The sequence below is a fragment of the Cytobacillus mangrovibacter genome (assembly GCF_042865275.1).
GTDB classification, from domain to species: Bacteria; Bacillota; Bacilli; order Bacillales; family Cytobacillaceae; genus Cytobacillus; species Cytobacillus mangrovibacter.
The window spans coordinates 516,483-558,138 of sequence record NZ_JBIACJ010000002.1; the positions used below are offsets into that span (position 1 = coordinate 516,483).

General features: G+C 37.6%; 44 protein-coding genes, 1 pseudogene and 2 other annotated features (1 of these 47 running past the window's edge). Of the genes and pseudogenes, 38 read left to right on the forward strand and 7 right to left on the reverse strand.

Annotated features, from left to right (window positions below; all coding sequences use genetic code 11):
* The 7 genes from ACFYKT_RS06015 to ACFYKT_RS06045 form a co-directional block, all read left to right on the forward strand.
* Positions 1-292, forward strand: the final stretch of a protein-coding gene (locus tag ACFYKT_RS06015) for an FAD-dependent oxidoreductase (protein ID WP_389216862.1). It extends 419 nt beyond the left edge of the window; only the last 292 of its 711 coding nucleotides appear in the window; its start codon lies off the left edge, out of view; its stop codon occupies positions 290-292.
* 77 nt (positions 293-369) lie between these two features.
* The gene (locus ACFYKT_RS06020) at positions 370-855 is read left to right on the forward strand and encodes a glutathione peroxidase (RefSeq protein WP_389216865.1); all 486 of its coding nucleotides are present in this window, start codon (positions 370-372) and stop codon (positions 853-855) included.
* 211 nt (positions 856-1,066) lie between these two features.
* Positions 1,067-1,735 carry a GntR family transcriptional regulator gene (locus ACFYKT_RS06025; RefSeq protein ID WP_389217069.1) on the forward strand — a complete coding sequence of 223 codons (669 nt, stop codon included), beginning with the start codon at positions 1,067-1,069 and terminating at the stop codon, positions 1,733-1,735.
* Positions 1,735-2,349, forward strand: a complete 615-nt coding sequence (locus ACFYKT_RS06030; protein WP_389217072.1) for a sterol desaturase family protein — start codon at positions 1,735-1,737, stop codon at positions 2,347-2,349. The genes ACFYKT_RS06025 and ACFYKT_RS06030 overlap by 1 nt, the downstream gene beginning before the upstream one ends.
* Positions 2,349-4,577, forward strand: coding sequence for an alpha-glucosidase (locus tag ACFYKT_RS06035; RefSeq protein ID WP_389216868.1), 2,229 nt, complete (start codon positions 2,349-2,351; stop codon positions 4,575-4,577). Before ACFYKT_RS06030 ends, ACFYKT_RS06035 begins: the two co-directional genes overlap by 1 nt.
* A 246-nt stretch (positions 4,578-4,823) precedes the next feature.
* The gene (locus ACFYKT_RS06040; RefSeq protein ID WP_389216870.1) at positions 4,824-6,212 is read left to right on the forward strand and encodes a PAS domain S-box protein; all 1,389 of its coding nucleotides are present in this window, start codon (positions 4,824-4,826) and stop codon (positions 6,210-6,212) included.
* A 227-nt stretch (positions 6,213-6,439) separates the two neighbouring features.
* Positions 6,440-6,895, forward strand: coding sequence for a hypothetical protein (locus tag ACFYKT_RS06045; protein ID WP_389216872.1), 456 nt, complete (start codon positions 6,440-6,442; stop codon positions 6,893-6,895).
* Positions 6,896-7,041: 146 nt separating this feature from the next.
* Here ACFYKT_RS06045 and ACFYKT_RS06050 read toward each other — a convergent pair whose 3' ends face one another.
* Positions 7,042-8,064: a DUF3231 family protein gene (locus tag ACFYKT_RS06050; protein WP_389216874.1), complete on the reverse strand. Its 1,023-nt coding sequence runs from the start codon at positions 8,062-8,064 to the stop codon at positions 7,042-7,044.
* A 244-nt stretch (positions 8,065-8,308) separates the two neighbouring features.
* Here ACFYKT_RS06050 and ACFYKT_RS06055 point away from each other — a divergent pair, with 244 nt between their 5' ends.
* Positions 8,309-8,638, forward strand: a complete 330-nt coding sequence (locus tag ACFYKT_RS06055) for a DUF378 domain-containing protein (RefSeq protein WP_389216877.1) — start codon at positions 8,309-8,311, stop codon at positions 8,636-8,638.
* 109 nt (positions 8,639-8,747) lie between these two features.
* A complete protein-coding gene (locus ACFYKT_RS06060) occupies positions 8,748-9,089 on the forward strand; it encodes a methyl-accepting chemotaxis protein (RefSeq protein ID WP_389216880.1) in 342 nt (113 codons plus the stop codon).
* Between the two features lie 243 nt (positions 9,090-9,332).
* Here ACFYKT_RS06060 and ACFYKT_RS06065 read toward each other — a convergent pair whose 3' ends face one another.
* From ACFYKT_RS06065 to ACFYKT_RS06075, 3 genes are all read right to left on the reverse strand, one after another.
* Positions 9,333-9,830 carry a CBO0543 family protein gene (locus tag ACFYKT_RS06065; RefSeq protein ID WP_389216883.1) on the reverse strand — a complete coding sequence of 166 codons (498 nt, stop codon included), beginning with the start codon at positions 9,828-9,830 and terminating at the stop codon, positions 9,333-9,335.
* Between the two features lie 161 nt (positions 9,831-9,991).
* On the reverse strand, positions 9,992-10,420 hold the full coding sequence (locus tag ACFYKT_RS06070; protein ID WP_389216886.1) for a YugN family protein: 429 nt from the start codon (positions 10,418-10,420) through the stop codon (positions 9,992-9,994).
* Between the two features lie 148 nt (positions 10,421-10,568).
* Positions 10,569-11,582 carry a DUF3231 family protein gene (locus ACFYKT_RS06075; protein ID WP_389216889.1) on the reverse strand — a complete coding sequence of 338 codons (1,014 nt, stop codon included), beginning with the start codon at positions 11,580-11,582 and terminating at the stop codon, positions 10,569-10,571.
* An 863-nt stretch (positions 11,583-12,445) separates the two neighbouring features.
* Between ACFYKT_RS06075 and ACFYKT_RS06080 the strand changes: the two genes are divergently transcribed.
* The 3 genes and pseudogenes from ACFYKT_RS06080 to ACFYKT_RS06090 all read left to right on the forward strand — a co-directional run bounded on the left by ACFYKT_RS06080 (position 12,446) and on the right by ACFYKT_RS06090 (position 16,244).
* On the forward strand, positions 12,446-13,378 hold the full coding sequence (locus tag ACFYKT_RS06080; protein ID WP_389216892.1) for an MBL fold metallo-hydrolase: 933 nt from the start codon (positions 12,446-12,448) through the stop codon (positions 13,376-13,378).
* 909 nt (positions 13,379-14,287) lie between these two features.
* Complete coding sequence (locus tag ACFYKT_RS06085; protein WP_389216895.1) at positions 14,288-15,307, forward strand: polysaccharide deacetylase family protein; 1,020 nt, start codon at positions 14,288-14,290, stop codon at positions 15,305-15,307.
* Between the two features lie 109 nt (positions 15,308-15,416).
* Positions 15,417-16,244 (forward strand): annotated as a pseudogene (locus tag ACFYKT_RS06090) (DUF2935 domain-containing protein).
* Positions 16,245-16,281: 37 nt separating this feature from the next.
* Here the strand turns inward: ACFYKT_RS06090 and ACFYKT_RS06095 are convergent.
* Entirely contained in the window at positions 16,282-17,538 is a 1,257-nt protein-coding gene (locus ACFYKT_RS06095) for an MFS transporter (RefSeq protein WP_389216898.1), read from the reverse strand.
* A gap of 169 nt (positions 17,539-17,707) precedes the next feature.
* Between ACFYKT_RS06095 and ACFYKT_RS06100 the strand changes: the two genes are divergently transcribed.
* The 9 genes from ACFYKT_RS06100 (at position 17,708) to ACFYKT_RS06140 (ending at position 26,679) form a co-directional block, all read left to right on the forward strand.
* Complete coding sequence (locus tag ACFYKT_RS06100; RefSeq protein WP_389216901.1) at positions 17,708-18,346, forward strand: MOSC domain-containing protein; 639 nt, start codon at positions 17,708-17,710, stop codon at positions 18,344-18,346.
* Between the two features lie 62 nt (positions 18,347-18,408).
* Positions 18,409-18,660, forward strand: a binding site (T-box leader).
* A 39-nt stretch (positions 18,661-18,699) separates the two neighbouring features.
* Positions 18,700-18,965: a binding site (T-box leader), on the forward strand.
* 133 nt (positions 18,966-19,098) lie between these two features.
* Positions 19,099-20,502 (forward strand): anthranilate synthase component I, encoded by a 1,404-nt coding sequence (gene trpE, locus ACFYKT_RS06105; protein ID WP_389216904.1) that lies wholly within the window; start codon positions 19,099-19,101, stop codon positions 20,500-20,502.
* On the forward strand, positions 20,483-21,094 hold the full coding sequence (locus ACFYKT_RS06110) for an anthranilate synthase component II (RefSeq protein ID WP_389216907.1): 612 nt from the start codon (positions 20,483-20,485) through the stop codon (positions 21,092-21,094). The genes trpE and ACFYKT_RS06110 overlap by 20 nt, the downstream gene beginning before the upstream one ends.
* On the forward strand, positions 21,066-22,091 hold the full coding sequence (gene trpD / locus ACFYKT_RS06115) for an anthranilate phosphoribosyltransferase (RefSeq protein WP_389216910.1): 1,026 nt from the start codon (positions 21,066-21,068) through the stop codon (positions 22,089-22,091). The genes ACFYKT_RS06110 and trpD overlap by 29 nt, the downstream gene beginning before the upstream one ends.
* Positions 22,092-22,886, forward strand: coding sequence for an indole-3-glycerol phosphate synthase TrpC (gene trpC, locus ACFYKT_RS06120; RefSeq protein WP_389216913.1), 795 nt, complete (start codon positions 22,092-22,094; stop codon positions 22,884-22,886).
* The gene (locus ACFYKT_RS06125) at positions 22,883-23,497 is read left to right on the forward strand and encodes a phosphoribosylanthranilate isomerase (protein ID WP_389216916.1); all 615 of its coding nucleotides are present in this window, start codon (positions 22,883-22,885) and stop codon (positions 23,495-23,497) included. The genes trpC and ACFYKT_RS06125 overlap by 4 nt, the downstream gene beginning before the upstream one ends.
* Positions 23,494-24,696 carry a tryptophan synthase subunit beta gene (gene trpB, locus ACFYKT_RS06130; RefSeq protein WP_389216918.1) on the forward strand — a complete coding sequence of 401 codons (1,203 nt, stop codon included), beginning with the start codon at positions 23,494-23,496 and terminating at the stop codon, positions 24,694-24,696. Before ACFYKT_RS06125 ends, trpB begins: the two co-directional genes overlap by 4 nt.
* The gene (trpA, locus tag ACFYKT_RS06135; protein WP_389216921.1) at positions 24,693-25,466 is read left to right on the forward strand and encodes a tryptophan synthase subunit alpha; all 774 of its coding nucleotides are present in this window, start codon (positions 24,693-24,695) and stop codon (positions 25,464-25,466) included. Before trpB ends, trpA begins: the two co-directional genes overlap by 4 nt.
* 661 nt (positions 25,467-26,127) lie before the next feature.
* Positions 26,128-26,679, forward strand: coding sequence for a hypothetical protein (locus tag ACFYKT_RS06140; protein WP_389216924.1), 552 nt, complete (start codon positions 26,128-26,130; stop codon positions 26,677-26,679).
* Here the strand turns inward: ACFYKT_RS06140 and ACFYKT_RS06145 are convergent.
* Both ACFYKT_RS06145 and ACFYKT_RS06150 read right to left on the reverse strand, forming a co-directional pair.
* Positions 26,665-26,904: a hypothetical protein gene (locus ACFYKT_RS06145; protein WP_389216927.1), complete on the reverse strand. Its 240-nt coding sequence runs from the start codon at positions 26,902-26,904 to the stop codon at positions 26,665-26,667. The genes ACFYKT_RS06140 and ACFYKT_RS06145 overlap by 15 nt on opposite strands.
* A gap of 62 nt (positions 26,905-26,966) precedes the next feature.
* On the reverse strand, positions 26,967-27,296 hold the full coding sequence (locus ACFYKT_RS06150) for a hypothetical protein (RefSeq protein ID WP_389216931.1): 330 nt from the start codon (positions 27,294-27,296) through the stop codon (positions 26,967-26,969).
* A gap of 191 nt (positions 27,297-27,487) precedes the next feature.
* Between ACFYKT_RS06150 and ACFYKT_RS06155 the strand changes: the two genes are divergently transcribed.
* The 17 genes from ACFYKT_RS06155 (at position 27,488) to ACFYKT_RS06235 (ending at position 41,445) form a co-directional block, all read left to right on the forward strand.
* A complete protein-coding gene (locus ACFYKT_RS06155) occupies positions 27,488-28,570 on the forward strand; it encodes a hypothetical protein (protein WP_389216934.1) in 1,083 nt (360 codons plus the stop codon).
* On the forward strand, positions 28,557-30,734 hold the full coding sequence (locus ACFYKT_RS06160) for a molybdopterin oxidoreductase family protein (RefSeq protein ID WP_389216937.1): 2,178 nt from the start codon (positions 28,557-28,559) through the stop codon (positions 30,732-30,734). Before ACFYKT_RS06155 ends, ACFYKT_RS06160 begins: the two co-directional genes overlap by 14 nt.
* Complete coding sequence (locus ACFYKT_RS06165; protein ID WP_389216940.1) at positions 30,735-31,298, forward strand: 4Fe-4S dicluster domain-containing protein; 564 nt, start codon at positions 30,735-30,737, stop codon at positions 31,296-31,298.
* 13 nt (positions 31,299-31,311) lie between these two features.
* On the forward strand, positions 31,312-31,839 hold the full coding sequence (locus ACFYKT_RS06170; protein ID WP_389216943.1) for a Rieske (2Fe-2S) protein: 528 nt from the start codon (positions 31,312-31,314) through the stop codon (positions 31,837-31,839).
* The gene (locus tag ACFYKT_RS06175; RefSeq protein ID WP_389216946.1) at positions 31,829-32,020 is read left to right on the forward strand and encodes a hypothetical protein; all 192 of its coding nucleotides are present in this window, start codon (positions 31,829-31,831) and stop codon (positions 32,018-32,020) included. Before ACFYKT_RS06170 ends, ACFYKT_RS06175 begins: the two co-directional genes overlap by 11 nt.
* A complete protein-coding gene (locus tag ACFYKT_RS06180) occupies positions 32,017-32,337 on the forward strand; it encodes a hypothetical protein (protein WP_389216949.1) in 321 nt (106 codons plus the stop codon). The genes ACFYKT_RS06175 and ACFYKT_RS06180 overlap by 4 nt, the downstream gene beginning before the upstream one ends.
* Positions 32,324-32,611 carry a hypothetical protein gene (locus ACFYKT_RS06185; protein WP_389216952.1) on the forward strand — a complete coding sequence of 96 codons (288 nt, stop codon included), beginning with the start codon at positions 32,324-32,326 and terminating at the stop codon, positions 32,609-32,611. The genes ACFYKT_RS06180 and ACFYKT_RS06185 overlap by 14 nt, the downstream gene beginning before the upstream one ends.
* Positions 32,604-34,106 carry a nitrate/nitrite transporter gene (locus ACFYKT_RS06190; RefSeq protein ID WP_389216955.1) on the forward strand — a complete coding sequence of 501 codons (1,503 nt, stop codon included), beginning with the start codon at positions 32,604-32,606 and terminating at the stop codon, positions 34,104-34,106. Before ACFYKT_RS06185 ends, ACFYKT_RS06190 begins: the two co-directional genes overlap by 8 nt.
* Positions 34,107-34,132: 26 nt before the next feature.
* Positions 34,133-34,783 carry a sensor histidine kinase gene (locus tag ACFYKT_RS06195; protein WP_389216958.1) on the forward strand — a complete coding sequence of 217 codons (651 nt, stop codon included), beginning with the start codon at positions 34,133-34,135 and terminating at the stop codon, positions 34,781-34,783.
* 102 nt (positions 34,784-34,885) lie between these two features.
* Positions 34,886-35,539 (forward strand): response regulator, encoded by a 654-nt coding sequence (locus ACFYKT_RS06200; RefSeq protein WP_389216961.1) that lies wholly within the window; start codon positions 34,886-34,888, stop codon positions 35,537-35,539.
* Between the two features lie 15 nt (positions 35,540-35,554).
* Positions 35,555-35,992, forward strand: coding sequence for a GAF domain-containing protein (locus ACFYKT_RS06205; protein WP_389216964.1), 438 nt, complete (start codon positions 35,555-35,557; stop codon positions 35,990-35,992).
* A 22-nt stretch (positions 35,993-36,014) separates the two neighbouring features.
* Positions 36,015-37,094, forward strand: coding sequence for a PAS domain-containing sensor histidine kinase (locus tag ACFYKT_RS06210; protein ID WP_389216967.1), 1,080 nt, complete (start codon positions 36,015-36,017; stop codon positions 37,092-37,094).
* 324 nt (positions 37,095-37,418) lie between these two features.
* Entirely contained in the window at positions 37,419-38,174 is a 756-nt protein-coding gene (locus tag ACFYKT_RS06215; RefSeq protein WP_389216970.1) for a threonine/serine exporter family protein, read from the forward strand.
* Positions 38,175-38,197: 23 nt separating this feature from the next.
* Complete coding sequence (locus tag ACFYKT_RS06220; RefSeq protein ID WP_389216973.1) at positions 38,198-38,644, forward strand: threonine/serine exporter family protein; 447 nt, start codon at positions 38,198-38,200, stop codon at positions 38,642-38,644.
* A gap of 77 nt (positions 38,645-38,721) precedes the next feature.
* Positions 38,722-40,437, forward strand: coding sequence for an ABC transporter ATP-binding protein (locus ACFYKT_RS06225; protein WP_389216976.1), 1,716 nt, complete (start codon positions 38,722-38,724; stop codon positions 40,435-40,437).
* A gap of 140 nt (positions 40,438-40,577) precedes the next feature.
* A complete protein-coding gene (locus tag ACFYKT_RS06230; RefSeq protein WP_389216979.1) occupies positions 40,578-40,712 on the forward strand; it encodes a hypothetical protein in 135 nt (44 codons plus the stop codon).
* Positions 40,713-41,025: 313 nt separating this feature from the next.
* Positions 41,026-41,445 carry a hypothetical protein gene (locus tag ACFYKT_RS06235; RefSeq protein ID WP_389216982.1) on the forward strand — a complete coding sequence of 140 codons (420 nt, stop codon included), beginning with the start codon at positions 41,026-41,028 and terminating at the stop codon, positions 41,443-41,445.
* The last annotated feature ends 211 nt before the right edge of the window (positions 41,446-41,656 follow it).

The window sequence follows — 41,656 nt, forward strand, 5'->3', positions numbered from 1 at the left end:
GAATGACAGTGCAAACGCGATAAGCCTACTCTATATTGATAGTAAAGGGTCATTTATTTATAAAAATGAGCTTGACGAAATCTCTAAAAATACTTCAATCAAAATCTGTTATCTTACATCAAGAGAAGATTTATATAAAGAAATCGATCATTTTGTTTCTCAGTATAAAAACACTGGTCAATACTATCTTGGCGGATCAAAAGCAATGGTTGACTTCGTTTCCGCCTATTTAAAAAACAAAGATGTTCTCAAAAGGAATATCAAAAAGGATGTGTTTTTTGGGTATAATTAACTTTATACACACCTAAATGAAAGCGACTAAACATGAGGGTTGAAAATGCTTATTAGTCAATTGTGAGGAGGATTTTTTTGGAAACAATATACGACTTTCATATAAATATGACAGACGGCAAAGAAAAATCATTGCGAGATTATGAAGGAAAAACGCTGCTCATTGTGAATACAGCCAGCAAATGCGGATTTACCCCCCAGTTTGAAGGACTGCAGAAACTATATGAAAAATATAAAGATCGCGGGCTAGAAGTACTAGGTTTTCCTTGTGACCAATTTAAAAATCAGGAATTCGATGATATAGAGGAAACGCTACAGTTTTGCCAAATTAATTACGGTGTTACCTTTCCTATTTTCGCTAAAATCGATGTTAATGGAGAAAATGAACATCCCCTGTATACTTATTTAAAAGAACAAAAGGGTGGGATCTTGTTAAAAAATATTAAATGGAATTTCACAAAATTTCTGGTAGACCGAAATGGACTTGTGGTTGAACGATATTCACCTACAACCGAACCTAGCAAATTGGAAGAGGATATAGTGAAACATTTGGCAATCAAGTAACGAGGTTTTGTCTACAGTATTAAAAAATCTTAAGAATAGTAAAAAACGGACATGTATGAATTTCGAACAAGTCCGTTTTTTATTTTGGATTAAATTTTAAGAATATATTGCCAATTCCAGTTATAAATATTAACATATTGGTAATACCAAAAATAATATTGGTAATGCCAAATGGGAGGCGGGATATTCATTGAAGGTACGTTCTTCTGACATGATAGAGAAAAAACTAATTCAGGCGATATTAGAAGGCGAGTATAAAAGTAATGAGCCTTTGTTACCTGAAAGAGAATTGGCAATATATTTTAATGTGGGTAGACCAACTGTGAGGGAAGCTATTCAACGTTTAGAAAGAAATGGGTGGATTACCGCTCGAAAGGGGATGCCAGCTATTGTAAATGATTATTGGAAACATGGAAATTTGATGACCATTGTGAATATTCTTCAATGCTATGAGGAAATTCCGGATGTGTTCATTGAATATATGCTGCAGCTTCGAATCTCCTTAACACCTTCTTATGTTAAACAAGCTGTTGTCCATCATCCTTTGAAGGTCATTGCTCTATTTTCACAAGTGGAAGAACTGAAGGACGATGCGAAATCATACGCCACCTATGATTGGGAGTTGCAGAAAGAGCTTGCACAGTTATCCTCGAATCCAATCTATTTATTTATTATTAATAGTTTCACAGATATATATATTCCAATGGCAGAAAAGTATTTTGCCGAACCGTATCACAGAAGTGCATCAAGACAATATTATGGTGAGTTGCTGAATGCTATATTAAAAGCTGATATACAGGCTGCAGAGGAAATGACGAAAAATATGATGGAAAAAAGCTTACAGCTATGGAAAACAAAAACGAAGGAGAGTGAAAAATGATGAAGAGGGGTTTGTATCGAGATTTTTTCTTGCATTTTGATATTTTCGTTATGCTTGTCTTATTTGTAGGTATGACTTGTTTTGTGATACTAAAGGGGCTTACATGGTTATCACTTCTGTACTTTGTCATTGGGCTCATCACGTATATGTTTACTGAATATTTGACACATCGTTTTATTTTCCACTTGAAAACTCCAGAAAATCCTTTTTTGTTAAAATTTCTAAAGCGCATCCATTATGATCATCACAAAGATCCAAATGATTTGAAGCTATTATTCTTGCCACTTTGGTACAGCCTGCCTAATTTAATCGTTGCTATCTTTCTTTTCTATTTTTTCGCAGGTACTTTAATTAGCACGGTCTCTTTTGGTTTGGGACTGATTCTCATGCTGCTTGTTTATGAATGGAAGCATTATGTTGCCCATCGACCAATCAAACCGGTAACAAAGTTGGGGTTGTGGGTGAAGAAAACCCATATTTTGCACCATTATAAAAATGAAAACTACTGGTACGGTGTTTCCACTCCCTTTGTTGATGTGTTATTTGGCACACTAAAGAATGAAAAAGATGTTGAAACAAGCAAAACAGCTAAGGATTTAGAAAAGAGGGCGTAATGAAAAAATTATTAATAAGTGTACTCGCTTTATTAGTCATTATAGGCGTATCAATATTTATATGGAAAGATGCCCCTTCCCAGTCGCCAATCTATAGTAAACTAACAGTCTCTAAAGATTTGAAAGTAAACAAGAATTATCCCATTGACTCATTTATAGTTAAATGGGATGGGAAAGAAGGACGAATGGTTATTTCACACGCAAAACGTCCGAAACAAGAAATATTTTCAACACCAATAGAAATGGGCTTTCTTGCAGCTGGAAAAGGCGTTTTGGATGCAAAAGAGGAACGCGGGCATTTTACTATGAAAGAAAATCGTGAAGTAACTTGTGCTGACCAAAGTGTTGATGAAATAGAGTCTACCAATCATTTATTCATCATAAAAGGGGTTCTTCAGTGTTCAAATGAAACGAAGGTCGGTTATTCATTCGAGCTATCACCTGAAGAGAATAATAAGCTTCATTATTCGGTTACATTGGATGATCCCACATATAATCGAATCTATCTTTCCTGGTCAACGGATAAAAACGAACATTATTTCGGATTTGGGACACAATATTCTTCATTTGATATGAAAGGAAAACGAGTGCCTATTCTTGTCCAGGAGCAAGGTGTCGGAAGAGGGTTACAGCCATTAACTTTTTTAGCTGACATTACAAATGGTGCTGGAGGAAGCTGGGCTCATACGTATGCACCTGTCCCACATTTCATAACGAGCAATCTTACCTCACTATATAGTGAAAACAAGGAATATCAAGTTTTTCATCTTACAGATAAAAAAGAAGCGCAGTTAGAAGTTTTTTCAAGTCATGCATCAGGGTATGTATATGCAGGAAATTCACCTGAGGAGCTTGTAGAAGCTCATACATCTGTTGTTGGGCGCATGGAATCCTTACCTGATTGGACACAGCACGGTCTCATCTTAGGCGTTCAAGGTGGAACAGAAAAAGTAGTAGAAAAATTGGATACCCTTTTAGAGAAAGATATACCAATTTCAGCGGTTTGGATTCAAGACTGGGTGGGACAACGTAGAACGAGTTTTGGTTCACAGCTCTGGTGGAATTGGGAGCTTGATAAGGATCATTATAACAATTGGGATACGTTTATAAACACACTAAAAGAAAAGAACATTCGCTTGTTAGGTTATGTCAATCCATTTTTAGTCGATAGTGAAGATAAACAGAATCGAGTCCGAAATTTATATCAGGAAGCAGCGAAAAAAGGATATTTTGTAAAGGATAAAAATGACAATCCGATTGCTGTACAAATTACCGATTTCGATGCATCCCTTATTGACTTAACGAACCAAGAAGCAAGGGAATGGTTTAAAGTCATCATGATGGAAGAGTTGATTGAAAATGGCTTTTCAGGATGGATGGCTGATTTTGGAGAAGCCTTGCCTTTTGATGCGATTATGAGTAACGGCGCACTCGGTGAACAATTTCATAATGAATATCCAGAAAGCTGGGCGCAACTGAACAAAGAAGTGATGGAAGAATCAAATCTGGAAACGGAAGGGATGTTTTTTCTTCGCTCAGGCTATAGTGAAAGCCCATCAAGTGCTTCAAGTTTTTGGTTAGGTGATCAATTAATAAGCTGGGACGAGCATGATGGAATCAAAACGGTTGTGCCAGGACTAATAAGCAGTGGACTTTCCGGTTTTGGTATTAATCATAGCGATACTGGAGGCTATACTGGTCTAAATAAAAAGCCTATTCTTTCATATAGCCGTTCAGAGGAGCTGCTATTGCGATGGATTGAATTAAACGCGTTTACGCCTTTATTCAGAAGTCATGAAGGGAACAGACCTGAAGAGAGTGTGCAGCTTTATAATAATGGAGCAGCTGCTGACCATGCGAAAGTTTTTACCGACATTTACGCGGCATTGGCGCCCTATCGAAAACAGCTTATGAAGGAGATGGAGGAAACAGGTGCTCCGCTTGTACGATCTTTGTTTTTTCATTATCCAAAAGACTCTAACACGTATTCGATGCAGGATGAATTTTTACTTGGAGAAGATCTTTTAGTAGCACCGGTATTAGATAAAGGAAAAGCAGAATCAAATGTATATCTTCCTAAGGGGGATTGGATTCATTTATGGTCTGGTAAGAAATTTTTGATTGAAGAAGGTGAAGAGATTACCGTGTCTTCTCCTTTAGGAGAACCTCCAGTATTTTATAAAAAAGGTTCGAAAGTGGAGAAGCTATTATCACCCTTTGAAAAATAAGTATAGTTAAACAAAAACGGATTGGCATACCAAGTCCATCTGTTTTTGTTTTTCTAGCTTTTCTCATACATCCATTTTCTTCTTAGGATATACTCTCGTTATGAAAGTAGCCTAAATAATATACTGAAATTCTATTCCCAATGACATTCCTATGATAGGTCCATGGCAGGATTTTTCTCACTTGAATAGAATTATATAAGTAAACATACTTTTCAGATGATAAAAATTAGTGAGGTTGTCCATGTCATGAATATAACAGAAATAGACGCTCGTGAGATCGTAGACCGAATTACAGATGGCTTTTTTGCATTAGATGAAGAATGGAATGTCACCTATGTGAATGAAGAGGCAGCACGTCTCTTATTTCGAAGTCGAGAGGACCTTTTTGGTAAAAATGTATGGGATGAGTTCCCTGAGGCAGTTAATTTGCTTTTTCACGAACAATACCAAAAGGCTGTATGTGAAAAAATTGCCGTAAAGTTTGATGCGTTTTATCCACCGCTGAAAACATGGTTTGATGTGAGGGCCTATCCATCAGAAAATGGTTTAACGGTTTACTTCCAAGATGTGACAGAAGAGAAAAAAGCATCATCACAAAGTGAACAGCATTATAAATCCCTTTTTGAGCAAAATCCTGATGCAGTATTTTCTTTTGATCTGAATGGAAACTATCTTAGTGTGAATTCCGCTATGGAACAGCTATTAGGATATAGTGAAGAAGAATTCTTACAGCTATCATATATTCCTTTAGTTACTAAAGATGATATCGAGAAGACGATGGATTTTTATGGAAGGGCAGTTCAGGGTATTACTCAAAATTACGAAACAAAGGCAATACATAAGGATGGTCATATTATCCATGTAAGCGTTACAAATATGCCAATTATTGTTGATCATGAAGTAGTTGGTGTATATGGAATTGCAAAAGATTTGACAGGTCAAAAGCTGACGGAACAAAAATTGATAAAATCGGAAAAACTCTCAGCAGTTGGACAACTTTCAGCTTCCATTGCACATGAAATACGGAATCCATTGACAGCGCTTAAAGGTTTTCTACAATTAATGTCCTCATCCATTGGAAATATGGAAAAGAGTTACCTAGAGATCATGTTAAAGGAAATTGAACGAATTGAAATGATTACAGGAGAATTGTTACTGCTGGCAAAACCACAAGCGCAGCATTTTAAACGTGAAGATATTCAAGTGATATTTGAAGACGTAACAACTCTTCTTGGATCACAAGCATTAATGAACAACGTCGAAATGAAAGTGATCTTTGAGGTGCTGCCTCTTGTTCAATGTATTGGAAATCAACTAAAACAAGTATTTATCAACCTTATTAAAAATTCGATTGAATCCATGCCAAGTGGTGGGGAGATAACCGTTCATCTTAAGATGAAAAATAAACATACATTATTTATTCAAATTGCTGATCAGGGGTGTGGAATTCCAGAAGAAATATTAAACAATATTGGGATTCCTTTTTATACAACGAAACAAAAAGGAACTGGATTAGGAATGATGACCAGTTTAAAAATTATTGAGGCCCACAATGGAACAATAGATATTTCAAGTGAAGTAGGGAAAGGAACAGCGGTTAGGATTTATTTACCTATTCATACGAAGGAAAAATAATATGGAAGTAGCAGGTTCGGTCTAGAATTAACAAAAATTAAATTAGCAATATATTTTTAAATCCAATTCACCTAGGAATTGGGTTTTCTTTTTTGTGGTATAGAAAAATTGGTGGATTGTTCTGGCGGTCCTATCAATATTTTATTACAGGTCGGAAATAATATATTTGATGGATTAGAATAGGAGGTTTTTTATGGGTAATAATTTTTCCATATACGTTTATGCTCGTGGATGAAGCAAAAGAAAAACTGTTATGGAGCATAGCCCTTCCAGGGTTCGGTCAAATTTTAAACGGTAAACTAATAAAAGGTATTATTTTAGTGTTTTTAGAAGTCTTAGTTAATGTTCAGGCGAATTTTAATGAAGTGATTATTTCAAGTTTTCACGGAGAGATTGAAAAAGCGATTGGACAAGCTGATTATCAATGGCTGATGTTTTATCCTTGTTTGTATTTTTTTGCGATGTGGGATGCTTTTAAAGATGCAGGTGGAGGAAAAGAGAAATATTCCTTTGTTCCGTTTGCATTTTCAGCTTATTTTGTGACCGTAGGATGTATATATTCATCAAGTCTTAAGCTGTTTGGGGTATTACTTGGACCTGTTTGGCTGCCAATATTGAGTGTAATACCAGGAATAGTTGTGGGGAAGGTAATACAGATAATAATAAAGAAAAAATACTTCTAAAATTGAATCATAAAGTTTGTTGATGGAGGACTTGGAAAATTGTTGTCAAATTTACAGCAAAAGAGGTGCGAATGCACCTCTATTAATAAATTAGATTTTTATGATGTGTAAAAAGTAGTGAAGTAGTCTTTTATTTGAAATAGGAATCATTCCATCGTATCTTTTTTCTTCGTTAATTGCTCTTTATCTTTTGTTCCTGGCGGTTGCTCTAACCAGGCATTCTTGATAACAATGTCAGCCCCATCCTTCGTATACATAGCAATTTCAATGGATAAGCGTTCATAATTCAAGATAAGATCGCTTCTTTGGCTAGCTGCTGCTGCGGTTGCATAATTTCCTGTTCCTGCTGCACTTAATAAAGCCATGTGAAACATAGTCAACTTATCCGAAAATGGTGGTGTGGTGGAATCTGTAATACAAACATCTGACGGAACAGGCGGATTGATATCATTCTTTAGAAGGGTTTGCGAAAATATTTGAACATGTTTTTGTGAGATGTCCTTTCCTCGTAACATCCATTTGCGAATATTCTCCCTTGGTGTTGCTTGAGCAAAGCTCAGGGCAAGTTTGCTTCCCATAATATTCGTTTGAATATTCATGGACAAATGGGAGATTTCAATTGCATTCAAGGGTCGTTGTTTACTAAATAGGGAAAGACCGCTTAAATACTTCTTTGTATCTACAAAGTCTGTTTTCGTTGGATAAGCAATATAAGGCATTCTTACGAATAATCCCTTTGCAAGAAGGGTTTTCGTACTACGCTCAAATAATTTAGAGGTTTCATTAAGGCCTTCTCTGTAATAAGCTCTTATATCGTCCCTGGCACTCATAGAAACAAAGCCACTATATCCAAGCAACCCAACTTTGGCCATATGATTGATGTATGTCAGCATAAACATGTCGGTATACATTCTTGGAGCATTTAAATTGACATCATTATCATAGGTAAATCCGGTCGGGGTTGGTATTTTTTCCGCTTGAAATATAGCTGTCAGCTTTTCGATGTGAGCAGAGGAAAGGTCATAAGCGTATTGAACCACAGCGCGAATTTCTTCATCTTCTACATCTTTTAGGAAGTATCCTAAGATACATTTTGACATGCTATCATTCATATAGCTCGTCCAAATCGAAGCTATTTCAGCAGAAGTCAGCTTTGTTATTTCAGTCATGCACAGTTAACCTCCCAAGACATAAATTCTTTTGTATAGATTTATTGTTTGCGAAAAAATTGGATATTATGACAAAGGACCAGAAGTAGCATTAAATTCGGAACGAACTTTGAACCATTGTTTTGTAATAAGAAAAGTTTGTTTTGAAATATACCTTTGTATGAAATCTGTCAATAATACAAACGATATGAATGGATCTTAGGTGGGACTAAGACTTAGCTATTAAAAAGGAGATGTGATGTCAGTGAGAACCTTACAGCGTATTGCTTTAGCTCTTACAGTTATTGGTGCAATAAATTGGGGTCTGATTGGTTTTTTAAATTTTGATTTAGTTGCAGCCATTTTTGGCGGTCAAGACGCAGCCCTTTCAAGAATCATATATAGTCTTGTTGGGCTAAGTGGACTCGTTTGTTTAACCCTTCTGTTTAAAGAATGGGGAGAGAAAAATGCAGTGACAGCTACAAACCAGCAAAGGTACGGAAAAGTCAATTATGGCACTGAGTTTGGAGAGGAAACCGATTTAACTGATTTAAGAGCTATATCAACAAACACTTATGATGATAAAGAAGATTAGTCTTTAAGATCAAAATACCTTCGTGGAAAAAGTCGAGTGCCTATGGTACTCGACTTTTTAGGCTTAAGAGCATTTTGGTTAATAATAGTGTTCATCTCTTTCTTAGAAAATGAAAGCGTTACAATCATTGAAACAACAGATTGAGTCAATAAGTGAAGTATCTAAATTAATTCGTAATATATCTGCTCAGACGAATATGTTAGCACTAAATGCGGCCATTGAATCAGCTCGTGCTGGGGAACATGGCAGAGGTTTTAAGGTTGTAGCAGATGAAGTGCGTAGATTAGCAGGAAATGTCTCTGAATCTATTAATGAAGTGAATAGGAATATAGACAGCATCACAATTGATGTGGGACGGGTTAACGATATTACCGAAGATTTACAAAAATTAATCATGGAAACACAAACAAAATTCAAAAAAACGATAGCAGAATTTGAAGAAATCAATTAACGGAACCTGAGTCCGCTCAGAAACTCAACGGACACCTATTCCGCTATTTATATAATATCCACTATTTTTGCAACGTTAGCGGGCACCAGTTCCGTTAATTGATCATAATCATACGAAAATTACTCTCTCGAACACTAATAGCGGAACCTGAATCCGAATTTTAAGAAATAAATGCTTTTCTAATGAAATAGCGGAACAACAGTCCGCAAAATAATTGTTGTCACAATATGATATATTCCCTTATTAATTTATTGAGAGTTTTTCATCGTTTATTTTTCTAATTATTGCAATAATACCTCTACATACAAGAAGCTTGATGATTAAACTAATAAACGAATGATACCAAGTCCATCCCTTTTTCCAAGTTATTAAGTTCGTCTTTTTTTCTGCAAACGTCTCAATGAATATTAATGGAATTGCAAAGGGGAAAAGTTTGAAAAGTATACCAATTGGTTTACTATGTAGTGTCCACTGGTTGTAATAAAGTAATATTAAGGGGTAAAGTACATAATCAAAGGGTAAATGAATGTTAAAAGTTTTTGGAAAAGGCCTTATCTTATACTTCAAATATCCTTTTGATACTAGATATTTATCTGCATAAGAATTTCCTATGATACTAACAAGGTAAACAATAATCCAATCTTTAAACGACTTTTTTAGAATGGCAGCCGGTAGTAACAATAATCCGATTAAAGTAGATACGGATAAAAATAGTACCGATTTGTTTTTATTTCTATTCAAATAGCTCACCCCGTGATACTCGTTTTTTCAAAAGCGGTCACATGTACGTGTACCCTAATATACTGTGATTGATTTGTTTAATTCAAGCATCCTGCACATTTTGAAAAAGTCACGCTCGAATAGTTTTACCTACTCAAGCGTAATTACCAAAAGAAAACCTATTAAGAACTTAACAATATAGTTATTGAATTCATTATTGAATTAATTTTTTCCTCTCCTGCCATTGCCCATCTGCTTTTATCTTTTATGTATCCATCTTTATCGATTGGCTCCTGGAATTGAGTCAGTCCGGTAGTTGCTGTCAGCAATGAGTGTTCATCATAATCTAATCCAATATTGACTACATGTTTAATCACATAGGGTGTACCAAATTCAATATAGGCATTCGAGTGATCTAATGCTCCCTCTAGAACATTAATGGGGACTCTTAAATAAATGGTTTCACCACCCTCACGCCATAGCACTGCATCAAATTTCCCTTGGTGGTAGTCAAAATTACTGCAGAAACTGCATCCATTTAAGTCAAATAAATCTTTTACTATTCCAAAATAAGCCCTTTTTCCTTCAATTTCAGACTGTAACTTTATCATAAGTGTTATTCACTCCTGTTAAAATGGCTATTACTATTCTGTACAGAAAAATGAATAAAATACCGATAAAAGAGATTGTTACCTGCATGTTTTCTTGGGGTATTTATATATGTGTCTGATAAGGAAAAACTGCTGAAATTACGCATCATTACTTCATATTTGCTAATTTTTCCCAGTCATCAGCTAACGGTGGCTGCTCCAGCCATCCGTATTTGATCAACAGCTGAGACCCATCCTCAGCATACAACCCTACCTCTGCCATCAGACGCGTATACTCCAACGCTAAGTCTCTTCTTTGTGAAACAGAAACTCCGGCTCCATAATAACCGATTGCTGCTGAAATCAAAATAACAATATGGTTTAACATCAATTTTTCGGAGTAAGGAGCAACGGTAGAATTCGTAACTTCAGATACCCATGAAGCTGGTGATGCCAGCTCATCTTTCGTTAAAGTTGAACTAAGCATTCCGAATTGTTTTTCACAAATCTTTTTTCCTCTTTGGAAATATTTTTTGACATCCTCTGTTTGGCAGACTTGTCCAAATCCAATCTCTAATACAACTTTAACGATAATTTTTACCATATTAAAGCTTATCCCGCTAATTTCAACTGCACTTAGTGGCCTTTTTTTACCAAACCAACCTGATAAATAATGTTGATTATTTACAAATTCCACTTCTTTAGGTGTATTAATTCTTGGTGGCTTACTGTATATCCCTTTTTTCAGCATCAATTTTGCGATTCGCTCATAAAGCTCCATTGTTTCCTTATTACACTGAACAAAATAGGTGATCTGGTCAGAGCGAGCTGAAGTAGCTACTGCACCAGCATAGCCGGTTAGTCCAAGTAAGGTCATCACATGCATATACACCATCATAAATGTATCTGTAAATAAGGGAGGAGATTGAATATTAACATCTTCTTCAATTGAAAACCCTTTAGGAATAGGAAAATTCTCCTCGTTCATAAATTCTGTGATTTTTTCAATATGTGATTCTGCCAGGCTAAGAGCAAATGTAAGGATATCTTTAATTTCTTCATCCTTTGCCTTAGCAATTGAATGAGTAAGAATACAAATTGATAATGAATCATTGATATATTGCGTCCAAAGATTCGCTATTTCTGCTGATGAAAGTTCAACAGGGTGACTAATATTTTCCATATTATACCTCCAAGAATTATGTATCCAAAAACGAATATATTAATAATTGTGCCCTTCAACAAAAAATAAATGTAATAAATTTGAAGTTCATAGAAAGAGACATTCAAAAAAAGGCAAGCATATCAAAGCATTCCCAAATGCCTTTTGTCGTCAATCTGAAAAGCCCTCTTAGAGGGCTTTTAGGGGATTTGGGATTGTTTGCGTTGTTTAGAATGTCTTTGCTAGCTGTTTCGTTCATACAAACGATTTTAGATTACTGGTAAAGCTGATCACTTGACCCACTGATTGGACTTTGGTATTGGTTGATATATTTTTGAATTTGTTCTTGATTTTCAGTCACACCTGGTATACAGGTCCGATTTTTGACGTCATATTTTGATCTGCTGGTTCAAGAGGGAGTATTCCTTTTTAACCATATATTGCCCCAAATAACCTCCTTCTTTTTCTTTTTTTATGATGGATGCGAGCGGTGTTTTTTATTCGCATACAAATTAATTGTTGAAAAACTGACTATAACTTCCGTTTCACGTTTTTGATTACGATTTTACTATGGGGAATACTTGGCATACTGACCATACTGAAACTTAAATCTTGATCGGGAATCTCAAAATCTATTGTACGGGCTAGGTAATGTAGCCCCACTTTCATGATTTCAATTGTAACCCATTCACCAGCACAGCGATGCCCTAAGGAAAATGATGAACTCTGCTAACGCAATGAAATGATAATGTACATAAATAATTGTTCTCGAGATGGATAAAAGGGTTCAGTTTTTCAAGGTCATTGGCTTAGAATAGGAATTTTATCAGTACTTTTGCTAGAATAAAAAAAGGAATGAATTTTTAGATACGTGAGGGAGTATAATGAGAATACGTTATGAAAATTTGGATGGTGTGGAGAATAACCACTCATATAAGGCAATGTCACAATGGAGAAAGGAACGTCGGTCAAAAGTAAAGGATTTAACGATTCAGATTCCGCAGTCTGAAGAGAAAGAAATAGAGGTGCTTCAAAATAATCGTGAGAAGGCAAGCATAACTTGGATCGGCCACTCTACTTTTTTAATCCAGTTAGATGGGCTAAATATATTAACGGATCCGGTATGGGCGAAATGGCAAGGCACTGATAGGAGACTGACAAATCCGGGAATCGCAATAGAAGAGCTGCCGGAAATTGATATAGTCGTTATCTCTCATGGACATTATGATCATTTGGATTTTGGTTCGATACGCCGTTTAAAAGGAAATCCAACCTATTATGTTCCACATGGATTGAAAAGACTTTTTGTGAAAAAGGGGTATAGCAAAACGATTGAGGCCAATTGGTGGGATTCATTTGATAATCAAAATCTTAAGATTACTTTTGTTCCTGCCCAGCACTGGACAAGGCGGAGCTTATTTGACACGAACTCATCCCATTGGGGAGGATGGATGCTAGAAGAAGTTCCCTCTGGACAATCAATCTATTTTGTTGGTGATACTGGCTATTTTCGCGGTTTTAAGGAAATGGCTGAACGGTTTCATTCTATCAATTATGTGTTAATGCCAATCGGAGCGTACGAACCAGAGTGGTTTATGAAGATTTCACATATCAATCCTGAAGATGCGGTTAAAGCTTTCAGAGAGTTGAAAGCCACAACATTCATCCCAATGCATTACGGAGCTTATCGTCTTGCTGATGATACTGGACCTGAAGCGCTCGGGCGATTGTTTAGTGAGTGGGAACGCCTTAATTTAAGTAAAGGGCAGTTATGTGTGCTTAATATAGGAGGCACCTTATGGTTAGACGCTGATTAAGTTCTATTTACGTTTCATAGACTTACCAGAAACACCCCAAGATCTAATTTTTGAGTCAGTATTGATAATAATAGCACGATAAGAACTTAGAAAGATAAAATCGCATGTTAAGAAGAAAAGGAAAACCAACAGTCGGAGATGTGTAAAAACAATCCGATGTTGGTTTTTTAAAGTGAAAAATGTCGAATAATGATAGGGAAGAATAAAGGCGGAATTTATCATTTTACTTAGTAAAAATATTAGCTTTCTAATGAAACAAGCTTATTTAGCGGGAGTGATAGGGTACTATTCAATAGTATTCCTCTTCAGTTATTTCGTACGAGAATGATCTTTTTGAAAAAAAAATTTCCGCTTTACAATGAAGCGGAAAAAAAGAAAAAAGAGACTATGGTTCGAGTGAAATTAGTGAAATCAAACGACATATAGTATATGAATTGAAATATATATACTATATGTCGTTAAAAGTGATTCTAGCATACTAACAATTAAATAGCAATAATTTTATATATATTTCATGATTTTCGCATAATTATTGATTTTATTCTAATACTTCTCCAGCTGACTTCTCAATTCTTATTCTTATCTCATTTAAAGAATCCCAAAAACATGTGAAAAAAATCACTCCAATTGTCTATAAGGAATTGAAAATGCTGTAAATATTATGTACAGTTAATAGAGTAGAATCATAGCGAAATTTTAATAGTTTTGTAAAATAATATAGAAATATGACAACTTTTTTTAGATCTGTAACGTCTAATCTATAACTACACTAAAGCAATGACCATATAAATCATTTAGAAAATAAAAAGGAGTGATAATAACTCGATATTTTATTAAATATCATCCTGGTTGACAGTAATTGTTTATGATTGCTTCTAAGATTAACAAGAAATGGAAAGGTGAATTCTCGTGAGAAGAACAAGGGCAGGCAGAAGTAGAAAATTAATTAAGACAAAGGAAAAAGTAATCATTTCCGCTTTAGTATGTATCGCTTTAGTAGCAATGATTTTACAACCAGGAAGCAATAATGAAGCATTGGCTGTATCTACTTTCAAACAACCAATTAATATGATGTATTCCTTTATGTCTCAGCGGAATTTTAACCAAGTTGATGAAATGAACGGCTCTCTTTATCATCATTTCCGTTCCATACAACTAAAGAAAAAAGAGGCAGTAAGTGAGCAAGACTTAGAAACTCACGAAGTTAAGGATCCGAATAAAGACATTAAAGCAGAAGTTGTTAACAATGAAAAAGAAAATAATAATAATCAGGTAGGTTCAGAGAAAGCTGACAATGAAGGTGTAATAAAGGAGCAAGTGAACCAGGAGGTGAACCTCAGTAACGTATATCTAACATTTGACGATGGACCTACTGCCTATACGACTAGTATTTTAGAAACTCTACATTCATATGGAATGAAAGCCACATTCTTTATGCTTGAACCAAATATGAAGAAATATCCAGATGAACTCAATCAAATTATTAATGAAGGGCATGTCCCAGCATTGCATGGGGTAACCCATGACGTTTCAAAAATATATCGTTCGGAACAAACAGTTGTTGATGAGATGAGTCAGGGGCAGGCAACTTTATTAGACCTAACAGGTACATTAACTCACTTAATTCGCACACCTTATGGATCTGCTCCATATATGAAACCATCATATAAAGAGGCTGTTCAAGCAGCTGGCTTCCAATTATGGGATTGGACGATTGACAGCCATGATTGGAAATATAAAAACGGTGAATTTGTTGGTCAGGTCATTCAACAGATGGAGAATTATCGTTATAAGAGCAGTCCGATTATTATTTTGCTCCATGACCGCAAAGCAACAGCTGAGCATTTGCCATCCCTCTTAAAGTATTTACAATCTCATGGGTACGAAACGGAAGTTCTTAATGAAAAGCTTTCTGCCTATAATTTTTAAATAAACATACCCCGGCATCCATTCGCGATGCTGTTTTTTTATATGTAGCTGCAGCTCTTTTCGCATTTCGATTTATGTCATAAAAGTCAAAAATAAACGATAAGCTGTTATGAGTGTATGTAAAAAGGGGGAGAGAATATTGGCTACAAGTTTTGAAAAGGCTGCTAAATTTGAACATGGTTTTTGGCTGCAAGTGCTCGGCGATCATGCTCGTTTTTTGCATGATTCTTTGGCACCTCAAGAAACAGAGCTGATCCATGCCGCAAATTATTTTATCCAAACGTTTGATTAGCTGCTTAGCAGACTCGAAGTAGCTAATTTAATGGAGCATAGTGTAAGAGCAGAAGAGGAAGCATTGAAGCTAAGAGAATACAAATTGAACATTATTGAGCGCCATCTTGTTGGCAAGGTCACTATCCACCTTGGTCCGACATTTATTAATCATATGGTAAATGAACTTGAAGAATACTTGTTGCTATTAAAATATTTGAAAAAAGGAGAAGTGCCTCCCGTATTTCATGAATTGCATCATCACTTAATTTGGTTACTGGATGCGGCAGGTCATTCAGGAGCGATTTCCGATAATATGGATCGAATTGAAAAGAAAATTAAAAAGGTAAGTGATAATTATACAAAGGAATTTGAAGCCTTTTATTTAAAAGCTGTAGAAATGGCTGGATTTCTTCGTACTGGCGTGACTTCTTTCCCGGCACTAGATAAATTTAATAATGATATTTCGACGGAAATGAAATTATATATGAATTTCCTTCATGAAATAGAGGAGCTAGAGCTTAGTAAAGAGGCATTAGGTACGTTTGCCCCCTTAATGGCTGATCACATGTATAGAGAAGAATGTTATTATTTAACAAAGCTAGCTGAATCAACACAATTAGAAGCTCCTAATTGTGATCCAACGAAGCCAAGATTACAGGAATAAAAAAGAACAAAAAACCGCAATAGTGCCTCTATTGCGGTTATTCTGCATCTGGTTTAATAGCTTTGAATGTGGCAATTGCTGCTATTAGGGCAAGGATGCTTAAAATATAAAACAATGATTTTTCGGCATGGTTCATTAGGACTGCGATGGCAGGTGGTCCAGCGGCTACCCCGACAAATCTCATAGAGCTATAAATAGAAGTAATCGTACCTCGTTCCTGTTTTTCAATTCCTTCAGTAATCAATGTATCTAGGCATGGTAGACCTACGCCAATCCCCACTCCGCCAAAAAGGAATAAGATGATCATAAACCACAAACCATCTGAAAAACTTAAGACGGCAATAGAAATAGCAGTAAGTACGGAACCGCCAAAAATAAGCCATTTCATTAGTACTTTATTTTCCTTAATTATTTTTCCAGTAATAAAAGAAGCTGTACATAAAGCACCTAGCGGGATAGCAAGAAAAAACCCTTTTTTCACATTTTTTATATCGTACGTTTTCTCTAGTATATCTGACAAATAAAACAATACACCAAAAAGGACAAACATCAAGATTGCTCCAATAATAAAAATTGCGTATAGCCATCTTCCGTTATTATTAAAGGTTTCTTTAATATTGGCAAAAAATTGTTTAAAAGGGACAGGTTCGAATTCCATATTTTTTGTATTAACAAGAAAGAGCATTAGTATTATGGAAATTAAACAAAAGACTGGGAATGAAAAAAACGGCAAAAACCAGATAAATCCAGCTAATAAGGAACCAAGTATCGGACTTAACACTTTTCCAAATGTATTGGATGTTTCAATAATTCCAAGAGATGTACTCATTTCATCTTCGTTTTTAAACATATCCCCAACTAAAGGCATGACAATAGGCGCGGCACCTGCCGCCCCAATTCCCTGTATTGCCCGTCCAACTAAAATCAGCCAATAAGAATCATTCATTTTCCAAGCTGCCCAGCCGGAGATAAGTCCTCCTATCCCCGCAATCAAAAGACTAGGGATAATAACTTTTTTCCGCCCGATATGGTCAGAGATAATACCAGCAACCGGTATAAGAACGATGGCCACGATTGAATACACCGTTAAGATCATACTTGTTTGAAATGATGATATGTTTAATTGTTTCTCCATTGCCGGTAAAACAGGGATAAGCATTGAATTTCCAAGTGTCATTACAAGCGGGATTGAAGCAAGAGCTAGGATTGCTAATTTTTTATTGGGAACATCGCCTCCGTTCTTCCCATTTTTCGAATCCTTCTCATTGCTTTGCAACTTCTCAATATGCTCCATTTAGGCATACCTTCCTTAAACGTAATTAACCTATTATTAATATTGGTTATTTTCATAAAAGTAAAAGACGCATTTTATGGAAAATGTTTAAAATGGAAATTAATGTTTCGCTTTAAAGGAAACAAAAGGATAAAATGTGAAAAACAGCTGAAATTAATGGGGTGAGTAGATGCAAGCGAAATTGCTTACATTGAACATAGGCAGACCGAATTTACATGTTTGGAAAGGGAAAACGGAAAATTCAGCCATTGCGAAAAAAGGAATAGAAGAAGTACTGTTGACGAAAAATGGTTTCAAAGGCGATTATGTCGCAAATCGTGAATTTCATGGCGGACCTGAAAGGGCAGTTTGCCTTTATCCGCATGAACACTATTTGCAATGGGAAAAGGAATTTAATCAGTCCTTTCGCACACCAGCCTTTGGAGAAAATATTAGTGTGGAAAATATGCTGGAAAAGGATATTTATATCGGTGACACATATTCATTGGGTGAGGCAATTGTCCAGGTTTCTCAAGGGCGGATTCCGTGTTCTACCATTTCAAAGCATAATCGGGTGGATTCATTGCTTGGGAGAATCGTAGAAACGGGTTATACCGGTTATTTCTTCAGAGTTCTCCAAGAAGGAGTGGTAACAGAAGAATCTTGTTTGACCTTAATTGATCGAAAACAGGAGGAATTTTCAGTTCTAAGAGGCAATCAACTGATGTTTCATGATCGAAAAAATAAAAGTGTGATCGAAGAATTCCTTCAAGTTGAGGAGCTTGCAAAAGTTTGGAAAGATAAGTTCGTCAAGGGGTTAGAAAATTAAAATAATTACTAAAGTCCTCTTGACACTTTGGGAAATTTCAAATAATATTGAAAATAATATATCTGACGGCAGTGACGAAGAGGAGTAGCTCATACGAAAACTAGAAGAGAGCTGATGGCTGGTGCGAATCAGTGTGGACGTATTTGTGAATGGACTTCCGAGCCCCAAACCGAAACTTGTTAAAAGCAGTAGGCTTTGGCGAACAGTCTCATCGTTACAAGAGACAAGTATTTAAATATATTTATTTAGATGCTTGTTAAGTGAGCTAATTTTTTAGCTAATGAAGGTGGCACCACGGGTTTCTCGTCCTTTAATGACGGGAAGCCCTTTTTGTGTTCTCAAAAACTTAATAATCTAAATCGCTGAGTAAGAGTAGTACATTGATTCAATTCGTTTCAGAGAGCCGGGACAGGTGTGAGCCGGTACGAGGAGAGCAATCGGAATGGACTTACGAGAGGCTTCTTGAATACCAGTAGGGGAGCACGGAATTCCACCGTTAAATGGATAGGGTATCGATCGAAATGTTTTTTAAAAGCATTCTTATCCGTACTTGAATGAGGGAGCTCACTTTTGCTCCGAACTTGAGGTGGCACCGCGAATCAGCTAAATCGTCCTCTATACACACAGATATTTTGTGTGTATAGGGGACTTTTTTATTGTCTAGCTTCTGCGCCTAGGGAATCGAGGTCATAAGCACCTGACCAAGGCGCATCCGCATTTCTTAATTTTCAAAAAGGTGAGGAGGAAAATCATTGGAAGCGACAGAGCCATATTTATTAGAAGTATTAGAAGGAGATTTGTTAACACCCATTTTGATTTATCAAAGGATAAGCGGCAAGAAAAAGTTTTTGTTGGAAAGCTCTTTAAAGCATGAGAATTCTGGAAGATACTCTTTCATTGGGGCAGATCCAGTTATGGAGTTAAAGGGTATTGATAATCGAACAGTGGTCATCTCAAGTAAAGGAGAGGAGCGGATACGAGATAAACCATTAGAAGTTTTGAAATCAATGATGCCGAAGAAAAGGATGGAGCAGGATGGACCGTTTCCATTTTTCGGCGGAGCCGTCGGCTATGTTGGGTATGATGCGATCGCGCAGTATGAAGAGATTGGGCTCATCCCATGCGATGAATTGGATATACCTGACGTACATCTTATGTTTTATGAAGAAGTGGTGGTGTTTGATCATTATGAACAGAAGGTATATTTAGCAGCCACTCCGCTTTCAAATAAGACAGACCGAGCACAGCTCAATCTTAAGCTTGAAAAGAGAAGAAATGAAATTATTAATGGAATGGCCAGTGATAATCAAGAGAGCGCCAGTTTATCAGCCTTTGCCTCTTTTGTAAAAAAAGACGAGTTCATTCAAAAGGTTAAAAAAGCAAAGGAGTACATTGAAAAGGGTGATATTTTTCAAGTGGTTCTCTCCCAACGGCTTCAGGCAACAATAAAAGGCGATCCATTTTCCTTTTATCGAAAGCTGAGGGTACAAAATCCATCTCCTTATATGTATTTCTTGGATTTTGGATCCTATCAGATTGCTGGGGCATCGCCAGAAAGCTTGATTAAAGTGAATGAGAGGAGAGTAACAACGAATCCAATCGCAGGGACGAGGAGGAGGGGGAAAACAAATGGGGAGGATCGCCAATTGGAAATGGATTTACTGAAGGATGAGAAAGAGCTTGCAGAGCATCGCATGCTCCTGGATCTTGGAAGAAATGATCTCGGCCGGGTTTGCGAATTTGGTTCGATAGAAATAGAGAAAAACATGAAGATTGAAAGATTTAAGCATGTCATACATCTTGTTTCAGAAGTTAGCGGGAAATTGAAAAATGCCTACTCGCCAATGGATGCATTCATTTCATGTTTACCAGCTGGAACTGTGTCTGGTGCGCCAAAAATTAGAGCAATGGAAATTGTTTATGAGCTTGAACAGGTGAAACGAGGGATATATGCAGGAGCTGTCGGTTATATTTCCGCTAACGGAAGTCTAGATTTTGCGCTGGCCATCCGAACGATGGTCATTAAGGACGGCAAAGCCTATATTCAAGCAGGGGCGGGGATTGTCCATGATTCCATCCCTGAAAAGGAGTATGAGGAAACACTTCATAAATTAAGCGCATTTTTGGAGGGGCAAGATGATATTGCTGATAGATAATTACGATTCGTTTACGTATAACCTGTATCAGTATTTAGGTGAATTAGGCGAGGATGTACTTGTGGTTAGAAATGACAAAATTACTGTAGGTGAAATTGTAGCTTTGAAGCCTGATGCAATTGTTCTTTCTCCAGGACCCGGGAGACCCGAACATGCAGGGATCTGTCTAGAGATAATTCAAGCATTTTTTCAAACAGTGCCTATTCTAGGCATCTGCCTTGGGCATCAAGCAATTGGGTATGCATTTGGAGCAACGATCGATCGGGCGAAGGAGATCAAGCATGGAAAAATATCAAAGCTCAAACATAATGGCTCTTCTTTATTTCAATACATGCCGCAGCCAATTGATGTGATGCGATATCATTCATTAGTGATTGTTTCAGGCACATTGCCTGGAAGCTTTAACGTACTTGCAAGATCAATGGAAGACAATGAAATTATGGCGATTCGACATGAACGATACCCGCTTTTTGGATTGCAGTTTCATCCGGAATCGATTGGAACAACACTTGGGAAAAAAATAATCGAAAACTTCTTAACTCATATAGGGAGGGCAAAAGAGAATGAAGAACATTCTACAGCAACTATCTGAAGGGAAATCCTTATCTTCGGAAGAAATTATGCAAGCTTCCGGGCAACTCTTTTCAAATGAAATAACGGATAGTGAAATAGCTGCCTTTTTAATCGGACTGAAAATGAAAGGGGAAACGGCAGAGGAGATTGCTGGGCTTACAGCAGCATTTAGAGAGAGATCGCTGAAGATTAGTAAGAGAATTCCGAGTATTATGGATAATTGCGGTACAGGTGGGGATGGAGTAAAGAGCTTTAATATTAGTACAACATCCGCCTTTGTCATCGCCGGTGCAGGGATACCTGTCGCTAAGCATGGAAACAGAAGCATTTCCAGTAAAACAGGAAGTGCAGATGTATTAGAACATCTTGGCATCGATTTAACCTTGCCTCCAGAGGCAACAGAGGAAATCTTAGAAAAGGTAGGGATTGTCTTTTTATTTGCGCCTTATTTTCATCCCCAATTAAAAAGAATCATGAAGGTGCGAAAGGATCTGCGGATTCCAACGGTTTTTAATTTAATTGGTCCACTGACAAACCCAGTTGATTTAGAAACACAGCTTCTTGGTATTTACCGGCGTGACATGGTTGTCCTGTTTGCAGAGGTATTAAAAAAACTTGGCAGAAAACGGGCGATTGTCATAAATGGAGCTGGGTACATGGATGAGGCATCTCTTCAGGGAGAGAATTATTTAGCTATTCTAGAAAATGGAATGATCACGGAAAAAGTCTTACATCCAGAAGAATTCGGTCTACCCATCTATGCAAATGATTCTATCAGAGGGGGAGATGCAAAGGAAAATGCGGAAATTCTTCTGAAAGTGTTAAAAGGAGAGAGAGGAGCGTATAGGGAAACAGTTCTTCTCAATGCAGGCATCGGCATTTACACAGCTGGGAAAGCAGACTCCATTCAAAAAGGACTTGAACTGGCGAAAGAAAGTATCGATTCAGGAGCAGCCCTTCATAAATTGGAGCAGCTAATAACAGCAAGCAGATCGCATCAAAAGCAGGTGATATAAATGGCTACTATTCTTGATGCGATTTTGGCAGAAAAAAGCAAGCAGATTGTGATATTAAAAGAGGAAATGGCTGGGGTTCGGATGCCAGTCCAATGTAAAAAGAGATCATTTCTGGAACAGCTCCAAAAAAGGGAGGGGCTTTCTATCATCGCTGAATTTAAAAGGGCTTCCCCATCAAAAGGGGATATAAATGTCAATTTGAATCTGAAAGATCAAGTGCTTGATTATGTTGATTTTGGTGCGGATGCCATTTCTGTTTTGACAGATACTCCCTTCTTTAAAGGAAGCTTTACAGATTTGGCTGCAGGTAGAGAGGCAGTAGATGTGCCAATTCTTTGCAAAGATTTTATCATCGATGAAGTACAAATTATGAAGGCGAAAATGGTAGGAGCGGATTTGATTTTATTAATAGCGGCCGCATTAGATAAATCAAGATTGAAAGAGCTCGCACATTTTGCAGGGGAACAGGGACTCGAAGTATTAACGGAAGTTCATAATGAGGCAGAGATGGAAATGGCCCTTTCGTCTGGTGCGAAATTGATTGGGGTAAATAACCGCGATTTAAAATCCTTTACCGTCGATTTATCGGTAACAGAAACGCTAGGTCCCATCATTAGAAAAGAGGGTGCTTTTCTAATTAGCGAGAGCGGGATCAAGTCAGCGGAGGACGTGCAAAGAGTCGTAGCGGCAGGGGCAAATGGCATTCTTGTTGGTGGCGCATTTATGGAGGCGGATAATCTTGAAGCGTTATTTAAAGGAATGAAACATGCTCATTTAGGAGGGACTGTAAATTGAAGGTGAAGATATGTGGGATTACAGATCTTGAAACAGCATTAGCTTCAGTTGAACATGGTGCGGATGCTCTTGGATTTGTGTTTGCTGACAGTAAAAGAAGGATTACGATTGATCGTGCGAAAGAGATTATTGGTGTCCTGCCTAAAGACCTTTTGAAAATAGGTGTATTTGTTGATGAGCAAAGGGAAATGATCGAGAGAATTGTAGATGAAACTGGAATCAACGTGATCCAGCTTCATGGAAATGAGTCACCAGCCGATTGTGCAAGCTTTTCTATTCCAGTCATAAAGGCATTAAGTATTGAATCAGCTAATGATTTATTAAAAGTCGATGAATATGAATGTGATTATCTTCTTCTTGATAGTCCGAAAGGCAAGTACCGAGGTGGGAATGGCGTTGCTTTTGATTGGGGTTTATTGGCTGATCAGAAGGTGGAGGGGAAAAAGGTTATTTTGGCAGGAGGCCTAACATGCGAAAATGTAGGGGGAGCAATTCAATTGGTTCAGCCGTATATGGTCGATGTCAGCAGCGGTGTTGAAACAGACGGGAAGAAGGATAAGGAGAAAATCAAAGGGTTTATAAATGAAGTAACAAAGGAGGAAGGAAAATGAAAACATATACATTGCCAGATGAACGAGGGCACTATGGAATGTATGGAGGCAAATTTGTTCCTGAGACACTAATGCAAGCAATTGTAGAACTGGAGGAGGCGTATAAGGAAGCAATTGAAAATGACCAATTTACGGATGAATTAAATGTGCTTTTGAAGGAATATGTGGGGCGCGAAACACCCTTATATTACGCAGATAGACTAACAAAACATGCAAATGGGGCAAAAATATATTTAAAGCGTGAAGATTTGAATCATACAGGTGCACATAAAATTAATAATTCACTAGGTCAGGCTCTTTTAGCTTCGAGGATGGGAAAGAAAAAAGTCGTCGCTGAAACTGGTGCTGGTCAGCACGGGGTTGCTACAGCAACCGCATGTGCACTATTGAATCTAGATTGCATTATTTTTATGGGGGCAGAGGACATTAAGAGGCAGCAGTTAAATGTTTTTCGAATGGAGCTTTTAGGTGCAAAGGTAATCAGTGTTGAGACAGGAAGTGCAACCTTAAAGGATGCTGTTAATGAAGCTCTTCGCTACTGGGTTTCGAATGTTGGAGACACCCACTATATTCTTGGATCGGTAATGGGGCCTCATCCGTTCCCGATGATTGTCCGTGATTTTCAAAGTGTAATCGGGATGGAAACGAGACAGCAGTATTTGAAAAAAGAAGGGGGACTGCCTGATGCAGTCGTCGCTTGTATCGGGGGAGGAAGCAACGCAATGGGCATGTTTTATCCATTTATTAGGGATGAGAGTGTTCGCATGTACGGTGTAGAGGCTGCTGGATACGGACTAGAGACAAATAAACATGCAGCATCATTAACGAAGGGTAATCCAGGCATCCTTCACGGGGCTTTTATGTATTTGCTGCAGGATGAGCATGGACAAATTCAAGAGGCACACTCGATTTCTGCTGGGCTCGATTACCCGGGGGTAGGACCAGAACATAGTTATTTAAAAGATATCGGCCGTGTTCAATATGAATCAATTACTGATGAAGAGGCATTGCAGGCTTTGAAGCTCCTCAGTCAATTAGAAGGAATCATTCCAGCTCTGGAGAGCGCACATGCTGTTGCGTACGGTCTAAAGCTTGCGCAGACAATGAATGCGGATGAAGGATTGGTGATTTGCTTATCCGGAAGAGGCGATAAAGATATGGAAACTGTAAGGGCAAAATTGGGAGGAAAGAAAAAATGAATCGGATTGAAAAGGTAATGCGTGGGATAACAGAAAAAAATGAGAAAGCTTTCATCCCGTATATAATGGCAGGAGATGGGGGATTAGATGCATTGCCGCAACAAATAACTTTCTTGGAAAAGGCAGGGGCGACCGCAATTGAAATCGGCATCCCTTTTTCAGATCCTGTTGCTGATGGTCCAGTTATTCAAGCAGCTGGAATAAGGGCGCTACAAGAAGGCACGACATTAAAGGCAGTGATCCAAACGATTGCAGCCGTTCGTCCGATTGTTCATATTCCCTTAATTATTATGACTTATATGAACCCCATAATCGCATATGGGATTGAGAAATTTATTGAAGACAGCTATCTTGCAGGAGTTGATGGGCTTATTTTACCTGATTTGCCATTTGAAGAAGAAGGACTGATTGCCCCTATAGCAGAAAAATCCGGTATTGAAATCATAAGACTTGTTACGTTAACGAGTCCGCTTGAACGGATTAGGCAGATCGCATCCAAGGGCAGAGGATTTATTTATGCGGTAACCGTGAATGGGATTACAGGGGCAAGAAAAGGCTTTGATGAGCAGGTGGGAGAACATTTGAAAAGGGTGAAAAGTGTCAGCGCCCTGCCAGTATTCGCAGGGTTTGGCATCTCAACCCCTTCACATGTAGAGGAAATGAATCGTTATTGTGATGGAGTCATAGTTGGAAGTAAAATCGTAGAGCTTTTTGAAAAAAATGATTTGTTAGGAATTGAGGAGTTAGTCAATGTTCAAATAGTAAAATGATAAAGAGTAGCTTTGCAAAAAAATGGTTTGAATTGCAAAATTAAGAATGAAATTTGCAAAATAAAGTTAGAATTCGTAAAATTCTGTCCCGAATTGCAAGATATTGTTAGAACTTGCAATATTACTGTAATTCCTTGGCTTTTTATTAAAATAATGAAACCCCCATAGTGGTCTGGGGATTTTTACATAATTTTTCCTTACCTACTTTCATAATTTCGTCTAAATTTGATCGTTTTCATTTTTTATATAATTTTTGGAACCACAATGTTAATTTTATTTCAATTCGTGAAGGGCCAAAAACACTTCTGTTTACTGAAAAATAAATCAATTCCTCAACGATTGCAAAAGTAATAATTGGAATAACAAACAATAAGATCCAGAAAGTCATGATTTCCCCTTTCTTCATTGGCTTATTTCATGTATATTCAGTAGAAACAATGATTTCACTTTTTCTTTTCAAATTCTCTTATTTTATTGTATAATATTGGATATGAATAGTAGAATATAATTTGTTATGATTTTAATAATGAAGATTGTACCCCTTATATCTCAAGTCCTAGGGAAAACTAGTTTCCTAGCTTCATACAGCAATCATTAGATCTTGACTTTAAAAGCGAAAAGTGTGATTCCTTTTCGATCAGTTATTGCAGGAGGTGGATTTATGGGAGACAGGAAAGTTTATCTTCTGCTTACCGATACAGGAACTTTATTTACTAGAATGATAAGGTTATATACGAAGGAAAGTCACAATCATGCATCGATCGGTTTCGATTGTGGATTAACAGAAGTATATAGCTTTGGTAGAAAAAGACCGAGAAATCCATTTATTGGCGGGTTCGTAAAGGAAGATATTCGTTCGGAATTATTTCGGAACGCAACTTGTGCAGTCTATGTTTATTCGGTAACAGAAAAACAATACGAAAATATGCTTCGTCTAATTAAGGAAATGGATGAAAATAAGCAAAAGTATCGATATAATCTGCTTGGGGTGTTTGCAGTAGCATTGAATAAAAGAATCCAACGAAAACATGCTTATTTTTGTTCACATTTTGTTGCGACAATTTTAAAAGAAGGAAAGCTTTTAGAAACAAATAAACATCTCTGTATGATCACACCTCAGGACTTAAAACATGCCTCATCAAAAAAGCTCGTTTATCAAGGCGATCTGCAATCCTATTTTTCATTTCGTGAAACTCAATTAGAAGCAAACTGATTTTGCCATTATAAATTTTTTTATATAAAAAATAAAAGAACCATCCCTTTCATGATTGTAAAGTGGATGGTTCTTTTGTTTTGTTTGATATAATAAATCTTTTTTTGTTTTTGTTCTTCTAGTCCTCATATCGGTAAATACAAATGGACTTCGATTTTCCTCAGGATTTCTTCTTCCTTCTCGTGCAAGTTTTTCTCGAATCTTTTTTGCTCTTGATTTAGCCACATAAATCACTCCTTTATCATTTGCCTTCATCATATCATTTGTTCACTGTTTTTGAAATTTAATTATGCCGGAGGAATGACATTTGTTAAGAGCAGGATAAAGAAAATGAGTCCGATAATAAGAAAGAAGATGGAAGCAAAAACAACAAAATTAGGGCGTAAAATGAATTCTGCCCGTTTCAATTGGATGCCTGTCATTGCACTTGTCTGGCTATCAATATGTCTAGTCATTGCTCCTCCACTGCTTGAAAACCAGATGGTGATGGTTGAATAAGCAACCCCAGCAAAAAACATCAACTCAATAAATCGAACAGAAAAAAAGCTAGCAAGGAAAAGAGTCAGTCCGGTTTCTACTATTAAAGTAATGATGAATATCCAAATATTTTTCTTCAAGTCATCGCCTCCTTCATTAAAGTTACGAATTAATAGTCAAAAGGTTCCAATTATTTACGCGATTTAGTCATTCTTTTGTGATTTTACGATCAGGGGATTTCCCCTAAAAGATAAGGAGTTTCCCCTATACCTTATAAATCTACAAACTTCTACAATAGAGGTAAGTTAAAAGTTTTGAGGAGGAATAAGAAATGCAGGCAAAAGCTGCTGTTAACGAAAAGCCCGTTCATTCAATTGATAATGCATTTGCATCGAAATTTGCTAAATCTATGTTTCTAGCTGTCTGTGGACTATTGATCCTAACATTTATCGGGACAAGGATGTTTACGCATGTTGATTTAAACTTATATGGCTATATGGTCGGTACAATCGTCTTTATTGGAGGGTTCTTTTATCGATTTATTGCTTGGGGGGAACGTCCGCCAACAAAGATTTTTATTAAAAAAGGAATTAAACTGATTTTTAGAAAATCTACTCCCAAAACATCAGTAGAGCATTTAGCTACATACAGATTCATCTGGAATAGGGGAATTTACCGATGGACTCAGCACGTTCTAATCGGCTGGGGATGTATTCTTGCATGCTGTGTAACATTCCCGCTTGTATTTGGCTGGATGTACTTCACGATGGATGATAATGGGATGTACAATATTATCCTGTTTGGAATGCAGATTATGACCGTTCCAGCTGAAGGCATCATTGCTAACCTTTCTTATAATGCATTGAATATAACTGCTGTTATGGTAATTTCCGGTGTATGTATGGTTCTTTACCGCCGATTCAAAAATATGCAGGCAAGAGCAGAACAGAAATTCATGTATGATTTCTTGCCATTGATTATGCTGTTACTTGTCAGTATTACTGGATTACTATTAACATTTTTAAATATTTTCATGCATGGTGAAGGTCAGCCAGCCATGTCTTTAATCCACCAATGGACAGTAATTATTACGTTAATCTATCTTCCTTTCGGAAAACTTGCACATATTCCGTTCCGTCCAATGAGTGTATTGGCGAAAAACTACCGCGAACATTATGGAGAACAGTCCATGAAAAAATGTAAAGTGTGTGAAACAGAATTTGTATCAACAGAACAATCAAAAGATATCGTCGAAGTGCTCGGCGTGAATGATATTCATTTTAAAACAGAGGAAGGCTACCATCTTGCAGAATTATGTCTTCCATGTCGAAGAAAATACCGGATTGCACAATTTTCCGGATTCCCTACTCATGAAGTAAAAGTGAAGGAGGCAAACCAGAATGCAAAGGGATAAGTTTTTTAAAGAAATCGCTAATGTAAATCACCCGAACGAAAAATTAATTAAAACGCACTGTGCTTATTGTGGGATGCAATGCGGCATGAACTTAAGGGTGAATACAACAACAAATAAAATTATCGGGGTTGAACCTCGTTATGACTGGCCAGTTACTGTTGGGAAAATGTGTCCTAAAGGGGTTACAGCTTACCAGCAAACAAATCATGATGATCGAATTCTAAAACCGCTTATTCGTGATGATGCTTCATTGAAAGGAACAACTAAGGGTTTTCGTGAAGCTAGCTGGGATGAAGCATATGATCTAATTGCGAAAAGATTTAAAGAGATGCAGGCTGAACACGGGAAAGATACTTTATCTGTTTTCAGTGGTGTATCCATGACAAATGAAAAATGCTATTTAACTGGGAAGTTTGCTCGTGTAGCACTTGGAACACGATACATTGACTATAATGGACGTTTCTGTATGTCAAGTGCAGCAGGTGGGTTCCTTCGCTCTTTCGGTGTAGACCGTGGTTCAACATTACCGTGGACAGATATTCATGAAACAGATTGCTTGTTTATTGCTGGAAGCAACACGGCAGAATGCCATCCAACATCGATGTTCCGTGTTTGGAACGTACAGGAAAGAGGCGGATATATTATCGTCGCTGACCCGCGTGAAACACCGGTTGCTAGAAGAGCAGATGTTCATCTTGATTTGAAACCTGGAACAGATCTTGCGCTAGCAAATGGAATTCTAAATTTATTAATTCAAAATGGATATGCAGATGAAGCATTTGTTAATCAGCATACGAACGGATTTGAAGAAACGAAAGAGCTTGTAAAAGAATTTACGCCAGAATATACAAGTGAATTAACAGGAGTAGCACCTGAAAAAATCATCAAAGCAGCAGAAATTTACGGAAAAGCACCAAATGCAGTTGTAATGTTTGCTCGTGGAATTGAACAGCAGCATAAGGGTGTTGACAATGTGTCTGCCTATACAAACATGGCGCTTGTTACAGGGAAAATTGGACGTCCAAAATCAGGTGTGGCCACATTCACTGGGCAAGGAAATGGGCAAGGCGGCCGTGAGCACGGTCAGAAATCGGATCTTTTGCCAGGTTACCGTAAATTGACAAATCCAAAACATGTAGAAGAAGTTTGTCAAGTATGGGGAATTACGCCAGAAGAGATGCCATTACCTGGTGTATCAGCTTATGAAATGTTTGAACTTATGGAAGAAAAGACGATTCGCGGATTGTACTTATTATGTTCAAATCCAGCGGTTTCAGCACCAAACCAAAACTTTGTAAGAAAAGCGCTTAAAGGGTTAGATTTCATGGTATGTGCAGACTTTTACCTATCTGAATCGGCTGAATTTGCAGATGTTGTATTACCAGCAGTTACTTGGTCAGAAGATGAAGGAACTGTTACTAATCTTGAAGGTCGGATTATCAAGATCAATCAAGCACAGGATCCAGTTGGTGAATCAAAACCAGATTGGCAAATGCAAGTGGAACTGGCTGAACGTCTTGGAAGAGGAGAATATTTCTCTCATCTTAAAACAGCGAAAGATGTGGCTGATGAATTCAGATTGGCTAGTAAAGGCGGATATGCCGATTACTATGGTGCAACATGGGATAAGATCGATGAGCAAGATGGTGTGTTCTGGCCATGTAAGGATGAAAGTGACAAAGGAACACCACATATGTTCCTCGATAAGAAATTCTATCACCCAGATGGGAAAGCGAAAATTTGCGCACTTCCTTATCGTCCGCCAGCTGAAGAGCCAGATGAAAAATATCCGCTTCGCTTAACAACTGGTCGTGTGGTCTACCATTATCTATCAGGGAATCAGACAAGAAGAATTCCTTTCCTACGTGATATGTGTCCGGAGCCATTTGTTGAAGTACATCCGGAAACTGCTGCAAAATACAAGATGGAGCATGAAGAAAGAGTCCGTCTGTTTACACGAAGAGGCGAGGCTATTTATAAAGTGAAAATAACTGAAGCGATTCGAAAAGATACTGTCTTTGTTCCTTATCACTTTGGTCATGAACAATCTATTAATCTATTAACGATTGCGGCACTTGATCCTATTTCAAGAATGCCTGAGTTCAAAGCTTGTGCTGCACAACTAGAAAAAACTGAAAATGTTGAAATGAAGAAGGTGCAATAAATGGAAAAAAAGAGGCTGTATTTAGAACTAGAGAACTGTATCGGCTGCCGTTCATGTCTTGCAGCATGTACACAATGTGGAGGGCATGAAGAAAGAAACAGAAACTATGTTTATGATGTAAACCCTCTTGTAAATAGACAAACGATGCCCTTAATGTGCCTTCACTGTGTCAATCCGGCATGTGCGAGAAGCTGTCCGGCACAGGCGATACAAATTCATGAAACAGGTGCAGTTCTTTCAGCGCTAGTTGAAAAATGTATCGGCTGCCAAAACTGTACAATTGCTTGTCCTTATGGGATTCCGAAATTCGATACCGAACAAAACTTAATGTATAAATGTGACCTTTGTATTGACAGAACAAAGGATGGCATTCCGCCAATGTGTGCGAGTGTTTGTCCATCAAATACAATTCAATGGCTTACTGATGAAGAAATTGAAAACAAAAAACAGCAGTTTGATCTTGATAATGGCAAGTGGGTAACAAGCCTGCCATATCTTGAAGGAGAAACAAATGTTAAAGTAAACCTCCCTGGAATTCTTCAGGGTGTCACTAAGTTGTTTTAGGAGGGATTCGAAAATGCCATCAGATAAAAATAATAAAATTCCCTTTAATGAAGATAATTACACACATAATATTGAGCGGAATAATGAAAGAAAATTGGATCGTCGTGGATTTATGAAGACATTGGCTGGAGCAGCGGGCGTATTTGCTGTTTCCTCCCTTCCATGGGGGGCAGTTGCAGCAAAGGAATTAATGGGACTAGGGGAAAAAGAGTATCCGCATAAAAAAATTACAGATGTAAGTAAATTAGCGGTAGGGGATTCTCTAGAATTTAAATTCCCTGGCGAACATGATGACGCGATTATTATCAGATTAAATGAGGATAAGTATGTTGCCTATCAAAATGCATGTACACATCTTCGTTGCCCGGTATTTTGGGTAAAAGAACAAAACCAAATGGTTTGTCCTTGCCATCATGGATTCTTTGATGTAGAAACGGGTGCACCAACAGCTGGACCGCCTAGACGTCCACTTCCTGAAATTCAGGTGAAAGTAGAAAATGATGCAATTTATGCAGTAAGGGTGAAACGTTATGAAGCGTAGTTACCTAGGTGTTGCCGTCCTTGCTGTTATCCTTTTTCTAAACATTATTTTCACACAATATATGGTTCATCAGTTCTTTTATGAGAACTATGTAAATACCCTAATTTTTTGCGGGTTAAATATTGTGTTGTTTCCAATCGCATTGTTTGCGTACAAAAAGATGAAAAATGTAAAGGCGTGAGTCAATTGAACAGTGAAACATACCTTGATTTCTGCTTTATCAGAAAATCTGCTGGAAATTTTGCAGCTGAAATAGATGAAATGCTTTCTAAACTATTTAAAGGCATTCGTTTAAACTGGTATTTAGATGAAAAAGTTGAAGATGGGGTTGAAATTGTCGTTGCTGAAGTAAAAGGGATGAGCAAATGGCAATCTGAAAATGAAACGATTGAATTTATTGAAGATCATGCAGAAGAATCATTTTGGGATTACCTTCAGGGCTATAAATTCTTCATCTATCCAGCGAAGAAAGGGTGCGGTAGCTGTGGGACCAACTGACATAGAAAAAATTGAGTCATTTATTTCTCACCGTGTCGAGGTAGCCATTTTGGATCATCCAGAGGAAGACCAAGCACCATTTGTGAAGAAAATGATAACCAAAACAGGACTCTGCCCTGATAAAACTCATCTTCGCATATATTTCGATGATAAGTATTTCTTTGCTGTTCCATTAACAGCAAATGTGAAAATAAGCGAAAATGCCTGGTCAGCATATGACCAGGAGGCAGGATTAAATTATTGTATAAGAAGCGAGCGTGGTCCTGATGTTTAGGAAGATTCAGCTCCCATTACAGACGTTAAATCTTGTTGTTGGATTTATGGTATGGGTATTAATTTCCTCCCTATTGCCATTTATTAAAGAAGATATTGCCATTCCAGATCATCAATTAGCACTTGTAACGGCAATCCCAGTTATCCTTGGTTCCATTTTGCGGGTTCCGCTAGGCTATTATGCGAATCAGTTCGGTGCAAGGAAAATCTTTCTTATTAGTTTTGTCCTGTTATTATTTCCAGTCTACTATATTAGTATTGCAAATTCTCTTGCAGATCTATTAGTTGGCGGATTATTTTTGGGAATTGGGGGAGCTGTTTTCTCTATTGGGGTAACTTCACTTCCAAAGTATTATCCGAGGGAAAAGCATGGCTTTGTCAACGGAATTTATGGTGCTGGGAACCTTGGTACGGCGATATCTGCATTTGCAGCACCAGTTGTAGCAACAAAATTTGGCTGGTCTACAACAGTCCAACTTTATCTGATCGTTCTTGCTGTGTTTATCGCGGCTAACTTTCTTTTAGGTGATAAACAAGAAACCAAGGTAAAAACACCGCTTTTAGAACAAATAAAGGGTGTCTACAAAAATGAAAAACTGTGGCTGCTAAGTCTTTTCTACTTTATCACTTTTGGTTCATTTGTTGCGTTCACGATCTATCTTCCCAACTTCCTTGTTGCGAATTTTGGTTTAGATAAGGTGGATGCTGGTTTCCGAACAGCAGGGTTTATCGTTCTTGCTACACTTATGAGACCAATCGGAGGCTGGTTAGCTGACCGCTTCCATTCTCTTATCCTGCTAATGTTTGTATTTGGTGTTTACACAATTTCTGCAATGATACTTTCTTTTGCTCCATCCATTGGCTGGTATACATTTGGATGCTTAACGATCGCACTTTGCGCAGGAATTGGGAATGGTGTAATATTTAAATTAGTACCTATGTATTTCAGTAAACAAGCAGGGATTGTGAATGGAATTGTATCTGCAATGGGTGGATTGGGAGGCTTCTTTCCCCCAATCATTCTTACAGTATTATTCAATCTGACTGGCCATTATGCGATTGGTTTTATGGCTTTATCAGAAGTGGCCCTAGCAAGCTTAATTTTAGTAATTTGGATGTATTTCCAAGGGAAAATGGGCTTAGCAAATGAAGTGATCAGTCATTTAATTGAAGGAATAATGATCACTGATACAAATGGCAAGATTATCTCGGTCAATCCTTCATTCACTAAGATTACAGGTTTTGAAGCAGAAGAGGCAATCGGAAAGAATGCCAATATTCTTAAGTCAAATAGGCAACCAAAAGAGTTCTATGAAGATCTATGGAAATCGATCGAAAGCGATGGGTTCTGGCATGGTGAACTTTGGAACTGCCGCAAAGATGGTGTGGAATATCTTCAATGGCTGACAATTAGTGCAGTGAAAAATGATGCGGGTGAAGTTGTACAATATGCGGGGATGTTTAGAAATATCGTAAATAATCGAGTAGACAAATAATCATGCGGCACTAAAGGAGGGGTAAAATGGAAAGACAGCCGGTCAAAAATGATGTGAGTTCTTATATTATTCAATCACAAGAAGAAGAGATAAAGCGGATCGCCCTTGAGCTTCATGAAGGGGTCGGTCAGACATTGTATAGTCTGTATACGGGGATGCAGTTTATTCAAACAGCGGTTGAACAAAAAGCAATGCAGGAATATGTGGGAGATATGGCTGGATTGCTTGAAAAAACCATTCATGAAGTTAGACTTCTGGCTGTCGAACTCCACCCTCCAACACTTACAACGCTTGGGCTGTTGCCAGCAATGAAAAGCTATCTGAAGCTGTATACGTCAACTTATGGAATTGAAGTGGACTTAGAAAGTACAGGGAAGGAAGTGCCAATGCAGGCGAAAGAAAGAATCACTCTCTTTCGTGTTTGCCAAGAGGCACTAGCCAATATTGCGAGATATGCTGACTCAGTAAAAGCAGTTATTTCATTTATATGGAGTACAGATCAATTATCGATTATTATTAAAGATAATGGAAGAGGCTTTGATATTGAAGAAGGCTGGAAACAGTCTACTGGCCTTGCGGCAATGAGAGAAAGAATGCATTTAATCGGGGGAGAATGGCATCTTTCTTCAAACATTGGCGAAGGTACAGTGATTGAACTTCATCTTCCAATAATATAGTTAAATTAAAACAAGGGATTTGCGATATGCAATCCCTTATTGCCTATTTATTAAACCAATTATTATCGGGAATCGAACAAGGTTAGGTTAGGGGGAGATGACATGATCAAAATTCTGCTTTGTGATGACCATGCGGTCGTTCGAATGGGGCTGAAAATGCTTTTGAATAATCATTCTGATTTGGAAGTGATAGGGGAAGCTTCTGAAGGAAATGAAGGTATTCAAAAATCGCTCGAACTGAAGCCGAATGTGGTAGTCATGGACTTGAGCATGCCACATGGGAAAGATGGGTTAACGGCTACAACAGAATTAAAAAAGCAATTGCCTGAAACTGCAATTTTAATTCTCACAATGCACGATGATGAGGAATACCTATTTAGAGCTATTCAGGCGGGTGCTTCCGGCTGTATATTAAAAAGCGCTCCCCATGATGAACTGCTTTCTGCCATTCGTTCTGTTGCAGCAGGAAATGCTTATTTACATCCGTCTGCAACAAAAAGATTAATGGAAGAATACATCGGGAATGCGAAAAATGGGAAAGTAGATACGTTTAATTTGCTTTCCGAGCGTGAAAAGGAAGTCTTAACATTAATAGCCAAGGGTTTCTCGAATAAGGAAATTGCCGAACAGCTCATCATTAGTGTAAAAACGGTTGAAACACACAAAGGGAATTTAATGGAAAAGCTCCAAATGAAAACACGGCCAGAGCTAGTTGAGATTGCATTGAAAAAGGGGTTATTGGGATATGGGATATAAGGAGAGGATGCAATCTTGAATTGTTCATTAGAGATTGCACAAGTATGTGAATCAATCATTGCTAATATATCTGCTGACTTTGTAGGGCTTGCCCTGCAAAATAGTGAAGGACCTGATGTAAGATGGCATTATGCAGCAGGAAATAGCAATGAAAAATACAAACGAATCTCTGTTCGTTACGGAAAGGGCATTGCTGGCAGAGTAATTTCAACAGGCAGCTCCATAACGATCAATAATTTTCCTGAAAATATCCATGGTAAAGCTCTTGAATATCCAATTATGCTGGCTGAAAAACTTCACTATGCATTTGCTGTGCCGATTTTTTTAAAAGGGGTCGCGAAAGGTGTTTTATTAGTAGGGAGAAGAACGAATGCACCAATTACAGAAGGTGAACAGAATGTAGTCACACAAGGAGCGCTAACTTTGGAGGGGATGTTAGTCAGCTTATTTTGAAAAGCATTCAGGAGGAACAAATATGGACAGGAATAACCAATCAAGTCACAATCATGAACGATCCTTTCCTAAGGAAGCAAATGACTATGAAAGAATTGTGGAGGAATTAAAAAAGTCTGTTACTGAGCTAAGTGATCTTAAATTTGCGCTTGACGCATCTTCGATTGTAGCAATAACAGATCAAAGAGGAATCATTCATTATGTTAATGATCAATTCTGCCGCATATCGAAATATTCAAGAGAAGAGCTGATGGGCAAAGATCATCGAATCATTAATTCAGGCTATCATCAAAAACGTTTTTTTGCTGATTTGTGGCAAACGATTTCATCTGGGAGAGTATGGAAGGGTGAAATCAAAAATCGGGCAAAAGATGGTACCTTCTATTGGGTGGATACAACCATTGTTCCATTTTGTGATGAAAAGGGAAGGCCTTATCAGTATCTTGCAATTCGCCATGAAGTAACGCAGCGAAAGAATGTTGAGGAAGAGTTGCAAGTAATGATGGCAAAAATTATTGATGTGCAGGAAGATGAACGAAGAAGACTATCCCGTGAATTACATGATGGAATCGGCCAGAATTTATATAGTCATTTGATTACTATTAATCGTTTACAATCAGAGTTAAGTCATCCGCTTTTGGATCAGATGCAAGTGGAAGCAACAGAAATAATTGAAGAACTGAGGGATTTATCTTGGTCTTTACGCCCTTCTGTTCTTGATGATCTTGGTTTGATTCCAGCCATCCGATCTTATCTTGTCCGTTTTTCAGACCACAGTCATATTAATGTCCATTTTGATTGCTATCTTCATTCAAGACTGAATGAGAATAAAGAAATCACTATTTATCGAATTATTCAAGAAGCACTAACAAATATACGGAAATATGCAGACACAGAAGAGGCATCTGTCATCATTCGTGAAATGGAAGATGAAATCAGGGTTGTAATTGAAGATAAAGGAAAGGGCTTTGATCATACTGCCATTACACGAGGTGTGGGACTGTTTAGCATGGAAGAAAGAGCAAAGGCAGTTAAAGGAAGAGTTTCAATCTATTCTGCAATAGAAGAAGGTACGAAAATCATTTTGGAAGTACCACTATAGTGTAATCAAGATAGAAATAAGAGCTGCCAGCTTAGTTGGCGGCTTTTTCAATTTATGAGGGTGACATCAGCAGAATAAACCAGTTTTTTAAAAAAATTATTATCAAATTAGTATTTTTCATTGATTAAATCAAAAATTCGTTGGTATAATAAGAATTTCGTGGATGAAGGGAAGAATGTAAAGATAAACTCATATAAGGGATACTCGTTACAATTAGTAGAGTAAATTGGGAAATTATCCTTTTATTTCTAAAGTATTTCATTTAATATGAAGAATACAATTAGACGTACAGTATTTTATGGGAAAATTAGAGGAGGGAACGGCGTGGAAAAAAAATTCCCCCAAACATTTGAAGTGATTGAATTATGTCTGCTTGCTGGGAAAATTATGCTGCAGTGCGGGGCAGAAACCTATCGGGTGGAGGATACAATGTCAAGAATTGCTGCTTCCTTTGGCATTCCTCAATCACATAGCTATGTAACACCGACAGGGATTATTTTTTCTATTGATGGAACAGAGCCAGCAAAATTTATTCGGATTTCGGAGCGAACGACAGATTTATATAAAGTAACGCTAGTAAATGGGGTTTCTAGAAGGATAAGCAGCGGAGAGATGACGTCTGAACAAGCGCTTAACCGCTTGAAGGAAATTCAAAATGCTGACTTTACTTTCCCGATTTATCAGCAAATCATTGCGGCAGCGATTGCCAGCGGCTGCTTCTTAATGATGTTCTTAGGACAGTGGAGTGATTTCGTTCCTGCGGTCATCGCTGGAGGATTAGGTTTTGTTTGTTTCATCTATATTCATCAAATATTAAAGGTTAGATTCTTTGCAGAATTTGTTGCGTCTCTCGTCATCGGACTGATCGCCTTTTTGTTTGTAAAAATGGGTGTTGGAACACAATTAGATAAAATCATAATCGGGTCCGTTATGCCGCTTGTTCCTGGCTTACTAATAACAAATGCAGTGAGGGATTTAATGGCTGGGCATTTGGTTTCTGGATTATCAAAAGGTGCAGACGCATTTTTAACTGCTTGTGCAATTGGCACGGGCATTGCTGTCGTTGTTGCCTTTTACTAGTGTTAAACGGAGGGTTACAGTAAATGATTGTACATTTAATAACAAGTTTTATTGCCTCTGCCGCTTTTGGCGTCCTATTTAATGCGCCAAAAAAGTCATTATTAAAATGTGGATTGGTAGGTATGGCTGGCTGGAGTGTTTACATTATACTCGTAAATAAAGAATTCGATGCGGTGGTTGCTTCCTTAGTTGCTGCTTTTGTCATAGCTGTCATTAGTCAGATCTTTGCTAGAATGTATAAAACACCGATTATTATCTTTAGTGTTGCTGGGATTATCCCGCTTGTCCCAGGTGGTCTAGCGTATGATGCCATGCGTCATTTTGTTGTTAATGATTATAATGGAGCCATGCAGCTTGCAGCCAAAGCATTTATGATTTCCGGAGCTATTGCCGTTGGACTTGTCATTTCAGAGGTTCTTTATCAATTACTTATGAAAATAAAATTTAGAAGGAAAGAAAGAGCCAATTAAGTCAATTTTCTTGTATGATCATAAACCGAGTCATATAATTCTATTATGTGCAATTTTTCAAGATAAGGAGAAACGATATGATTCGCCGATTTTTTACGTATTACAAACCGCATAAAAAACTTTTCACAATCGACTTTAGCAGTGCTGTTATTGTTGCGATTCTGGAGCTTGCTTTCCCGCTAGCTGTACAATGGTTTGTTGATGATTTGCTGCCAAGCGGCAATTGGTCAAAGATTGTATCAGTCAGTGCAGGACTGTTAGCCTTATATTTAATGAGCACGTTTTTACAGTATATCGTGAACTACTGGGGACATATGCTTGGCATTAACATTGAAACAGATATGAGACAGCAGCTGTTTCAGCATGTTCAGCGCCAATCCTTTCGTTTCTTTGATAATACGAAAACAGGGCATATTATGAGCCGTGTGACAAATGACCTTTTTGATATTGGGGAGCTTGCCCATCATGGTCCTGAAGATTTATTTATTGCAATCATGACATTTGTTGGGGCATTCTGGATTATGCTTACCATTAATGTGAAACTTGCATTAGTTACCATTATCATTACACCATTCCTTATTTGGCTCATTTCATTCTGTAATATCCGCATGAATAAGGCGTGGAAGAAAATGTATGGAGAAATTGCTGATGTAAATGCACGTGTAGAGGATAGTGTTTCGGGCGTGCGCGTTGTGCAATCTTTTACGAATGAAGAATATGAGATAAGCCGATTCAGAACAAATAACCAAAGATTTCGTTCAGCGAAGCTTGGTGCATATAAAATTATGAGCTTTAGTTCTTCTGGAATTTATATGCTAACCCGTTTTATGACACTAACTGTCCTTGTTTTTGGTGCATGGTTAAGCTTTACAGGACAATTAACATATGGAGAACTAGTAGGCTTTGTTCTCTATGTCAATGTTCTTTTGAAACCGATTGATAAAATTAGTGCACTGTTGGAGCTTTATCCAAAAGGAATGGCTGGATTTAAACGTTTCCTTGAATTATTGGATTCAGAACCTGAAGTAGAAGATGCAGAGGATGCTGTTGAAGTAGCTACCCTTCGTGGAGATATCCGTTTTAACAATGTAGCTTTCAGCTATGATGAGCATAAATCTGTGCTAGAGGGGATCAATCTTCGAATTAATAAAGGGGAGACGGTTGCATTTGTCGGTCCTTCTGGGGCAGGTAAAACAACGATTTGCTCTCTAATTCCTCGATTTTATGATGTAAACGATGGAAGTATCACGATTGACGGAATTGATGTAAGAGAGATGACAAAAAAATCTCTGCGGTCACAAATTGGGATCGTGCAGCAGGATGTTTTTCTTTTTACAGGTACGTTGAAGGAAAATATTGCTTACGGGATGCTGGATGCAACAGATGAACAAATAGAAGAAGCGGCAAGAAGAGCCCATTTGGAAGATTTCATTGCTTCGCTGCCGTTCGGTTATGAAACACAAATCGGGGAAAGAGGTCTGAAGCTCTCAGGTGGTCAGAAGCAGCGGATTGCTATTGCCCGAATGTTCCTAAAGAACCCACCGATTCTTATTCTTGATGAAGCAACATCTGCTTTAGACACTGAAACAGAACAAATCATTCAAGCAGCATTGACGGAACTTGCACAAGACCGGACAACGCTCGTAATTGCCCATCGATTAGCGACGATCCGCAACGCTGATCGTATTGTTGTTGTAACCGAAGATGGGATAGCTGAAGAAGGCGGTCATGATGAACTAATTGATCGTGGAGGAATCTTCGCAAACCTTCATAAAGTTCAATTTCAAAGATAAACTTAGCGCACAAGCATAAGCTTGTGCTTTTTTTTGCCTATTTTTAAGGATTTAGGGTGTTTCATTATGCATGTCCATCTTTCATACATACCATGTAGATGTAAGGGTCCCTTAAATATCTGTGAAAGGGGGGACTATTTATGCTAGTTATCCTACTTCTTCTAGTTATTTTGTTGATTGCTTGGATCTTGGCAATCATTCTTGGCAGTGAAAGTCAAGCATCTGCTATCGGGAATGCCATACGTTCGCTATTTGTACAAGCACCTGCTGCATAATTAGAAGGTACACTGGGAAATTATCTTCCCAGTGTATTAAAAAAGTGGACTTTATTATTACGTTTAATAATAATCATTGGTTTTTTAAAAGATTGTTGTTTTTTGAATAATTGTTGTGAGTGTATATCTTAGACAAATATAGTTAGTTGATTGTAGCGGAAGGAGTGGGACAGGTGAGACCCCGCAGGAGCGTAAGCGCCCACCCCGCGGAAAGGGAGCGACCTGGAGCGGAAATCAACTTCTACGAATTCAAAAGCAACAATGTTTGCGAAAATAGACTAATCTTTTTATCGATTCGAAAGGAGATTTACAAATGACGAGTAATAGCGAGGAAACAGAAAAGCAATCCTTTAAAAGTAAATCAGCTATGAACTTAGTTGAAGGGCTATTGAAAAATGAAAATTCTCTTAACTACAGTACTATTATGAAAATGGCAAACAACCTATTGAAGGATAAAACATTAATGGAATTGGTTGGGGAAATGGGTAAGTCAATCGATGAAGAGAATGAAGAAAAAAATTCTCAGATACAGGAGGGTGACCACTTATCTATTTTACAAAGACAAGTAGAGGATATGGAGAAGGAATTAGCAAAAACTAAGCAAGAATTAGCTAGTTTAAAGAAGCAAGACACGTCAATCATTGGTTTAGGGATGAAAGTTATTCATGCCGCAAACCAAGATCTAAAAAAAGGTGTAAGTATACTCACGGGAGTAAAAAATTTATTGAAATAGCAGGAGGCTGGGACAAAACCTACCTCTGAAATGAAAAAGCCGGTGGAATTTTACGACGAGTAAAATTTCACCGGCTTTGATTATTTTTTGCATAAAAATAAGGACCACTTCTGATAAGATAAAGTTACCACACCAAATCTCAGAAAGAAGGATCCTTATGTTTAAAAATTATAACATGAATCAAATAGTTTTACCTTTAGATTTAGAAGTA

Excerpts from the sequence above, each read along its gene's own strand:
- ACFYKT_RS06025 (WP_389217069.1), top strand. The coding sequence starts at position 1,067 with ATGATAGAGAAAAAACTAATTCAGGCGATATTAGAAGGCGAGTATAAA.
- ACFYKT_RS06030 (WP_389217072.1), top strand. The coding sequence starts at position 1,735 with ATGAAGAGGGGTTTGTATCGAGATTTTTTCTTGCATTTTGATATTTTC.
- ACFYKT_RS06035 (WP_389216868.1), top strand. The coding sequence starts at position 2,349 with ATGAAAAAATTATTAATAAGTGTACTCGCTTTATTAGTCATTATAGGC.
- ACFYKT_RS06040 (WP_389216870.1), top strand. The coding sequence starts at position 4,824 with ATGAATATAACAGAAATAGACGCTCGTGAGATCGTAGACCGAATTACA.
- ACFYKT_RS06050 (WP_389216874.1), bottom strand. The coding sequence starts at position 8,064 with ATGACTGAAATAACAAAGCTGACTTCTGCTGAAATAGCTTCGATTTGG.
- ACFYKT_RS06060 (WP_389216880.1), top strand. The coding sequence starts at position 8,748 with ATGAAAGCGTTACAATCATTGAAACAACAGATTGAGTCAATAAGTGAA.
- ACFYKT_RS06070 (WP_389216886.1), bottom strand. The coding sequence starts at position 10,420 with ATGATAAAGTTACAGTCTGAAATTGAAGGAAAAAGGGCTTATTTTGGA.
- ACFYKT_RS06075 (WP_389216889.1), bottom strand. The coding sequence starts at position 11,582 with ATGGAAAATATTAGTCACCCTGTTGAACTTTCATCAGCAGAAATAGCG.
- ACFYKT_RS06080 (WP_389216892.1), top strand. The coding sequence starts at position 12,446 with ATGAGAATACGTTATGAAAATTTGGATGGTGTGGAGAATAACCACTCA.
- ACFYKT_RS06095 (WP_389216898.1), bottom strand. The coding sequence starts at position 17,538 with ATGGAGCATATTGAGAAGTTGCAAAGCAATGAGAAGGATTCGAAAAAT.
- ACFYKT_RS06100 (WP_389216901.1), top strand. The coding sequence starts at position 17,708 with ATGCAAGCGAAATTGCTTACATTGAACATAGGCAGACCGAATTTACAT.
- ACFYKT_RS06110 (WP_389216907.1), top strand. The coding sequence starts at position 20,483 with ATGATATTGCTGATAGATAATTACGATTCGTTTACGTATAACCTGTAT.
- trpD (WP_389216910.1), top strand. The coding sequence starts at position 21,066 with ATGAAGAACATTCTACAGCAACTATCTGAAGGGAAATCCTTATCTTCG.
- trpC (WP_389216913.1), top strand. The coding sequence starts at position 22,092 with ATGGCTACTATTCTTGATGCGATTTTGGCAGAAAAAAGCAAGCAGATT.
- trpB (WP_389216918.1), top strand. The coding sequence starts at position 23,494 with ATGAAAACATATACATTGCCAGATGAACGAGGGCACTATGGAATGTAT.
- trpA (WP_389216921.1), top strand. The coding sequence starts at position 24,693 with ATGAATCGGATTGAAAAGGTAATGCGTGGGATAACAGAAAAAAATGAG.
- ACFYKT_RS06140 (WP_389216924.1), top strand. The coding sequence starts at position 26,128 with ATGGGAGACAGGAAAGTTTATCTTCTGCTTACCGATACAGGAACTTTA.
- ACFYKT_RS06155 (WP_389216934.1), top strand. The coding sequence starts at position 27,488 with ATGCAGGCAAAAGCTGCTGTTAACGAAAAGCCCGTTCATTCAATTGAT.
- ACFYKT_RS06160 (WP_389216937.1), top strand. The coding sequence starts at position 28,557 with ATGCAAAGGGATAAGTTTTTTAAAGAAATCGCTAATGTAAATCACCCG.
- ACFYKT_RS06165 (WP_389216940.1), top strand. The coding sequence starts at position 30,735 with ATGGAAAAAAAGAGGCTGTATTTAGAACTAGAGAACTGTATCGGCTGC.
- ACFYKT_RS06170 (WP_389216943.1), top strand. The coding sequence starts at position 31,312 with ATGCCATCAGATAAAAATAATAAAATTCCCTTTAATGAAGATAATTAC.
- ACFYKT_RS06175 (WP_389216946.1), top strand. The coding sequence starts at position 31,829 with ATGAAGCGTAGTTACCTAGGTGTTGCCGTCCTTGCTGTTATCCTTTTT.
- ACFYKT_RS06190 (WP_389216955.1), top strand. The coding sequence starts at position 32,604 with ATGTTTAGGAAGATTCAGCTCCCATTACAGACGTTAAATCTTGTTGTT.
- ACFYKT_RS06195 (WP_389216958.1), top strand. The coding sequence starts at position 34,133 with ATGGAAAGACAGCCGGTCAAAAATGATGTGAGTTCTTATATTATTCAA.
- ACFYKT_RS06200 (WP_389216961.1), top strand. The coding sequence starts at position 34,886 with ATGATCAAAATTCTGCTTTGTGATGACCATGCGGTCGTTCGAATGGGG.
- ACFYKT_RS06210 (WP_389216967.1), top strand. The coding sequence starts at position 36,015 with ATGGACAGGAATAACCAATCAAGTCACAATCATGAACGATCCTTTCCT.
- ACFYKT_RS06220 (WP_389216973.1), top strand. The coding sequence starts at position 38,198 with ATGATTGTACATTTAATAACAAGTTTTATTGCCTCTGCCGCTTTTGGC.
- ACFYKT_RS06225 (WP_389216976.1), top strand. The coding sequence starts at position 38,722 with ATGATTCGCCGATTTTTTACGTATTACAAACCGCATAAAAAACTTTTC.
- ACFYKT_RS06230 (WP_389216979.1), top strand. The coding sequence starts at position 40,578 with ATGCTAGTTATCCTACTTCTTCTAGTTATTTTGTTGATTGCTTGGATC.
- ACFYKT_RS06235 (WP_389216982.1), top strand. The coding sequence starts at position 41,026 with ATGACGAGTAATAGCGAGGAAACAGAAAAGCAATCCTTTAAAAGTAAA.